Source organism: Pantoea sp. IMH (assembly GCF_000599885.1).
In the GTDB taxonomy this organism is placed as follows: Bacteria; Pseudomonadota; Gammaproteobacteria; order Enterobacterales; family Enterobacteriaceae; genus Erwinia.
This window is the reverse complement of sequence record NZ_JFGT01000002.1, coordinates 978,895-1,036,301: the sequence shown is the minus strand read 5'-3', so window position 1 is coordinate 1,036,301 and position 57,407 is coordinate 978,895. Positions and strand designations below refer to the sequence as shown.

The following is a 57,407-nucleotide window of genomic DNA, read 5'->3' as shown; positions in this document are numbered from 1 at the left end:
ATGCCACCTCCGTCAGAATGGGCAGCTCCACCTCGATTATCGTTGCGCCCGCCATCCGGAGCTTATCCAGCGCCTGATGCCAGACCTTCAGTTGAGCGGGATCTTCACCTGCCAGCGCGCTAATCACCCCCAGGCGGACTGACTTCAGGGAAATGATTTCAGGTTCTGTTGGCTGAGCACCATGGATAATGGCGTGCAGAATCGCCGCATCCCGCACGCTGTGCACCATCGGGCCGACGGTATCTTTGCTGATGGATAAGGGCGCCACGCCCTCAAGCATGCTGCGCCGGAACGCCGGTCGCAATCCCACCAGGCCGGTATAGCTACAGGGTATCCGGATCGAACCACCGGTATCCGTCCCCAGCGCCGCATCGGCCATGCCGGCCGCGACGGCCGCGGCGCAGCCACCGCTTGATCCGCCTGCGGTCACCTTCGGTTGCAGGGGATTAAGCACATCGCCGCCAAGCGAGCTGCGCGAGCGAACGTCAAAAGCAAACTCAGACATATTGGCTCTGGCGAGAATAATCGCCCCTGCTGCTCGCAGGCGCTGAATGACCCGCGCATCAGACGTTGCCTTTAGCGAGGCCAGTCCCTTACAGCCGAGCGTTAGCGGCAGGGAAGCACAGGCGATATTATCTTTTATGATTAACGGGATGCCATGCAGCGGACCCAGAATATTACCGCGCCGCCTGTGCTGCTGATATTGTTCAGCCAGCCTCATCGCGGCGGCATTTACGCCAAGGATTGCATTGAGGTGATGCTGATCGGCAATCGCCTGCAGGCGCCGGGCAATTTCGTCGCGACAATCCAGAGGTGGGATAAGACGCATTGCGCGCATAGAGTGAGTTCCTGGCAAAAATGAGGCAGACAAGGCCTGCCCCGGTTATCAGCTAATCCCGCGTGCCTGCGGTAATGGCGTCGATATCCTGCGGACGAAGGCGGATCTCTGCCGCACGACGGTGTGCCTGCATCCCTTCGGTGCGGCTCTGGCGGATGGCCGGTTCCGCGATAGCCGGGATCCCCTGTTCATCAATCCATTGATGGGTACAGACTTTGACATACGCGCCGACCCAGAGTCCGCCAGTGTAGCGTGCCGCTGCCATGGTCGGCAGCGTATGATTCGTCCCGCAGCATTTATCCGAGAACACCACGCTGGCATTTTGGCCGATAAACAGTGAACCATAGTTGCGGATCTTCGACGCGGTGGCGTGCGGATCGCGGGTATGCACCTGCAAATGTTCAGTGGCGATATAGTCGGCAAAGGCCACCAGCTGCTCTTCCGTTTCGCAGAGTACGATTTCGCCCTGACGACGCCAGGCTTCTCCCGCCGTGGCAGAGGTCGGCAGGTTGCCCAGCTGACGTTCGATTTCAGCGAGCGTACGCTCTGCGATCTCGCTGCTGGTAGTCGCCAGCCCGACCCGGGTATGGATGTCATGCTCCGCCTGCGCCAGCAGATCGGCGGCCAGAATGCGCGGATCGGCGCTCTCATCCGCCACGGTGAAGATCTCGCTTGGCCCGGCAAGCGCATCAATCCCCACTCTACCAAAGACCTGACGCTTCGCCTCGTTTACAAAGGCGTTGCCGGGCCCGACGATTTTATCCACCGCCGGAATGCTCTCCGTGCCCCAGGCCATGGCGGTGATGGCCTGCGCGCCGCCCACTTTAAATATACGATGCGCGCCTGCCAGGTGGCAGATGGCGATCATCGCCGGATGCGCGCCCGGTGGCAGACAGGCGATAATCTGCTCACAGCCCGCCACGGTAGCAGGCACAATCGACATCACCGGCGCGGAAAGAATCGGGTAGCGCCCACCCGGCACGTAGCAGCCTACCGTCTGCACGGGAATGATGCGGTGCCCGAGGTGCACGCCCGGAAGCGTCTCGACTTCCAGAGGCAGCATCGTGGCGAACTGCGCCTGGGCAAAGCGGCGGACCTGGGAAATCGCGAATTCGCTGTCGCGGCGGGTCTGCGGATCCAGACCGGCCAGCGCCTGCTCAATTTCAGCGGTGCTGACTTCAAACTGCTGGGGGACCACCTTATCAAACTGCTGTGAAAAATCCCTCAGCGCCGCGTCGCCTTCCTGTCTGACCCGCGCAATAATGCCGCTGACGGTATCGGTCAGGGAACGGTCGGCTTGTGCATCCTGCCCCTGAGGGCGTTTAATCCAGGTGACCTGGTTAACAATCGTTGCCGCAGACATTATGCTTTCTCCATCTGACCGAGGTTGATTTGCGCCAGCAGCGCCAGGTGATCGTACAGCGTCCACTCATCAATAATTCTGCCGTTCACGATGTGATAATGAGACATCCCCATCACGAACAGTCGCTCGCCGGTCGGTTTGCCCAGCTCGCCATAGCCCAGATGATGGCCTTCCATGATCCAGCGGATCGCCACCTTCACGCCGCCTTCATCGCACGGCGTCGAGCAGATATGCTGCGGCAGCCATGCGCCGTCCGGGATCATGCCGATCAGCGCCAGCGTCTGGTGCGTCACCGACGCCACGCCATACAGCTCTTTCATCAGCGGGCCGTGATACTGCACGTTAGGCGCATAGACCTCTTTAATTTTGCCCAGCATCCGGCGGTTATAAATCTCATGCATCCAGCGCAGGCACTGCTCCTCGGTATCCGTATGGGCGATGGAGATATCGCACGCCATCTCGGGCGGATACTGTCCCAGCATGCGTCCATTCTCACCGATATCGGTGACGCGGAAGCCTTTATCAAATTGCTCTTTCGCCATACCGAAGGCGATCTCACCGGTATTCAGGCCCAGCTGTTTCATCAGGGACATGTTGTCGCTGACCACCCACTCGCGATAAATCTTGTTCTCGTGGATCATGCAGTCGGCCACGGTGCGCGTGACAAAAGTGCGGTTGGTGGGCTGACCAAGATGGCTGAACTGCGTGTGACGTCCGCTGCCGGTCACCAGATGCGAAGTATAAAAACCATCAACGTCATTTCCGTTCCAGATTACCTGTGTCGCCATGCCACGGCGTTCCGGGAAGGCCACCAGCCTTTTCAGCGTGTCCTGCACTACTTCTTCACGGGTATAAAGCGTTCCCAGCGCGTTATAAAGCACGCAGTTATGGGTATAGTGGGTGTAAATTAATCCCACGTCGCGTTCATCCCATATTTTGTGGGTACAGCGGACAATGTAATCAACAATATCCGTATAGCACTCATCAAAACCTCGTAAAGATTGTGCGCGCGGGCGTTTCTCCGGCACTAAATCAATAAAATCGCGGCGTTCAATCTGTAATACCGGATCGTCACGTTGGATTTTATTTTTTTCGGGTGCTGCTGGGGCTTTATTTGTTACTTCAGTTGAAGACATGCGACCTCCCGCATTGATGTACAGAGTATTTTCAGACAATAAGGTCTCCGCCCCTGAGAATAAGGAGAGAGCATTGCCGCAATATAAATTGCGGCGAATAATTAACGTAATATTTACTGATTAACGATTTGCGACCAGATAGCTAATTCATCGATGCCAAGATATTCGCGAATAATTAACCCATCGCGTAATTCAAGCTGACTGATACCAGTAATAGAAATGGGCTTACGCGTTGGGGCGCCAAATTTACCGTAACCGTCATGCCAGGTTAATAGTGACCAGCGCAATGAAATACGCACAGGCTCACTGGCATCCTTTCGCACAATTAAGTGATGAAGCTGGGTTTCGCTGTCGGCAAAGGAGGCGCGGTAGCCAGAGAGCAGGGCGCTGATTTCCGCCTCGCCGGTTCCCACACAGTGGCCGGGTGCATATAAAGTGGCGGCCGGATGGTATAAGCCGGGCACGATACCGCTGTTGCCGCCCGCCCACATCGTCAGGTAGCGTTCAATGATGCCTGAAACCGGGCCATCGACATCATCCCCGTCAGGCCCGCCTGCCCAGCGTGCGTCAAGCACTTCAGCCGGGGCGTTTTCCAGCCCCAGCTGCTCCCGGGCGTTATTCAGGCTGAGGGCAAACTCGCGCACATTGAGGCCTAATTGCGCCAGGATTGCCGCGCGATCCTGCAACAGCCACTCCTGACGTATTGCCCCGTCGGCGCAGATGCGATCGGCCCAGGTACGCACCCAGACGCTCTTGCCGGTCGGCGCACCAAAAAAGCCTTCGCCCTGATGGCGAATAGAGGCCACGGTGCGCTGCGAGACGTAATAGTCGCTGTCCGGGCTTTCTGTGTAGAGAATATCTTCCGTCAGTACGCTGCGCTGCGGAAAGCTGTACATCGCTTCCAGGGTATGACGCATAAACTGCGACAGGTCGGTCAGCTGTTTTTCCGGCGTAATAAACACCACCGGCGTGGCGTAAAAGTCAGCCAGCTGGCCGATATCTTTCTCTTCCCAGACGACGTGGGTCAGCGTGGCAATAAACTGCTGAATAGAATCAAACTGGGGGCTGAAGCCGGGCAATCTACTCATTTGACCTCCTGAGGCTGAAACAGGGATACACCCTCTTGTTCAATGACGCCGCTCTGTGGACGTCGGGCCGAGTGGCGTACCACCAGCATACCCGGCACGGTAATCTGCTCCGGCTCAATAGTGCCGCTTTCAATTTGCTTCATCAGCAGCCCGACCGCCGCTTCCACCATCTCCTGCACCGGCTGTGATACCGAAGTCAGGGCGTAAGAAGGCCAGCCGGAAGGGCCGGTGTCGTCGTAACCAATCACCGAGACATCCTGTGGAATGTGCAGGCCAAACTCGTAGCGGGCAACGTCCATCACCGTTATCGCCATATGATCGTTGGCGACAAAAATGGCATCGGGCACTGGAGGCGTGGAAAAAAGCTGGTAGGCGGCGCGGATAGTCTGCTTCGTATCGTAGTTTCCGTTAACCACCTGCACATCATTGATGCCTTGCTCCTGCAGCGCCGCCAGATAACCGCGCTGGCGAATGATATTCACCGAGGAGTCGGCCACGCCGCCCACGTAGGCGTAGCGCTGGTGTTCACCGGCCATCAGAAACTCGGCGATCTGGCGTGCTGCCGCTTCGTTATTGCTGTTCACGCTCGATGCCATGCCGTTCTCCTGGCTGCGGTTAAACAGCACTACCGGGATCCCCGCCGCCAGGCACTCTTCGGAGAGATCCAGCGACAACGTGACCGATGCCAGAACGATGCCATCGACCCGGTACTGCATGATCTGATCGAAAATCCGATCGACATTCCCCTCGCGGTCACCAACAAACAGCAGCAGGTGATAATTGAGGGTATCCAGCTTCTGCGCCAGCGCTTCCAGCACCTGGGGATAGAACTGATTATCGAAATAGGAGATCACCACGCCGATGATGCGCGAGCGGGCGGTATTCAGCGAGCGGGCAATGGCGTTCGGGCGGTAACCCAGCTCCCGGGCAGCCTTGAGCACTTTCTCACGGGTCGCCGGAGAGATACTGGCGCCGGGCGTAAAGCTCCGTGATACCGCCGACTGCGACACGCCTGCCAGCTGCGCCACCTGTTGTGAGGTGACTGCTGCAAAACTCTTACGTTTCATGATCCCGCTTCCTCCTGCTGGACGCTTCCTGCCGTGATGATGCCGCCGTCAGAAAGAGGGCGTTTTTTATACTTACACCATCTTTGCATGCGTATGCAACCATCAAAATTAATTTTCTCACAATGTTAATCAGGTCACTTTACAAAATTGAAACCTTCTCGTAACTTCAAACTTGAATACGTATTCATGCCGTTTCACGCCGTCAACGATACCGGGCAAAGGGAGTCACAACCAGAGGGAAGCGCCGGTAATGCCGTTCTTGATTGGTTAAAAACCATTAATTTTCAGAGGTTCAGACCATGTTTCGAGCACTACTCCGCCGACCTGAAGCCCGGCTCTTTTTTATCATCAGCATCCTGTTTTTTATCTGTATTCACAGTATTGACGCCTTTCTTGCCCCGATGATGCTTGCGCAGGGCATAGAACCGCAGATGATGGGGATCATCATGGGGGCCAGCGGGCTGGCGACGCTGCTTATCCGTTTTCCGCTGGGGATCATCTCTGATGTGGCGAAAAGCCGCAAAATCTTTATTCAAATCAGCCTGCTGCTGCCGATTTTTACCTGGCCGGTGGCCTGGCTGGAGCCGAACGCGGTCACGCTCTATCTGGCGAAGGCGGCGGACGGCGTAACCGCCGCGACCTGGGTTTTATATAACATCCTGTTTATTCGCTACTTTGATCGCAAAGAGGCGCCAGCGGCCGTGGCGCTTCTGGCGCTGGCAGGACCGGTTGGGGTGTTTATCGGCAACTGCATCGGTGGGTTATTAATTCACTATTTTGAGAACAACATCGCATTTTTCCTCTCCTGCGTCTCCGGTCTGCTGGCACTGATCCTGACCACGCGAATTAACGATGTGCACGATTCGGTGCAGGCTCCCACGCTTAAGGCCTGTATCAGCGGTGCGCGTAAACAACTTAGCGACCGCTCAGTGTGGATGATCGGTATTCTGGCTACCATTGTGATTCTGGTACCGTTCGCCACCCGCGATACTCTTACGCCCATCTATGCCGAACAGCTGGGCGCAAGGGCAGGGATCCTGTCGCTGTTAAGCAATATCCATCTGATCTTCTATGCGCTTGCCATCGCATTATGCAGCTCGGTTTTCTACCGCCACCTGGGCGTGATGAAAACGGCCGTCGTCGGGATTATTTTGCAGATACTTTCCACGCTCGGCATTCCCTTTACCGATAATATGTATCTTATCTATGCCCTGCAGGCGCTGGCTGGTTTCTCCTTCGGAATGGCCTTTGCCGCCTTTATGTCACTGAGCGTGATAAATACCACCCCGGATGAGCAGTCCACCCGTATGGGGCTTTTTCAGACGATTTACTCGCTCGGCATGTTTATTGGTCCGGTAATGATGGGCGTTATGCTGCAACACGTTAATCTCTCGTCCGGTTATTTCCTTATTGCCGCGCTTTCTATTGTGGCCGTCGTTATTACCCCACTCTCGGTGCGCTGGGTAAATAACCGGCAGGTAAAGACGTCATCTGAATTATCCGTTAACGGAAAACTCGCCTCAGTACGCGACCAGTAATTAATACAGCTAAGCACGTAATCCCGGTTTGCCGGGAGGAACCCTCATTGCAATTTAAAAGGAGTACAGCATGGCCTTTTTTTTAAAAACCAGTAAACCCATTCAGGAGCGCCAGCAATCTCAGCGCCAGATCAGAGAAACAGTTGAACTTATTCTTGCGGATATTGAACAGCGCGGAAATAAAGCGATTCGTGAATTGTCGATTAAATTTGATGGGTACGATCGTCAGGATTATCGCCTGAGCGAGGCTGAAATTTCGCACTGTATTAAACAGCTGAGCCGTCAGGATATTGCGGATATCGAATTTGCGCAGGAACAGGTGTTTAATTTCGCCCGCCAGCAAAAAGCCTGCCTGCTGGATCTGGAAGTGGAAACGCGCCCTGGCGTAATTCTCGGGCATAAAAATATTCCTGTTAACGCCGTCGGCTGTTATGTGCCGGGAGGGAAATATCCGCTACTCGCTTCGGCGCATATGTCGATCATCACCGCCAACGTTGCTGGCTGCTCGCGCATTATCAGCTGCGCGCCGCCCTTTAACGGGCAACCGGCGCCGGCGATTGTCGCCGCCCAGAAGATGGCGGGAGCAACAGAAATTTATGCGCTTGGCGGGATACAGGCCATCGGCGCGATGGCGCTGGGCACCGATACGCTCGCCCCGGTGGATATGCTGGTGGGGCCAGGTAACGCTTTCGTGGCGGAAGCTAAACGCCAGCTGTTTGGCCGGGTCGGTATCGACCTGTTTGCCGGCCCTACCGAAACCCTGGTGATTGCCGATGAGAGCGTCGATGCTGAAATGTGCGCGACTGACCTGCTCGGGCAGGCTGAACACGGCGTCACCACGCCAGCCATTCTGTTGACCAACTCTGAGCTGCTCGCCAAAGAGACCATGCGGGAGGTTGAGCGGCTGCTGGCGAAACTGCCCACTGCGGATATTGCCCGCCGCGCCTGGGAAGATTATGGGGAAGTGATCGTCTGTGACAGTTATGAAGAGATGCTGCAGGAGGCCGATCGCATCGCTTCCGAACATGTTCAGGTGATGACCGAACGTGACGACTGGTTCCTGGCCAATATGACCAACTATGGTGCGCTGTTCCTGGGGCCGCGTACTAACGTGGCTTACGGCGATAAGGTCATCGGTACCAACCATACTCTGCCCACCCAGAAAGCCGCACGCTATACCGGCGGTCTGTGGGTCGGCAAATTTATGAAAACCTGCACCTGGCAAAAAGTACTGAGTGATGAGGCCACGACGGAAATTGGCAGCTACTGCTCGCGCCTCTCCCTGCTGGAAGGTTTCGCCGGACACGCCGAGCAGGCCAATATCCGCGTGCGCCGCTATGGCCAGACGGATGTGCCTTACGCGACGCCAGCCCCGGTCAGGGAGAAAGTGAAATTATGACGCTGCCGCATACACCCTCATTTTTCCTTCACGGCAGGCGGGCGCTGGTGACCGGCGGCTCAAAAGGGCTGGGTTTCGCCTGCGCGGTGGCGCTTGCCCAGGCCGGGGCGGAGGTGTGGATCGTCGCCCGCAACCCTGACGATCTGGCGGGTGCTGTTGCGCTCGCCGCCAGTGAACAACTGACGCTGAATCCGCTGGTGCTGGATATCACCGCCTCCCAACAGGTGGAAGAAACCCTCAGCCAGCTGCCGGTGATGGATATTCTGGTCAACAGCGCCGGGCTGGCCCGCCATCAGCCCTTTCTGGAGGTGAGCGGTGAAAACTTTGATGCGGTGATGGCGCTTAACCTGCGGGCCACTTTTTTTGTCAGCCAGCAGGTTGCGCGGCGCATGCGCGATGCGAAGAAGGGCGGGGCCATTATTCATATTTCATCGCAAATGGGACACGTCGGCGGGCCGCAGCGCAGCGTCTACTGCGCCTCGAAATTCGCGCTCGAAGGGCTGACGCGCACCATGGCGCTGGAGCTTGGCGAGGCTGGCATCCGGGTGAATACCTTATGCCCGACCTTTATTGAAACCGAACTGACGCGCCAGTCGCTGAGCGATCCGGACTTCCGTCGCTACGTGATGAGCAATATAAAGCTGCCTCGTCTGGGACGCGTGGAAGATGTGATGGGACCGGTCGTCTTCCTCGCCTCGGATGCGGCGGGGATGATCACCGGCAGCGCGCTGATGGTGGACGGAGGGTGGACGGCAACATGACTTCGCCCTTTATCGATAACAGTGACGTGCCGCTGGTGCTGATTGGCGGCACGCTCTGCAACGCCCGGCTGTGGCAACCGCTGATCGCACAACTGAACGTTCCGGCGGTCATCTGCCTGACCTTATCCCGCGACGCGTCGGCGGAAGCGGCTTCCCGGCGGCTTCTGCATCTACTGCCGCCGCGCTTTCTGCTGGCGGGATTCTCGTTGGGGGCCATCGTCGCGCTACAAATCGCCGCCGATGTGCCTGAGCGGCTGGCGGGGCTGGCATTGCTCTCGGTCAATCCGCTGGCGGATCGTCCGGAAAATGCCGTTACCCGTCGCGCAGCGGTCAGAACGGCCCGCGAACAGGGACACGGAGAATGGCTCTCTGCCACGCTCTGGCACCAGTACGTTGCCCCATCCAGCCTCAGCAACCGACAGCTACACGATCTCCTCTGTCTGATGGCTCAGGAGAGCGATCCCGATACTTTTGCCCGGCAGACCGAAATGGCCATCAGCCGTCGCGATAACCGCGAGGCGCTGGGCCATCTTGCCTGTCCGGTGCTCATCCTGAACGGTGAGTTCGATCCGATATGTACGCCAGCGCATCATCGTCTGCTGGCTGACAGCATCCCCCATGCTACCTGGACCACCCTCGGTTCATCTGGGCATTTTTTTATTCTCGAAGCGGCGGATAAAGCGGCCGTTCCGGTGAGGAAATGGATTAAGGAGTCTCTGAATGCGAATGAATAAGCTTAAAGCGGCGTTTGCGGAACAGCGCCCTGTCATTAATGGCTGGCTGGCCATCCCTTCCAGCTACAGCGCTGAGATCGCCGGGCATCAGGGGTACGATGCCGTGACGGTCGATTTGCAGCACGGCATGATCGATTTCGCCAGCGCGCTGACGATGCTACAGGCGCTCTCGGCCACGCCCGCCGTGCCGCTGGTACGTGTTGCCGATGAGACCCCAGCGCAGATCATGCGGCTGCTGGACGCGGGCGCCTACGGAATAATCTGCCCGATGATCTCAACGCCGGAACAGGCACAGCGCTTCGTTTCGGCCTGCCGCTATCCGCCGCTGGGGACCCGATCCTTCGGCCCCGCGCGCGGCCTGCTCTACGGGGGCGCCGATTATCCTCAGCACGCCAATCAGGAAATCCTTACCCTGGCGATGATTGAAACCCGTGAAGGGCTGGCAAACATAGATGCGATCCTGGATACCGATGGGCTGGATGGGGTTTTTATCGGGCCAAACGATCTCTCCCTGACGCTGACCGGGGCCGCCAGCGCCGAATCTGCGCATCCCGATATGCTCTTTGCGATTGAGCGGGTTGTCAGCAAGTGTCGCGAAAAGCACAAAGTCGCCGGTATTTTCTGCACCTCTGGTGTTGCGGCAGCGCAGCGTATCGCAGAAGGGTTTCACTTTGTCACGCCCGCTAACGACGTTATGCAACTTGGCCGCGCCTCACGCGAAGCGATTGCGCTTGCCCGCGGCAACGACATCCCGACTACCGGCGCGTCCGGTTATTAACAGGAGCTGAATATGAAAGCCATTACCTTAACCTCTGAACAAGCCCGCAGCCGCCTCGTCGCGCCGGAAGATATGGTTTCCTGCAATCTGGCCTTTATCGACTGCAAGCTGCCGGGTTCACACCTCAAGCAGAACTATTCCTTCATCGGGCCAGGCGTTACGCAGTCCTCTTCCCAGGTGGTGAATATTCCCGAGCCGCACGGCTTTAACATCGGCGCAGCGGCAATGCCGAAAGGCGTCACCAATAACTTACATCTGCACTTTACCGCCGAGGTATTTTTACTGCATGAAGGCAGCTGGCGCTTTCGCTGGGGGGCAAACGGCGAGCACGAAGCGGAGTTCAGCGCGCCCGCCATCCTGACCATTCCCACCTGGATATTCCGCGGCTTTACCAACGTCAGTAAAGAAGATACCTCCGGCATGGTCTATACCGTGCTGGGCGGCAATAACACCGGTGGGATCATCTGGCATCCGTCTATACTGGCGGCGGCCAGCGAGCATGGGCTTTATCTCAGCAAAGATAATATGCTTATTGATGTGAATGCGGGCGATACCTTCCCCGGCACGTCGGGCCTGTTGCCACCGTTGCCCGCAGAGGAGATTGCCGCTCTGCGCGATTACTCCGTAGAGGAGATGCGTCAGCGGGCCGTGACGGGCGAGGAGCGTCAGTGGACCTCCGAAGGATTGCTGGATGCGGTTCTGTCGGGCCACGGCGGCGAAATTGCCCCGGTTATTGGCTATGGCATCTCACAGGATCGCCACAGCGCGCCGCCCATCGTCCAGCCGCACGGCTTTTCCTTAGAGTGGCTGCGCTTGCGGCACGACCATCAGATGGGGCGCCACCTTTGTCCGGACATTCAGGTCATTATGGTATTTAAAGGCACGCTGGAGGTGACCTGGAATCAGGAAGGTGAAGAGGTCAGTATCATCGCTCCTGAGCGCTCGGTGGTCTCCATTCCGGCCAACAGCTGGCGGCGCTATCGTGCAATCGATGGTGATGCAGAGTTTATCCTCACCACGCAAGGCGATCAGCGCAAACGTCTCTACTGGGATGAGGCGATTTTGCAGCAGGCCAGAGAACGCAACCGCGGTCTTGATCCCGACGGCTATGTCAGCAAGCTGGATATTCTGCCGGTCACCGCCCGTCGGGCGGCGGCCAGAATAGAGAGCCTGTCTGCGGAAGGCTAATCCACAGGCCGGCGCAACGGCTCCGGCTAGCTGTTAAGCGCTGATGTTGGCAGGGCCCGCTTCTGGGATGAAGCGGGCCCGCTGACGATTATCAGGGGCTGTTTGGGACGAGGAGTGGAGATTGATTGTTAAAATAGCCCAGGCTTTTATAGCCTCCTGTATATTACACTAACTAACCATTAAACTTACTTATAGGTAAATAAGCCTCACCTGTTTGTGAAGCATGCCGTCTTATTCTTGAAATCACTTCACCGAAGCTTATAGCTCCAGACAAAAATAAATACAAATGACTTGCATCAATTATCATTAAAGTAGTTTTGCTTCCTGAAGCCTCAGATATTGCTACGCTACTATATCCGCTTATGGACACCATAATTCCCATGGTATTATCAGCCATATTGTTGACTTTTGATTTCAGTGAATCAATTTCTTGAGCTCCAGACTGGACTTTAGTAAATTTTAGCTCAACAAGATAAGTGGTTCCTTCATACGTTAAAGATCCATCTATTTGTCGGCCATTAGTTTTATATGGTCTTCTATTTTGAATCTCACAAAACTCCAGTAATTGATAAAACCATTCTTCAAACTTATAACCTCCTTCTTGTGTGCCCACTAATGAATGCATCTCATCTAATAGTTGTTGAAGCTTTTTCTTATCAGTTAAGGAACGTTGGATTCGCTCTCTATCGAGTCGAACTCGTTCATGAGTTTCTGTGCGTTCTTTTTCACTCCTGGCTTTCTCATCTTGCTGACTCAAATACAATTTGAGTTCTCTAACCGCTTTTTGGGCTTCTTGTAATTTGATTGTTGAGTCTTCCCAGTTGCAAAGGTCAGGAAAAGTTGATTGCTCTGACAAATTCCGTGCCATTTGAAAGATAACAGCTTTTCCTTTATCCGTAGTTTGCAGCTTTTGGAAAAGATGATCCAGGAGATCTCTCTTCGACTCATCATCTGACCAGGCTGCAACAAAATTATTGGAAATATTTGATGCCAAGAGGAATTTTCGAAGCGCATTTCTCCGCCAGTAAGACTTAAGCGCAGCCTCATAAGTCAGCTCAATAAGGCGAGGGGTGATTTTTATGGCCACAGCAGAATCTTCCTTTACAAGTATTAAATTCTGTATACCAAAAAATTGAAAGCGGGTCACTTTAATATATGTCTTAGTAGAGGTGACCTTCTTCACGCTCATTATTACAGTGTAACATAAGGTTAACAGATATTAGGGTTGTTGTTTTCTAACTGCCGCCTGAAAGCCGCATGAAGTTTTTAATGGTCGCCCGGGAAAGGCTTGCTGCCGTAGCCACGATGACAAAGCTAAAGGGATTTTCAGTAATCAGAGGGGGCAGATCTCTACATGCAATAAGAACAGTTTCCACCTTATTGCCTTTCCACTACCGACATTAAATCTTTCCAGAACGCCTGTACATAAGGGTCGCAAAGCCTTTTGTCTTAACCCGCCCGATAAGCGATGTCGTCATTTCACGCAGCTAATACTCTCTGCAAGAGGGCAGTGATTATGGCTTGCTCACCAGCTATGCAGGTAAAAGGCGGGAACGATCTCCCGCCATCTCAGATCGCCTGATAGTGGCAATCCCGTTACGCGAAATTAAATCTCTTTCCGGCCAAGATAGCGCTCTTTAAACAGCGAACAGGCAATGCCGATATCCAGAGCAGGCGACGGTGGCATAAAATTGGCCTTGCCCAGCGATGTCATCTCCGCGATCAGCGGGTTGTCCTGATTCATCATCAGATCCGCAAGCAAACTGCCTGCCACGGTCTGTTTCGATATGCCCGCGCCGTTACAACCGCCAGCGGTACAGACAAATTTATTCAACCTGCCCCATACCGGTGCGCCGTTGCGGGTTACGCTAATATTACCGGACCAGGTGTGGGTGAGTTTAACCCCGGTAAGTGTCGGATAGACTTTATTGAATAAACGCTGATGCAAATGGGTGGCGTGATAGGTTTGCGCAGCGTCAACCTTACCTTTTAAGGCGGGTATAACATGCTGGCGAATCAGGAAACGGCGATCTGAGGTGCAACGGAAGGTCGCTCCGGCAATGGCATTCACCGGGGTGAGTCCCCAGCTTTTCATTGGCGGAAGTGTCGCCAATTGTTCCTCTGTCAGAGGTTCAGTGATGCTGGCAAAGGTCGCCATAGAGGCCTGACGGGTGATGCCGGGAAGCAGTTCAGGCGACAGGGCGTTAGTTGCCAGCATCACTTTCGGGGTTTTAATCACGCCAAAAGGCGTGAGGACTTCCGCCTTATCACCATAACGAATGCCCAGAACGGGCGTATTATCAAAACATTGAACATTCCCAGGTAAACAATGGCTGAGTGCAGAAATTAATTGCGTCGGGTTTACCAGTACACAGCCAGGGGTAAAAATGCCTTTGCTATAAAATTTTGTGCCAAGTTTCTGATAGAGCGCGTCGCTGTCTAAAGTCCGGTAGGGTTCATCCATTAAGTCGAGATGGCTGGTGTATTCGTTCAATATACGATCGTTACCGCGCTCAACCTGGCAGTGATATTTACCGGCATTCTCCCAGTCGCACTGAATACCATGTTGTGAAATAACCTGTTCCAGCTGTGAAATCCCTTCCTGAAGCAGGTTCCGGTAGGCATTAGCTTTTTTTAATTCCGCGGTGGAGCTGCCGATATTATGAGGCAGGCCGATAACGAAGCCGGAATTACGTGCAGATGAACTTTCCAGTGAGCTGTGTGCATCCACAACAATGATTTTCAGTCCGGGATCTATTTCGGCTAAACGGCGAGCGAAGGCCACGCCCGTGAAGCCAGCGCCGACGATAACCCAATCTGCGGTCGTCTCACCGCGCAACACCGGATATGAGGCATAACAGTTATCGCCCGCAGGCCAGCCTGGCTGATTATGGTTGAAGGGAATAGATGCGTAGCGCAACGTCATGAACCTTATTTGAGAAAAGAAGGTAACGTTATAAAAGAAAGAAGGTTATCCGTACCAGCGATAATCTGAGTCTTCTTGATTTCAGATAAGTTACCAGCGGTAAAGATGCTCTTAATCCGGGTATCAGCAGATCTAAACGTCGGAAATTTACCAGATTTGGACTGTTTTACGTCACGTTTGACCGTTGTCCTGTATGGACCCTCATGATTATCGATAAATAGTCAGGTATGTACCTGGATATCCGGCGGCTTGATATTCAGCGCCCGCTTCAGGTCAGCAATCCTGACAGCGCTATAGCCATGTTCATGAAAGAGTGCCTGTGCAATTGCGACTAATGCTTCGCGATCAAATGCAGACCGTCGCAACCTGTTTTCTTGTTTCAACTTGCTTACTGAACCCATCTCTGTAGTAAGTACTAAAATAATAAGTATAAAGTTATATTTGCATGTAGTTGATATAAATGAATTTTTAAATTTATGTTAAGTTTTAACTTGTGATGTTTTTCTTTTACATGTAGTGATCACTATAAATATAACCCGCAGCAATCAGGAGAATACACAGTGACTCACTTTTTTCAGAACAAAATCGCGGTTGTGACCGGCGCATCATCTGGCATTGGTTTTGGGATCGCACAGGAATTAGCAGCACTCGGTGCAACTGTGATCATTACCGGGCGGGAGAAGAATAAACTTGAATCTGCACTCAGTACTCTTGGACCGGATGCGAGTCAGTTTCAGGTGGATGTATCCAGCCTCTCCGAACTGGATAATTTTTATAAGCAAATATTGTCCCGGTTTGGTCGCATTGACATTCTGATAGCAAATGCCGGCATGGGCGAATTTGAACCCCTCGGACAGATTACCCCGGAGAAGTTCGATCGTCAGTTCACAACGAACGTAAGGGGTATCACGTTTACCGTTCAGAAAGCATTACCACTTATGAAACCAGGCAGCAGCATTGTTATCACGGGATCAACGGCCTCTATTAATCCCGGTCAGGGCCTCAGTGTTTATGGAGGCACCAAGGCTGCTTTACGTGCAATGGTACGCAGCTGGATTCTGGACATAAAAGGTGCTGGCGTTCGCATTAATATCCTCAGCCCCGGACCGGTGGATACTCAATCCTTACACGATTTCCTTCCCGAGCCCGTTGACGCCATCCTGCAGTCTTTGCGTGACCACAGTCCGATTGGCCGCATCGGCCAGACAGAAGAAATAGCAAAAGCTGTTGTCTTCCTCGCCAGTGATGATGCCAGTTATATCAACGGCGCGGAAATTTTTGCCGATGGCGGCGCATCTCAGACCTGACTGTTGTCACTGGAGAAGGAATATTTTTGGGCAACATGACAGACCTCCCTTCTGCGGGAACCGTTCCTGCTGCCACGACTTGGTCCGGCACAGATGGGAAAGGCCTGAGCTTTTTTCGAAAAACCAGCATCAGCAACAATGTGGTGGTTACTGCACGCCATCCGGCTATCTGCTATCCGTTCAGCGGATACAAAAAAACACTGTAATAACAGAGTACCGAAAACAGTACTGACGACAGTAATGACAGCGTGATGCCCTTGCGTGCAGACATATTTTCCCCGGCCGTGTATCAAAATCAAAGCAGTGACGTAATGCGGGGCACCGGCCAGCTCATGGTTGACCGGTGCAGCTTATTAACAGAGTCAGGAGAGCTGGAGCCACGTACCCGGAATACTCAGCGCAAACTCACTACCAAAAACGATCGCCGGCGTCTGAAAACCGGGGGAACTGTCACCGTTCAGGACACGCCTCGCAGCCTCTGTGGCCGCAAGCGGCGTATAGGAATATCCGTTAACCGTCCCGATCATAGCCTGGTGGACCCTCCCGTCAGCCCCGGTAACTTCAGCAACAGCGCGTGCGCGATTTGCATCACGTTCATCCTGCCCGGGCCCTTCAGGAAGCAGGGACAAATCACCCTGCGGAAAGGCATCCCCTGTTACATGCACAAACATCTCAATATCCGGAATACCGGTTGAATGCCATGCCGTCACCAGGTCGCCAAAGGAAAGTGGCGCACAGGCAACAGGACCATCACCAAAATCAAACCAGCCGGGCTGCGCATCCTCTTTCGTCATCAGAATACCGTTAGCACGTTCCAGCAGGCCGGCTGCGATTATTTCGCCTGCGCTGACGGCAGAACCCCGGGACATCGTTCCGGCCACCTGTAATGCTATACGCAACCGTCGTGGTCCCGGTACATGCCCTGCAAGGCGAACGGCCAGGCAGTCGGTTGGCACCACGTCCCAGCCCACGCCCGGCAGCAGCATACTCCCGGCCCGCGCAGCTCTTTCACCCAGTGACTCAGCCAGCCGGTAAACGTTAATTTCCGCTGTGATATCAAGGTAATGAATACCTTGGTCTATACAGGCTTTTATCAGCGGTTCTGCCGTAGCGGCAAACGGGCCGGCGCAGTTCAGCACAACGCTGACGCCTGCCAGCTGCAGCGCGGTTTCAGCAGCGTCCTCCAGGCCGAATACCCGCATACTGACGTCAAGTTCACCGGCAAGTGCGTCCAGCCGCTGCCTGTTTCTGCCAGCAATAATAATATTCAGGCCGGCACTTTTAGCCTGCGCGGCGGTCATGCGTCCCGTGTAACCGGTGGCGCCATAAATCAGTAATGTTTTCATGGTTGCGGGTGCTGCCATTCTTTATAAACAAATTCCAGGCTGTAGCCATCGGGGTCGAAAACGCTGGCGGCGTAGTAGCGGGGATCGTAGTGAAGCCGGACACCGGGTGCCCCATTATCAGACGCGCCGGCACGCATGGCTGAAGCATAGGCTTCATTCACCATTGTCTGATTTCGCGCGACAAACCCGACATGTATAGCAGCTGGCGCAACAGTTCCTTCGCGTAGCCAGAAAAAGATCCGGCCCTGAGCACCGAACCCTTTTAAATCCGGGTGGCCGGGCGGCCCCTCTTTTCCGTCATAATCATGACGAACCGTGATGCCGAGAGAGGCAAGCGCTTCCGTATAGAAACGGACAGAACGGCCTGTATCGCTGACCGTTAAAAACAGATGATCGAGCATAAAACCTCCGGAAGGATTCAGATTTGGTAGCCGCCAGCAACCTCGATGGATTGTGCGTTGATCCAGACGCTGTCATCAGAGACCAGGCCTGCGATAACCCGGCCGACATCATCCGGCTCCCCCACGCGTTCCAGCGCGGTCTGTGAGGCGAGCAGCGCCTCAAATTCATCATTCAGTCCTCCGCCAAGCGACGTACGAATTGCACCCGGAGAGACTGCGTTTGCCCGGATGCGCCGTGGTCCGAACTCTTTGGCCATATAGCGGGTCAGTACTTCAAGGCCGCCTTTAAAGGCAGCGTAGGGCGCAACACCTGCCGTAGCCACGCGCGTGGTGGCGCTGGTAACGTTGATGATCTGTCCTCCATCACAAATCAGAGGCAGCAGCTTTTGGGTCAGGAAAAAAGGGCCCTTCAGGTGTACGGCAAAAAGAGTGTCGAACTCACTCTCTGTCACCGTTTCAATCGGGTTGAAGAGCCCAAACCCGGCGTTGTTGACCAGCACGTCAATCTGCTCACGTTCCCAGGTGACACTGACTATGTCCAGTAAGGCGTCGCGGAAAGTGCCGAAGGTTTCGGTGCGAGCCACATCCAGATGCAGCGCAACGGCACGGCCGCCTGACGCTTCAATCTCCTTCACAACCCTCAGGGCAGATTCAGGATGGCTGTTATAAGTCACAATCACCCCTATCCCTTTAGCCGCGCACTGCTGCGCCACGCTGGCGCCGATCCCGCCACTGCCGCCGGTAATCAGTACAATTTTCATGATTTCATCCTTTCTGTCTGCGGTAGAAAAAGGATAAAACTTCCCGGACAGCTCAGCCTCTGCGTTCCTGCTCGATTCTTGCCTTTTTCTGCTTTATGCTCGCTTTAATCATCATACTGAGGAGGCTGACTTTGACACTGGAACCGCTGCTTGAAGAGTTGCGTCTTCTGGCCGCTCATGCCCGAAACTGGCGAACCGAAACCGGTATCCCCCGTGTGGCAATGGTGCAGGGTGACGTTCCCGCGCATGCACTGGCTGCGGTCTATGAGCCGATGGTTAATCTCATACTGCGGGGAAGTAAATCCATGACGGTAGGTGACCGGGTATTCAACTACAATCCTGCTTCATACTTTGTCATGTCAGTAGATCTGCCAGCCGTAGGCGAAGTCCACCCTGAGGCCACCGGTGCTCCTTATCTCGCGGTCAGTCTGACCCTGACGCCCGAACGGATTGCGACGCTGCTGGCTGATTTACCTCCCGTGAAGGCTGATCCACAGTCGGGTGCTTTTTCCGTTGCTGCCGTCACGCCCGAACTGCTGGATGCCTGGGTGAGAATGCTTCGCCTGATGAACAGCCCTGAAGATATCCCCGCCCTCGCACCGGTGTATGAACATGAAATCCTTTATCATGTTCTGAAAGGCCCACACGGCTGGATGCTGAGGGATATTGCTTCACCGGGAACCATGCTGGCGCGGATTGGTAATGCCATTCGCTGGATAAGACATAATTTTGCTGATGAATTTGTGGTTGAATCACTGGCCGGACAGGAAGCCATGAGCGTATCGGCCTTTCATCGTCATTTTAAGTCCGTGACAAACATGAGTCCGGTCCAGTATCAGAAGCGCGTTCGTCTTCTTCATGCCAGAACCAAATTACTGGCGCGTCAGCAGAGCGTCACGTCTGTTGCCATGGAGGTGGGTTATCGCAGCGTGCCCCAGTTTAATCGTGAGTACGCCCGTTTCTTTGGCCGCTCTCCTTTAAAAGACGCTGCAAGTCTCCGGAACGACGCTGATGATGCAGAAAGCTCACTGAATCACCACGTTTAATGCGGCAGTAAATTTGCTGCCGCAACGAAGCAATAACTCACCTCACGATATTTCACTCCGAGGGTAGCAGCCAGGAAAACCCAACACGCAGTAACTCAGACGTGGTTCAATTTCGCAAAGTGACGGCCGGTACTCTTACTCATCCTTTCTGACAGACGACTTCGATGTTATTACCGTCAGGATCAAGGATGAAAGCCGCATAGTAGTGTGAATGATAATGATCGCGAATTCCCGGCGCGCCATTGTCTCTACCGCCTGCCTGTAGAGCGGCACGCCAGAATTCGTCGACTATGGCCCGCTCACTGGCAGCAAAAGCCAGATGTGTTGAAGCGCCTGTTAGGTCTTTATCATGAAGCCAGAGCCTCGGGTATCCCTCCGGGCCCAACCCGTACCGTGCACCACCTGTTAAAGTCCGCTCCGGAGTCACAGAAATAATCAGGCTGAACCCCAGCGGAGCGAGGGCTGCTTCATAGAATTTGAGCGATACCAGAGCATTTTTTACAGCAATTTCAATATGGTCGATAACAGACATAACTTTTACCTCCTGCTTAAACATTTTTTGGCGTCAGGAGAGCACTGAATGTCTGTCCGGCCAGCTGAGCCACGGCAGTTAACCTGGCTTTTGACAGTCCCGTTACTGCGGCTGCAGAAAAGCCCCGCAGTGTTGTCACGACATAGTCAGAAAGCTCGCGGTCCCGTGCAGGTTCATACTGCCGGATATAACTTCTGATGAACTGAATTCCTGCCTCACCATAGCGGCTTGCCAGCTCCCGGGCCTGCGGATCATCGGCACGCATACCTTCAGCCACAAGACAACCTCGCTGGACTGGGGATCGGGCGTATAAACGTGCAGCCGTCATAAAAAGATCTGCAACCGCCTCATTCAGCGGCCTGCCCGGAGTCAGAATTTTGTCAGCCGGCAGGTTTCCTTCTGCAACATAGAGATCCAGGCAGCGTTCAAACAGCCCTGCTTTACTACCGTAAGCGGCGTAAAGGCTGGGAGGATTTATATTCAGCGTTTTTGTCAGTTCCGTGATACCTACAGCATCATAACCACGCTGATGAAACAGCGCTTTAGCCGTCTGCACGCCGGACTCTCTGTCAAATACCCGCCTGGGTGCTTTTATTGTTTTTCCGGTATCGCTCATAGGTTTTTTTCCGTTGTATCAGAAGTGTTTCTGGCTGCCATTTTAAAACTTTTTTGTAGCGATCGCTACAAGTAATTAGTGACAGCCTGTTTGGGGTTATATATAGTGATCACTACAAAAAACTCACGTGGTGCAATTATGAATCAGTCATTTAATAGAAAGGTTGCCGTTATCACTGGTGGCGGAAGTGGCATTGGTCTGGCTATAGCGAAAAATCTGAACGACGAAGGCGCAGATGTCATTATCACTGGCCGGAATGCAGAAACCCTTCAGGAGGCAGTAAAGCCCCTGGGGAAAAATGTAAAAGGTATTGTTGCTGATGTCAGCAGCAAGGTTAGTCTTGATGCGCTTTATGAACAGGTTAAAGTGGAATTCGGCCACATCGATATTCTTGTCGCTAATGCTGGCGGTGGAGTCCATGCCCCACTTGGTGAAATCACTGAAAAACAGATCCACGATCAGTTTGCCACAAATGTTAAAGGTGTTGTGCTGACTGTTCAGCAGGCTTTGCCCCTGCTTGGAAAGGGTTCAAGCGTGGTTATCATTGGTTCGACGGCGTCAGCAGACCCGGGACCCACTATGAGTATTTATGGTGCGACCAAAGCCGCAGTCAGAAACATGGTGAGAAGCTGGATTACAGAGCTGCAAGGATCGGGTATACGCATAAACATTGTCAGCCCGGGTCCTGTGAATACAGCGTCGCTCAGAGCCGCATTTGGCGATAATGCCGAAGAGGGGATCGCCTTCCTCACCGCGAAAAGTCCGTTGGGACGTATCGGAGAGCCGGAAGAAATAGCCTCTGTTGTTTCTTTCCTGGCCAGTGAAGCCTCAAGTTATGTGAATGGTATAGAGCTGTTCGCTGACGGGGGCGCCTCACAGACCTGACAGAGGATAGGTACCGTTCATTTAACACAAATTACTCTCGCTCACCCGTTGTATTGGCTCAGAACGCAGATGTCCGCTTCTGGCACAAAGCGGTCTTTGCAATATTTGCCCCTGGCAGCCTGTCGAAAGGCTGTCAGGGGGCGTCAACACGTAGAGTGTAGTCGGCTAGCGACCTCCCATGAGCGAGCATCGGTCGGCACACTTACAGTCTGGGGGGTTTCGTACTTCAGCACTGTCAACAATGACACCCCCGCCATGACGTTCTGCAACACATAGTACAAAAGTGAATCCATGCCGCAGGGTCGTGTACCCACCGAATGGCCTGTTTACTCACCTGCTGGCATCGACATCTGCTGGGCGGCTTTCAGGTGCTGCTCAACGACCGGCGTGTGCTCATCGGCCAGGGCCTTCACATCCGGATCCTTAATATTCATGGCGTCACTTTGCAGCTTCGACAGCACCATCTGGTGGTCCTTGATGCCAGCATTTTCCATATACATCTTGTCAAATGCGCTGCCGCTCTGCGCTTCCAGTTTGGCGGCCATGGCCTGGTGTGCGGTGTCCGGCTCAGTCGGCAGTGCCACGCCTTTTTGCTGGGCAGCCGCCTGGACTTTGGTCAGGGCCGCGCTGTGGTCCTTGACCATCTGCTGGGCGAATGCTTTGACTTCGCTGCTTTGGGCCTTGCTCAGCGCGACTTTGGCGGCGGCGACTTCATTGATATTGGCCTGGGCCATGTCCTTCAGTGCTTTTTCGTCACCGGCGCTGAGCCTGGCGCCCGATCCTGTCTGGCCGGTGGCGTCATTCTGCACGGCGGCTGGCGGCGTCTGGGCTTGCACGCTGCCAATAGTGAACATTGCTGCCACTGCTGATACGACTAACATTCCTTTCAGGGTTTTATTCTTTTGCATTTTATTCTCCAGATGGTCATGGGTAGGATTGGAGTCAGGTCATTTATCGTGCGCAGCCTCGTATGTAAATGACGACTGCAATGATCAGTATAGTTAAGCAACGATGTGAGGCTGCGGTTCAAGCTATGATCTTCAATGGTGAATGGCAGAATATGATGGAAGTAAATCCGCGGAAATTACACAGCGCGGCGTTTAAGGCAAAGGCCGGACTGGAGGCATTCCGCTCACGGACGCGCGCCACCGGGCGGTGGATACGGGGAGCGGGTCAAGTCCGGGTAGGTAAAAATTGTGTTTGCACACATAAAAAATGGGGCCCGCAGGCCCCATGCTGATGTAATCGTTTAATAAAAATTATTCAGGCAGCGCGTAAACCACTACCTGGTCGCCCACCTGATCCTTCAGGATAGTATTGCCTCCGGCGACGAAGGCCACATACTGACGGCCTTTGTACTCGTAGACCGAAGGATTCGCCACCGCAGGCGCTTCCGCCTGATCGGACCAAAGCTCTTCACCGGTTTCAACCGAGTAGGCGCGCACTTTGGCATCCATTGAGGCACCGATGAATATGACGCCGCCCGCCGTCACGGCCGGGCCGCCGATGGTAGGTGAACCCCATTTTTCCGGCATAAAAAAGCCATACTGCTGCGATGCGCCAACCGGACGACGCCATTTCACATCGCCGGTATGCATATCCAGCGCCACGATTTCCCCAAACGGCGGTTTCCAGCACGGCATACCCAGCCAGTTGTCCGCCACCAGCAGACGCATGCCGTACGGAGCGCCTTCCTGCGGCGCAAAGCCGTTCTCGTTACCCGCGCTTTTGTCCGCGTTATCGTAATCTTCGCGGCTGTAGAGCTTAACGTACTGCACGATATGTGAGGTGTTCACTATGGCTATCTGTTTCTGCGGATCAAACGCCACTCCGCCCCACTGGACGCCGCCAGCGCTGTCCGGATAGGTTAATGCTCCTTCTCCTTTGGTGGTCGGCGGCGTGTACATTCCCTCATAGGTAAGTTTATCCCACAGACGTGAACACTGGCCGGCACCCACGATGTCCGCCAGCTTCCAAATCTCCGGCTTTTTCGATTGATCGAGCAGCGGCGCGGGTTTGGTCGGGAATGGCTGCGTTGGCGAAAGGACTTCCCCCTTCACCGATCCATCGCCCTGTGGGACCGGACGCTCTTCAATAGGCCACACATCCTCCCCCGTCAGGCGGTTTACCACAAACAGGAACCCCTGCTTGGTGGCCTGAACCAGGGCCGGGATCTCTTTACCATTTACGGTGATATCCATCAGCGTCGGCGCTGAGTTAATATCGTAATCCCACACGTCGTGATGCACCCACTGACGGGACCAGACCACTTTACCGGTGTTGACATCCAGCGCTGTAGTCGAGGTGCCGAGCGGAATAGGGTCTGTGCGGTTGCCGCCCCAGTAGTTGGGGGACGGGGATGAGACCGGGAGATAGACCAGACCGTTCGCCTCATCGGCAGACATATGCGTCCAGACGTTGGCCGTCCCGGTGCGTTTACGGATTTCAGCCGGGATCGCTTCAAAGGTCCATTCCCGCTCACCGGTCTGGGCGTTGATTGAAAATACGGTGCCCGGAGGCGCTTCGGCATAGGCCCAGTCTTTGCCAGCCCAGCCAACGAGCAGGTGGTTGCCGACCACGGTTGGTGGCTGCAGGATAGAGAGCGGGAATTTGGCGTTTACCGTATTCCACTGATTCACATTCAGCACACCGTTGTCCGCAAAGCCGCTGCACGGCTTGCCGGAATCGGCATCCAGCGCGTAGAGCTTGCCATCAACGGTGCCCAGATAAACGATCTTCTGGCACGCCTCTCCGGCCACCGGGTTCTTTGCCTGCCAGTAGGAGACGCCGCGATTTTTTAGCACCGGCTGAGTCAGTGCCTGGCGTGATGATTTAGTATCATAGTGCCACTTCTCTTTCCCGGTGCCCGGGTCCAGCGCAATCAAGCGATCGAAAGGCGTACCTATGTAAAGCGTCTCGTTAGCAAAAACAGGCGTTGCTGACCAGACGGTAGCGGGCGTTTCCCCTTTACCGTCCGACACGTCGCCGGTATGAAATTCCCAGACTTTTTTTAATTTGCCGACATTTTCCGCCGTAATCTGGGTCAGCGGGCTGTATTTCTGTGCATTAAGCTGACCGTGAAAGCTGTCCCAGGTGGCGGCGGAGGGCACCAGCGACGACGACGGCTGGCTTGCCGAGGCCACTTTCTCTCCCTCGCTCTTGCTGGTAGAGGCCTCATCGGTAGTTTCCGTGGTGCCCGGCGCTTGCTGATCGGCGGCATCCACGTTGAGCTCTTCCTGGGTCCCCTGAGAGGCCTCAGCGGCTTTATCCTGAGCCTGCAGCGTGAACGGGGTAATCAGCAGCGCCAGCGCCGTCATGCTGACTTTCATTAATGAATAGTGTTGAAGATTATACACGGGCGACTCCTCAGGCTTTGGCGCGTTGATTGTGACGGGCGGAATTGCTGCGCTGCGCAATCAGGCCAACCAGGCCTAACACCATGGCTGCCGTAATGATGTACTGGTGCAGCAGCGCGGCCGCAAAACCAATACCAAACAACACCAAAAAGGTGACAATAATCAGGAAAATGCGCGATCCGCGACCGGAGGCGACACGCAAAAGAAAGGTCAGTACCGCCAGTACCGCGCTGGCGATGGCCACGCCCAGCGCACCAATGGTACCGGTGACACCGGTAAGCGGCGTCAGCCAGGCATATAACGCCAGCGCGCAGCCAATTGCCGCAGCCAGCAGCAGCAAGATGCTGCCGGTGCGTGAGGGTTGAGATTGCAACATACCAGGAAATCCCCTAAGAAAATGAACAAGTCATAAATATGGCGTAGTAGCGGATGTATGCGGCTGTTAATCGAACCAGCAATAACAGAGGTGAAGAACAGCGGCATAATTCACTAAACGTTACAGAGTATAGAAGAGGATTTTCTGAGTGTTTTAACGTTCAGCCTAAGCCATGCCTTGCAGGCTAACGCGCTGAATGCGTCATGGCTATTTTCGGTCCTGCGATGCTCAGTACGGAGAGTAGCGGAGCGACAAAACGGCATGCGCAAGCCTGGCCTGTCCACGGGTATGGCTTGTCGCGGCGAGGATAAGCACGCCCGCGATTGATGAATGAATACGTAATGACGACTGTTTTGAGCGAAGAGCGGGCACTGGCTTTATTCAAACATAACTGCTCTGTCTTAAAATTTTTAAATATAAACGGCTTAAATAATATAATTTTTTAGTCTTTAAGCGCGGCAACGATCGCAGCTTCCATTTTTTCCGGGGTGGAGATCGGGGCAAAACGCTGGAGTGGTTTGCCGTCGCGTCCAATCAGGAATTTCGTAAAGTTCCATTTGATCCATCCGCCCAGTACGCCAGGCAATTCGCCTTTCAGATAACGAAACACCGGGTGGGTTAAGGCGCCGTTAACCGCCACCTTCCCGAACATCGGGAAGGTCACGCCATAATTGATGTGGCAGGTCTGCGCGATGTCATCAGCACCACCGGGCTCCTGCTTACCGAACTGGTTGCAGGGAAAACCCAGCACCACCAGACCCTGAGCGGCATATTTCTGGTAGAGCGACTCAAGGCCCGCATATTGTGGCGTAAATCCACAGTGGCTGGCGGTATTGACTACGAGGACCAGCTTGCCAGCGTAATCGGCCATAGGGACCTGCTGAGCACTCAGGCTGGCGGCAGTAAGTTGATAAAAAGTGGTCATGTCGACATCCTCAGCGTTACGTACATTGTAGGGTAAGCTCCGCTTTGAACGAAGTACAGGCGCTTTCAGCGCAGGCTGGTACAAAGGCTTAACGGCAGATTGAGTCTTTGACTGGCAGTACGTAATGAAACTCCGCTGGCTTTACTTACTCCTTGCCGAAATAAGCATAGCCCATGCGGAAAGCATTTTGCCGGTACGGCCTGAAAGGGTCTGAGCGACCGTCTGAACCTGCCTTACTGACCCGGCCCGTTAATGACGTCAGTCAGGTGATTAGTCATGACCGCGTCTGGCAACAAATCGCAGTGAGCGCTTTTAGCCTGAAATGAATTGTTATAGTATAACATTTCATTTGATAGCCTCTGAGGTAATTACGTTGTCTACTAAAATCAATACGCTGGTGCTCACTCTTGGTCTGGTCACCAGCAGCGCTTATGCCCATGGTCACGGCCATTCACATGGTGCTCCACTGACAGAAGCTGAACAAAAAGCTTCAAAGGGCGTTTTCAATGACAGCGATGTGAAGGACAGGGCGCTGACCGACTGGGAAGGGATGTGGCAATCCGTTTATCCGATTATGTTGTCGGGTGAAATGGACCCCGTGTTCCGCAAAAAGGCTGAACAGGATAAGAGCAAAACCTTTGAAGAAATTAAGCAATATTATAAAAAAGGCTATGCCACTGACGTCGCCGAACTGGGAATTGAAGACGGTGTAATGGAATTTACCGTGGATGGCAAAGTGAGCGCATGCCGCTATGACTATGCAGGCTATAAAATTCTGACGTATCCCTCAGGAAAAAAAGGGGTTCGTTATCTGTTTGAGTGTAAAGACGCAGAGAGCAAAGCGCCAAAATTCGTCCAGTTCAGCGATCACACCATCGCCCCGCGCAAATCGGCCCATTTTCATATCTTTATGGGGAACAGCTCTCAGGAGCAACTTTTCAACGAGCTGGATAACTGGCCGACCTACTTCCCTTATCAGCTCACCAGCAAACAGGTTGTCGATGATTTGCTGCATCATTAATTCCTGAACTATGGCATGGCTGTAACAGGCTATGCCTTTTTTTCAGCGAATCTGCTCTTCTGTCTTCTGGTTAATTTCAGGAAAATCAGCACCGGACGTGGACCTTTAATCGCGTGCGCTTCCCTTCAAACTCCCTCAGCGACTAAGTCAAAAGGCGTAAAGCAGACGCCATGCCCAAGCCCGATTCTGCTCTGTCCAGACGGACATGCTGCCCGTCAGCAGTTGTCATTGACGGCCTGGAACAGAAAAGCATTAAACTTAACAGGATCAAACGCATCCCCGAATGTGAACAGGATTTTGTGCTGGGTAAGCGAAGCCCTGAAGTTATCACCAGAGATAAATAACGGCGCCGTTACAGGCCATATCGCCGTTGTAGGATGCATTTTTCACTAAAGATTGCGGGTTAATCAGCCGATAAACGTACACTAACATCCCTGATCTTAAATCTCGCCATCGATCATTTTCCGCGCACTACTGCGGGTAAAATGGCACGGTTGAAACTACTGCTGAACAGGCGGCAGCGTCATTCACCGCTCATGAATGATAGTGGCGTAAGTGAAATTCCCTCACCGAAGCTTCCGGTTTTGCGAGGCCTTATGGCGAACAGGAAGTCTGTCACGACGAATATCGAGCTTGTTCAGTATTACCAGCAAACAACGGATCCGACCATCATGAACATTGTGATCAAACCTGCTCTTTCCGCCGTTTGGTCCACGGATGCCCAGGGCATTTGCATTACCAGTCAGGAAAGCCCTGCTGGTCTGATACCCGTACTGAAAGGCGTAACGCTGAGTGAATGGCTGAGGGGTGTGCAGGCTGATGATGATGCGAAGATGGCGCAGCAGCTTACCGCAGCGTTGGAATGCGTGACACCTTTTCACCTCGAAGTGCCCATTCATTGCCTGGACGGGACGACGCGGCGTGTGGTGATTTCCGGGCTGCCGGATTGCCAGCCCGGCACGCCTTGTCTCCAGTACAGCGGCTTCATCCTTGATATCACCGGGCAACGCAAAGCCCTGGAAGATGCGCTGCGTACGGCGGCGGAATATCGTTTGTTGATCGAAAACAGCACTGACCTGATCGCCCATTGCGACAAAGACGGCAGGTACGTATCGATCTCGCCTTCTTATAGCAAAATGATCGGCTGGTCAGCTGACGAGATGATAGGCCAGCGGGTGGTGGATTTCCTGCATCCCGATGACCGCGCCCCCGCCACGGAGGCACTGCTACATCTTTTCAACGGCGGCGAGCAGCCGGACGTGGTCGAGGTGCGTAAGCTGCATCGCGACGGCCACTACATTACGCTTGGCACCAAGGGCTGTAGCGTCAGCGATCCTTCCACCGGCAACAACATCGGTGCAGTGCTGGTGTCGCGCGACATTACAAGCGACAAGGAAAAGCTTCGCCAACTGGAGAAACTGGCAACCCACGATGCCCTGACCGGTTTGCCGAACCGGGCCTGGATCAACGATCTGGTGAGCGGCATGCTCGCGCAGGGCGACGATCAGGCCTATACGACTGTCCTGTTTATCGATCTGAATGGGTTCAAGGAAGTTAATGATTCGATGGGACATGCGACAGGCGATGCCTTGCTAAAACTGGTAAGCAAACGGCTACAGCGCTGCATGCGTCCGGGTGACTCGGTGGCACGCCTTGGCGGAGACGAGTTTGTGGTCGCTGCGAGATGCAGCCATCGCGAGGCGGCATCCGCAATCGCCCAGCGCCTGCTTGACAGCCTGAATGCGCCCTTTGCGATCAATAGCATGGACGTGCGAATCGGGGCGGCAATTGGTATCAGCCTCGCCCGGTTCGGGACGGCATCGGCCAAAGTGTTATTTGAAAAAGCCGATATTGCGATGTACCAGGCGAAAGCCAGGCGTGATAGTTCATATCAGTTTTTCGAACCCACAGCGCTGCCGTAAAGGCCCTATCGTCATTTCATGATGGTGTTTTATTGAAACGCCCGTTAGCCGCACTCTTGTAGAGAACCTTACAAAACAGCCGTGCAGCAAAATTTTACACGTAACCAGGCTGGGTAAATAAAATGGATATCAATGACACTGATATCAAATTAGAGAAGCAGCGTGGTGCTTAATCCTCTACATATTTTTTCGGTTTGCGCCTTTAGCACAAAGCTGATGACCTGATCCCCACAGATCAGTACATCCCGATGTTAGCAACGTCCGCTCCTGGCACAAAGCGGACTTTAGTTGGGGCTTGTTGGAAAAGTCAGGATATGCAACTAAGAAAGGTGCCAGAATAGAGAAAAATGCCCGCTTTAAGGATGAGCCGATGTCTCACTCTTCATCAAGAAAAAGAGCTTTAGACCCCGCAAGACCCCTGGCACACAGAGCTTCGCATGCAAGAAGTTGTGTTAATCATGTAGCGAACAGACTGGGTATCACCCGTTATGAATTGTTGACGAAAGTTGAAGAGGGTACAGGAGCAAGTCTGATATCACCGGGAACTGAAGAGGAACTGCTGAAAGCGTTTCACTATATGGAAAGCCTTTAATTTCGGAATGTCCGCAGTACAGCACGGCTCATAACTTATGACACATGTCCGCTGTGAGCGATTAGCAGAAGTTCCATTATAACTAACAGTACTTCAACTATGCCGAACATAACATTTTTCAGACACATTAAACATGCAGCGGTGCATGTGCACACATCCAATGTTTAAACGCTGGCAGGCCATTGCTGATTCTGTTCTCCGGCCTGGTATTCCGGTATAAACTACCCGGCTGTTTTGTATCCCCCTTACTATGGAGACTGTGTGATCCAGGCATGGCTTTATCTTTCTCTGGCAATTGTGTCAGAGGTAAGCAGTGTGATTGTTATGAAATACCTCTCGCAGGAGGCTAGTCAGGCAGGCATGCTGTTCATGTATGTCACCATTGGGCTGTCATTTACTTTTATGGCGCTTGCCCTGAAGAAAATTACGCTTGCGGTAGCGTATGCCACCTGGGAGTCGCTGGGTCTGCTGTGCATAGCTGCCGCTGGCAGCTTCCTTTTCAAAGAACACCTCAGCATCATTCAAAGCCTGGGCATCTTACTGCTGCTGGGCGGTGTTGTGCTGGTCAATCTCGCTGAACACGGGCAGGGTAAATAAATGGGTAAGAACTTTCCCTATTTCTGTCTTGCTGCAGCCATTGTGCTTGAAGTGACGGCTAATGCCTTTCTACAGCGTTCGGACGGGCTGACAAAAAAAATGCCAGGCGCGGTGGGTTTGTTGTTTATTTTTGCCTCTTTTACTGCCCTGACCCAGGCTCTGAAAGGGATGGAAATGGCGACTGCCTACGCTATATGGGGAGGCTGCGGCATTCTTCTGACGGCTTTGTCTGGCTGGATCATTTTCGGACAGCCTCTCGGACGCAAAGGATGCTATGGTTTGCTCATGATCGCTGCTGGTCTGATATTACTTGAACTGGGATAAAAACACGGACAGATGCAGTTAGTATTTTCACCCGTAACAACAACCAGTCGCAGGATTTCGCAGCCACGCTGAAGGAATATCACAAAACCTCTGCTCTGGCAGATTTCACCCATCCCACCCCCTTCATTGTTTGTCGGATTGAACTACACGATCCGACTGACCCTGTCCCCGGATATGATCCATTTATAATCAGGAATAACCGGCTTCATTCTGGCTGCATATTCTGGCATAAAACGGACAAGGTCCGCTTTGAGCGAAAAGCAGACATAAATCCTCTTAAGTTGATAACGGTGCATTAAATTGCAGGCGTAACGATAAGCTGATCAACTCAGGATGGAATGCTCCGGTGCAGGAGTACAACGTAAACCATTTAAACAGATAACGAACAAATTATTTATGAGCAGACGACTTAACAGCGATCATCGAACCAAGGTCAGGAATATTCCCCGACGCATAAAAGCACTTAACCGTTGGGCTGATACTTTTCATAGTCCTGAACGTAGCGTGTTTGCAGAAGATGAGCATTACTGGAATTTCAAAATCCCTGTAGAGATCAATCTTGTTCAGGGGAAGTACAGCACGCGTAAAACCAAAGCAGCCTGCGCGCAAGCTTTAATTAACGCATGTTCAAATCTCATAACGGCCACTGCTGGTAGGAATTACAGCCCCCGGATTACTGCCGTTGTATGTCTTCCGGATATGTTTACGAGTGAGGTCTGCCTTTATCGCTCGGAAGACTATTATCAAAGCTTCATAACTGAAGATCGTTCTGAAACTGGTGCTTCTGCTTTAATCAAAGAGCGCAGCCTTGCTGTTGAATGGGGACTTATTCTGCCAGCTAATGTTCAGGAAATAGGTATCACCCTCGAATATTATGGCAGCGAGGACCGGGATGAATGGTTCACGAGAGAACGCTGGTATTATGGTCAGGTGACTTAAGGGAGTTGCCTATCATTTTATTAAGAATGAAGCATTTACAAAAGAAGATGCTACTTTTGCCGAACGTCCAAGTTTGAGATGAAGCGGCCATGCGAATGAGGCAAAGTCTACAATAAGCGAGAAGCGGACATTCGATATGTATACAGGTGAATTAGGGCTAACCAATTTGCTATTACTAGATGTCAGCGAAAAAATGAGGGTGTTTTGAACGGCCTGTTGAAGATGTCTGGCAGGTTCTATCTCACCCGCACTGCTAAAGTCTACGCTCTCTTCACATCAGTAAAGGAGGAATAACATGGCCACCGAATGCTGGCCATGCCATAAACTTTATTAAAGGGACAACAATGTAGTTTTCCGGAAAACATCATCTCCCCCCATGAGGCGCTAAGAGCCGTATTATCCAACGGTCACGATGATTTTACCTACCTGACCATTTGCTTCCATATAACGGTGCGCATCAGCAATATCTTCGAGCCTGAAGGTTTTATCAATGACGGGTTTCAACTTACCGGAACGCAGACCTTCGGTGACAAAGGATTTCGCACGCGCCATTTTTTCCGCATCGGTGGTGATTTCAAACAGCTCATAGCCTCGTATCGTGAGATGTTTACCGAGAATATCGAATACAGGTATAAGCATGTCACGGCTATCTAGCGCGCCATACTGGAAGAACATACCCTGTGGTGCCATTACCTGAGTCAGCTTTGCCACATCCGGCCCGCCAACAGGGTCAAAAACAATATGAGCGCCCACGCCATCTGTTGCACGGTTGATTTCAGCAACCATATCCTGCTCCGCAGTAGCAATGACGGCGGCGGCACCAGCTTTCAGAAGCATTTCGCTTTTTTCTGAGGTGCGCGTAAGCGCGATGGGTTTTGCATCCAGCATATTAGCTATTTGTATGGCAGCCAGGCCCACGCTACTTGATGCTGCGCGGATCACGACATTCTGACCAGCCTGAAGGTTGCCATATTCAACCAGCGCACCGTAAGCGGTTACGTACATCATCCAGCTTGCAGCAGCTTCCTCGAATGAAAGATTTTCAGGATGCTTCACGACAGCGTGCACCGGTGCATTGACCCGTTCGCCGTACATACCGTAGTCGCTAAACATGAATGAAGGGATCACGCTGACGACATCGCCGCAGGAAAAATCCTCGACATTGTCACCGACAGCTTCAATCACGCCAGCCGCTTCATAGCCCAGCCGTGCCGGAAATTCCGGCTCAATAACATACTGGCCGTTGCGATACATGATTTCTGCACGGTTAACACCAACCGCATGTACGCGAATCTGTACTTCACCAGCCGCAGGTGCAGGCACCTGAACATCGACAATTTCCAGAACTTCCGGACCACCGGTGCGGTTAAACGTAACAACTTTAGACATCTTCAGACCTCGTCAGTTAGCGGCACACCTTGCGGATAGCGCGAAAGGTGTACCCGATTCATCTGCAAACAATCTACGTGGTTATAATCGTTGTAAAAATAGCCGCTGAAGAACTTCAGTATTATTTATTCAGTAACAATCAGCAGGCTCAGGTGCTTTGTCGGGCAAAAATTTCACTGAGCCAGTCGATGAATACGCGTACCTGAGGAGAAAGATAGCGCCTGTCGGGATACATCACCGATACAGGTTTTGAAACGGAAGGGTACTGCGTCAGGATCTCTTCAAGTTCCCCGGAAGCAATATGCGGCGCAAGAGCGTTTCTGGTGGCCTGGATAATACCCAGACCTGCCAGGCCGCAAGACAACAAAATATCGGAGTTATCGACCAGAATGCTGCTGGCAGGGCGTCGCGAAACAGTGACACCATCCTCGATAAACTTCCATTCCATCACCTCACGGCTGTGATCGCTGAAGAAGTTAACTGCCCGGTGCCGCTCAAGTTCTGCCAGCGTTTTCGGCCGACCGTGCCGTTGCAGATAAGAAGGGGCTGCACAGGTCGCCATCTTTATTTCGCCAAGGCGCCTGGCAATAAAGCTGGAATCCTGCAGTTCGCCCAGCCGCACCACGCAGTCCACACCTTCAGTGATCAGGTCGGTTTTTTTATCCGATGAAACCAGCACCAGTTCAATATCAGGATAGCGTGACTGAAACGCCATCAGGTGAGGAATTAGTATGGCATGCGCCAGCGCCAGCGGAACATCAAGCTTGAGCCGTCCACGAGGCGGAAGAGTCGGTGAAAAAACGGCCAGCATATTATCAACTTCTGCCAGAACCTGTCTGGCACGCTGATAAAATTCGTCACCTTCAGGCGTAATACTCAACTTGCGTGTAGTACGGTGAATAAGTTTTACGCCGAGGTCATCCTCAAGATACTGTATCGCTTTACTGACGGCGGGGCGGTGCAGCTGCAACATATCGGCGGCTTTAGTGAAACTACCTTGCTCAACAACCTGGATAAAAATAGTAATGTATTCAATCATGTTAGAACGCATATCAGCACCCAAATAGCCTTATATATCTGCCGCGCCGTTGTATCATACCGCTCCACCTACGCCGGCACCTGAAAGCTTAAGCAGACAGAAAATTTATTATTGCCCATGCTAAGCGGGTTCTGGCCTGGCTGCCTCAGACTTATACAGAAGCCGATGTGAAACTGAGTATATGACTTTCATAAGCCAGCTTCCTTACTGTTTTGCCGGGAGCGGATTTAGTGTGCAATTTGCAGTATCCTGTTACGCAGGCTGAACAGCTCTTCCCATAACATCATCTGACACAGGTAATATCAGCAATGGCTCTGATCCCGAAAAACTACACGCGGCTGGAAAGTGGCTATCGTGAGAAGGCGTTAAAAATCTATCCGTGGGTGTGCGGGCGCTGCTCGCGGGAGTTTGTGTACTCTAACCTGCGTGAACTCACGGTTCACCATATCGATCATGACCACACCAATAACCCGGAAGATGGCAGTAACTGGGAATTGTTGTGCCTCTATTGTCATGACCACGAACACTCGAAATACACTGAGGCTGAGCAGTACGGCACAACTGTGGTGGCGGGGGAAGATGCGCAGAACGATATTGATGCCGCAACCTATAATCCCTTTGCTGACCTGAAGTCGATGCTGAATAAGAAGAAGTAGCGTCGGGAACGCCCGTTTAGATCGAGGAGCGGAAGTACAGATGTCCTGATAATAATCAAGCACACTTATCGTCACTGTACTTTCCACTCACTCTTAACCAATGACCTCAGGACTCGCTAACCTCAGAATCGATCAATGACGCCCTGACGTGAGGCAGGCTTTGCGGATAATTTTGCTGAATAAACTCAATCATCTTTTCCCGGACGTAACAGCGTAAATCAAAAGCGATAGGGGAGTTCTGAGCGGTCATCAACATCCTGATCGTCATGGTTTTTTCTGAGGTATCGGTGACCTGAAGTACCTGGGTTTGTTGATCCCAGAGTTTGGTTTCACTGAGCACTTTTTCAAAATGCTGGCGAAGAGGCTCTAACGGCATGGAGTAATCCACGTAAAGAAAAACAGAGCCTAAAATTTGTGCATTATTGCGTGTCCAGTTCTGGAACGCATTTTCTGTGAAGTAGGTGATAGGCAGGACCAGCCGGCGCAGATCCCAGAGACGCACCACCACATAAGTCAGGTTTATCTCCTCAATCCAGCCCCACTCTTTTTCAACGACCACCGCATCATCAATTTTTATCGGCTGGGTAAAGGCTATCTGAATGCCGGCAAACAGGTTAACAAGCGACTTCTGAAGAGCAAACCCGATGATTATTCCGGCTACGCCCGCACCGGCCAGGATTGTTGTACCGAATTTCCGGACACTGGGAAAACTGAGTAAAATGCTACAAAGACATAATGAAACAAGCAGTACAATGACCACCTTTTTTACATAGATTATCTGAGTACGGATTTTACGCGCGCGAAGATTATTCGAAAGATTAATATCATAGCGTATAAAAAGCATATCCTGCGCGACATTGGTCAGTCGAATTAAAACGGAGCAAATGGATAATATTATAAAAACATTCGTGGTGGCTGTAATAACAGCAAGCAAGTCTGAGTGAATATCAAGGTAGTTAACCCCGATATTTATCATCAGCAAAGGAATGAATAAAAAAATCGACCCACGAAGATTTTTTTCAAGTGATTTAAACAGCTTCCTGTCACGACCCTGCCAATAAAGGATGAATCTGAAAAAGATAAACCGGGCCAGGAAGCCCAGTGCGAATGAGATCGTGACGAGGAATACAACAGGTACCCATACTGGCGCACCAGATAACTCATCGAATATCAGCGGCATTATTTTCCCTTATATTCAATCAACAACCTTTGGTTGTCAGATAATGTAGAAAAACGCAGTAACCGTTGTCTTCCCGGTTATCAGTGGTTAACAAAGCTAACGCCTGTTAGCTTAGCAAAGATTCAATTACTCAACCGTCGCAACCTGGAAGTCTTTCGGAAAAGTGGTTATCTTTCAGCGAGTAAGAGGAAAAATGAAATCTGTGTATGGCGGTGATATCCCGGCCAGATTACAGAATACCGGCGCTTTAACCGCCCTGATGTCATCTGTCCATAGCGGGCGTGATTCCCGGATGAAAAACGGGAAACCGCCATGCAAGACAAGCCAAAGGGCCAAAAGAGGGTGACCGTAACGGCGTGCGATGCTGCCTGCGTCCCCACTTTGCGCCAGCCTTCAACACAGGAATGCGCCACTTTTATTATCGCCGCTTTCGGCGTGATTAGCTGAATTGGGTGTCGGCACGCGCTGTGATGCGAAAGCGGCCTGGCGTGGTCAGAAGGTGGCAAAGGGATAACGCTGATGGAAGAGGCTGGCTTACCTCTGCATCGAGCGATATGGAGATAATATGTCAGGTCAGGGTTGAAAAGATTAAATGCATCAGACTGTTTATCTATACAGCGAGCCTGAAACACCAAAGCGTCTAAAACCTTGAAGTCCCGCTACGGGACTGCTATGTTGGTCCCACTGTGGGATAACAAGGAAAGTCAGTGCGAATTATATCGACCGCATCCCTCAAAAGATTCTGGGAGACACATAATCAGGCGGAGCAACCTCTTAGAGCGTGGGTAGATGAAGTCAGTAAGGCCCAATGGAAAACGCCTCAGGACATTAAGGACAAATACAGGACAGCAGATTTTCTAAGCAACAATCGGGTGGTGTTTGATATCAAGGGCAACCACTACCGTCTGATTGCCGCAGTGGCTTACAGGTATCAGGCGGTCTACATCAAGTTTGTTGGAACGCATGCTGAATATGACAAGACAGACGCAAACACGGTGGATATGTGATGACTTATAAAATCAAACCGATTCACAACGAAGCAGATTATGAGGCAGCTCTGACAGCCGTATCCCCGCTGTTCGACAATGAGCCGGAGCCGGGGACTGAAGCCGGGGATTTTCTGGAAGTAATGATCCTGCTTATCGAAAAATACGAGCAGGAACACTACCCGATTGAAGCACCCGATCCGGTAGAAGCGATTAAATTCCGGATGGATCAGATGGGGCTGTCGGCGAAAGACCTGGTGCCGGCGATTGGACGCCCAAACCGCGTCTATGAGGTGCTGAATAATAAGCGTGCGCTGACGCTACCGATGATCCGCAACCTGCATAAAATGTTCAACATCCCGCTGGCGTCGCTGGTAGGCGCAGCAAAACCCGAACGAGTGAAAGTGCAGTAACTGAAGCCCACTACGCGCGGGCTTTTTTATTCCTGCGGCCTGTGGTTGGCCCAGGACCAGTCATATTCCCAGACAGCATAAGTCACAACTCCTCAGACCGACAATCACCATGCAGCCTGGCGTGGACGTACTGTCCGCTTTGAGCGAGGAGCGGTAGTTTACAATTATTCCACCGCCTGTGAATGCATTACTAATACGGGAAGCTTAATGAATGAATACCGGTCAACTCTACTTGCCAACCGGTAAGCAGTTAGCACTCTGTTCGGCAAATAGTGAAAAATAGATAACTGCCCGCCAGGAGCGAAGGTCCGTCTTAATAACTATATTGTGGATTTTCGGGACGATTTTAACTCTTTCACAGCAGAGTGTGGTTGGCACCGGCCATAAATTATTGAGGCGTAACGGCGACCAGCATCATCAGTTATCTCACAACAGCATCGATAAGGCTCGCCTGAAGCTGAGCAATGAAACAACTGAGCCTGTTTATAATGAACGTTAAAGTCGATCAAAATACCAGCCTTAATGACCCAACATTCAGGAATCTGTTGCTTTGTTAGCAGATACCCGAGTATGCCTGAATAGTGAGCTACAATGAAATTCTGTAGGTTACAGTTGAATTTGCTGTTAGGTTTGATTAAAGAAAACGTCATTGAGCTAAGGCTGTTAGCTAAAGCAAAGGATTTTAGCTGACCAATAGCCCAGTATCCTGCAAAATCGTTGTTACGACTAACAAAACACGCATTAAGCGCATTGGCTACGCCTTTAAGCTCAATTCTGCGTGCCATTTTAACCTCCTGTTGCTTTTCAAATTCCATAATCAACAACTATTATATCGACACAAATTTACTTAATAAGCTTTTTCCTGGCGTTCACGGACCGTCGTGACTTTATCACAATAAACCACGCTGTTTTTGGGAACAGATTTATTAATAAATGACATTGCGCCGATGATAACATTATCGCCGATGTGAACATCACCGATAATGCAGCTGTGCGCGCCTATATCAACGTTATTCCCGATGATAGTTTTCCCGCTGTTGTTCACCGAATCTCTGCGCCCAATCGTGGTGTTCTGACGCAGATTGATATTGCGTCCAATCACGCACTCCGCGCGTATTACGATGCCGACATAGTGGTTAATCTTCATTCCTGGTCCGATATAGGCCGCGACGCTGATGTCGGCACCATATTTTTTGAGCAGATTATGATTAATTCTTCTCGCCCATTTGCGGTAGCGGGGTGAAGGTAACGTATGCCAGTAATTCGCCAGCCGCCACCAGAAGTAATACCGCTTCTTATAGCTGAACAGGGCGCGATGCAGAACTTTGAACCATGAAAACGCCTTCTTGCCGTCCCTGTTGAGCACCTCCAGACGGAGACATTCTTTGAAATGCGCATAGGCACAGTTGGTGCTTTCTGCTAATAAATGAGCAATTTCCATCCACTTCTCATAGACAATTAAGATTTTTTACATTGTATCTTTTTTTTATCAGCGAGTTTATTGATTTGAACAGTTGAACAACCGGGCGGGGAAAAGGGTACAGGAGAGCGGCAAGGCAGGAACCTCTGAAACCTCCGGTTTAGCTCCAGGAGAGAGGGCAGTAATGTCTCGTGCGGAAAGGGACGGAATCAAAGCCACCCGCATAAATGTTTACTGCTGAGTATGAGTGTTGAAAACCGCTTCAAACCATGCTGTTCAGGCAAGCTACCTGATGCAGAAAACCGGGGAAGGGGGCTAACCCTTCCCCGGTGCCGGGAGTTAACGCAGGTCGAAACGATCCAGATTCATGACTTTCGTCCAGGCGGCGACAAAATCGTGGACGAATTTCTCTCTGGCATCCTCACTGGCGTACACTTCGGCGACGGAGCGCAGAATCGCATTCGAGCCGAATACCAGGTCCGCACGGGTCGCGGTAAACTTCACTTCGCCACTCAGGCGATCGCGCCCCTCAAACAGCTCCGCAGAAGCATCGGTCGCTTTCCATTCGTTGCGCATATCCAGCAGATTGACGAAAAAGTCATTGCTGAGCACGCCCGGACGGCTGGTGAACACGCCATGCGCGCTACCATCGAAGTTGCCACCCACCGCACGCATGCCGCCGACCAGCACCGTCAGTTCTGGCGGCGTTAACGTCAGCTGCTGCGCTTTATCAATCAGCAGCGCTTCTGTTGAGGTTCCGTTCCGTACGCCACGGTAGTTACGCAGCCCATCGGCGGCGGGGTTGAGCAGCTCAAAGAGCGCGATATCCGTCTGCGCCTGAAGCGCATCCACCCGTCCCGGCGTGAACGGCACCTTAACGTCGATGCCCGCAGCCTTCGCCGCCAGCTCAACGCCGACCCCACCTGCCAGCACAATAATATCGGCCAGCGAGGCGTTGCCCGATCTCAGTTGAATGGCTTCGAGCGTGGGCAGCACGCGCGACGCTGTCGCATTAACGTCCCATTCCCTCTGCGGCATCAGCGCCAGCCGCGCCCCATTAGCGCCGCCCCGTTTATCTCCGCCACGGAAGGTTGAGGCTGACGCCCAGGCGACAGAAATCAGCTCGCTGACGGACAGGCCCGACTCGGCGATCTCTGATTTCAGCTGCGCAATGTCGGTGGCTGTTGGCGCATGACGCGGCTGCGGCAGGGGATCCTGCCAGATCAGATCCTCTTTTGGCACTTCCGGACCGATGTAGCGCGCTTTTGGTCCCATATCCCGGTGAGTCAGCTTATACCAGGCGCGCGCAAAGGCTTCATTAAACGCCTGAGGATCGTTGAGGAAACGCCGCGAGATTTTCTCAAACGCCGGATCGAAACGCAGCGTCAGATCGGTCACCAGCATGGTTGGTTTGCGTTTTCTGGTCGGGTCGAACGGATCCGGAATAGTGTCAGGCGCATTGACGGCTTCAAACTGGATCGCACCCGCCGGGCTGCGTGTCTGTACCCACTCATAGCGGAACAGGTTCTCGAAGAAATAGTTGCTCCACTGCGTCGGCGTTTGCGTCCAGGTGACCTCAAGGCCAGAGGTAATGGCGTCGGCACCCGAGCCGCTGCCATACTGGCTGGCCCAGCCAAGGCCCTGTGCTTCAATCGGCGCGGCTTCGGGATCGACGCCAACATGGCTTGCCGCGGCGGCGCCATGCGTTTTGCCCAGGGTATGCCCGCCCGCAATCAGCGCAACGGTTTCTTCGTCATTCATGCCCATATTGCCGAAGGTGGCGCGAATGGCCGGCGCGGCGGAGGCTGGATTGCCACTGTTTTCCGGCCCTTCGGGGTTCACGTAGATCAGGCCCATCTCGGTTGCGCCCAGCGGCGCCTGCGCCAGTGATTCCGGATGGCGGTGCGCCAGCCAGGTTTTTTCGCCGCCCCAGTTCACATCCTGATCCGGCTCCCAGACATCTTCGCGCCCGGCGCCGAAACCAAAGGTACGGAAACCGGCATTTTCCAGCGCGACGTTACCGGCCAGGATATAGAGATCGGCCCAGGAGATTTTCTGACCATATTTCTGTTTGACCGGCCAGAGGAGACGGCGGGCCTTATCGAGACTGACGTTATCAGGCCAGGAATTTAAGGGAGCGAAGCGCTGCTGGCCACGGCCCGCACCGCCCCGGCCATCCGCAGAACGGTAAGTGCCCGCGCTGTGCCACGCCATACGGATAAAAAGGCCGATATAACTTCCCCAGTCGGCGGGCCACCACGGCTGCGAGTCTGTCAGCAGGGCTTTCAGATCGGCTTTCAGCGCGTAGTAGTCAAGTTTGCTGAACGCTTCGCGGTAATTAAACGCGGCTCCCAGCGGGTTTGCGCGGTTGGAGTGGTGATTCAGCAGATCCACGCGGAGCTGATCGGGCCACCAGTCATGATGCCCGGTTCCACCCCCGGCAGCCTGATTATTGTTGCCCTGGTGAAAGGGGCATTTCCCGGCGGATAACGCATTGTGTGTGTCAGTTGGCGTGCTCATTTTCAGGCTCCATTTTTTATCTGGCTCTACCTTAGCTGCCGCCTTTGATAACTCATACCTGTATTAACCGACAGATTTGATAGTCGTTACCTTTGTTTGCACTCTGACTGCGGTGCCGGGCAGATCCCGTTGTGTTAATACTTCTCGCTGTGGTCGTTACCTGAAGATGATGAAAGTGTGATCGAGATTGAGATAATCATTTTTGTAATCGATTACTTTAAATGAAATGTAATCGATTACTATCTTGCCGGAGAGTGCATCATGTCTGTTTCACAACGTTCTGATACCAACCGGATGCCGCAGCGGTGGCTTATTCCGCGGCTTTCGCTGATGATGTTTATGCAGTTTTTTATCTGGGGCAGCTGGTCAGTCACCCTGGGGCTGGTCATGACGCAGCACAATATGTCGCTGCTGATTGGTGATGCTTTTTCTGCGGGGCCTATCGCTTCCATTCTTTCTCCCTTCGTGCTGGGCATGCTGGTAGACCGCTTCTTCCCGTCACAAAAAGTGATGGCGGTAATGAACCTGGCGGGGGCGGCGATCCTGTGGTTTGTTCCGCATGCGCTGGAAACCGAAAACGGCGCGCTGCTGATTGGGTTGCTGTTCGGCTACACGCTCTGCTATATGCCGACGCTGGCGCTCTCCAATAATATCGCTTTCCACAGCCTGGCCAGCAGCGATAAAAGTTTCCCGGTGGTGCGCGTCTTTGGCACCATCGGCTGGATTGTCGCCGGTATCTTTATTGGCGTTACCGGTATTTCGGCCAGTACCACAATCTTCTCGCTGGCCGCGGTCTGTTCTGTTGCGCTGGCGATCTACAGCCTGACGCTGCCGCATACGCCCGCAGCGGCAAAAGGGCTGCCCCTGAAAGTCCGGGATCTCTTTTGCGCCGATGCCTTCGCTCTCCTCAAGACCCGCCATTTCTTTATCTTTTCGCTCTGCGCCACGCTGATCTCTGTTCCGCTGGGGACATATTATGCCTATACCGCGTCATGGCTGGCGGACGCTGGCGTGGAGAACGTCAGCACCGTGATGTCCTTCGGACAGATGTCGGAAATCTTTTTCATGCTGGTGATCCCGCTGCTGTTCCGGCGGCTCGGCGTGAAATACATGCTGCTGGTCGGGATGTGCGCCTGGTTTGTTCGCTATGCGCTGTTCGCCTCCGGTATGGGTGATGAAGGGCGGGCGCTTATTTACCTCGGCATTCTGCTGCACGGCGTCTGCTACGATTTCTTCTTTGTGGTGGGATTTATCTACACCGACCGCATCGCTGGCGAGAAGGTGAAAGGCCAGGCGCAAAGCATGGTGGTGATGTTTACCTACGGCATCGGCATGCTGCTGGGTTCGCAGATCTCCGGCGCGCTCTACAACAAATTGATTGCCGGACAGCCTACGGCAGAAAACTGGGCGACTTTCTGGTGGATCCCCGCCGTCGCAGCGGCGGCGATCGCCATTCTTTTCCTCTTCACCTTTAAATACCGGGATGAAGAGGCTGCATAAGGGGAGAACACGATGAAGACGTTAAAAGGACCGGGGATATTTTTATCGCAATTTATTGATCGGCAGGCGCCGTTTAATTCGCTGGAAGGAATGGCGCAATGGGCTTCTGCGCTCGGTTATAAAGCGTTGCAAATTCCCTGTCATCATCCGGCGATTTTCGATCTTGAACAGGCGGCGGTCAGCCAGGCCTATTGCGATGACGTCACGGCAATGCTGACAAAATATGATCTGGTCATCAGCGAGCTTTCCACCCATCTTGAAGGGCAGCTCATCGCGGTACATCCGGCGCACGATGAGGCTTTTGACAGCTTCGCCCCGGCTGAAGTGCGCGGCAACAGCGCAGCGCGTACGGCCTGGGCCATCGGGATGCTGAAAAAAGCGGCGGCGGCGTCGGCGAAGCTGGGGCTGACTGCTCATGCTACTTTTTCCGGCTCGCTGGCCTGGCCCTATCTTTATCCGTGGCCGCCGCATAACGCGCAGTTATTCAGCGAAGCCTTCGCTGAGCTGGCGCGCCGCTGGCTGCCGGTGCTGGATGAGTTCGATCGCCACGGCGTCGATCTCTGCTACGAAATTCATCCCGGCGAGGATCTCCATGACGGCGCGACCTTTGAGCGCTTTCTGGCTGAGGTTAATCATCATCCGCGCTGCGCGATTCTGTTCGATCCCAGCCATCTGTTTTTGCAGCATATCGACTACCTGAGCTTTATCGATCTCTATCATTCCCGCATTAAAGCCTTCCACGTGAAGGATGCGGAGTATCAGACCAATGGCCGCAGCGGCGTTTACGGTGGTTATCAACGCTGGATAGACCGGGCTGGCCGCTTCCGTTCGCCGGGCGATGGCCAGATCGATTTCAAACGCATTTTCAGCAAGCTGGCGCAGTATGACTATGACGGCTGGGCCGTGCTGGAATGGGAATGTTGCCTGAAGAGCAGCGAGGCGGGCGCCCGAGAAGGTGCTGAATTTATCCAGCGCCATATCATTCCGGTCGCGGAACGTGCGTTTGATGATTTTGCCGCCCAGCATGATGCGAAGGCGAGCGTCAGAGCCCAGTTGGGCCTGGACAGGGGAGAGTGTGATGATTAATGTCGGCATTATCGGCAGCGGATTTATCGGCCCCGCGCATATTGAGGCGCTTCGCCGTCTCGGTAATATTAACGTGGTGGCGATTTGCGATAGGCAGCAGGCAAGCGCTGAGGCGCGTGCGGCGGAGTTGCATGTGCCGCATGCCTACAGCGATGTCGCGACTTTTCTCCAGCATGAAGGGCTGGACGTCGTGCATAACTGCACGCCGAATCATGTGCATGCTGAAATTAACCGCCAGGTTCTGCAGGCCGGCAAGCATATCTTCTCAGAAAAACCGTTATGCATGACCATGGAGGAGGCCCGCGAGCTGGTCGATCTGGCTGAGCAGGCGGGCGTGGTGCACGGCGTCAGCTTCGTCTATCGCCAGTTTGCCATGGTTCAGCAGGCCGCCAGTATGATCGGGCAGGCGGAACTGGGACGGCTGTTTTCGGCGCAGGGCAGCTATGTGCAGGACTGGATGCTGGAAGAGACGGACTATAACTGGCGGGTAAATGCTGAAAAAGGCGGTGCCTCCCGCGCCGTGGCGGATATCGGCTCGCACTGGTGCGATACCATTCAGTTTACCACCGGCAAAAAAATCGTTGAGGTGATGGCCGATCTCGCTATCGTCTGGCCGAGCCGTAAAGCCAGCGTGCAGCCCTCCACCACCTTTGGGGCGAAACAGGCAGAGCAGCAGTATGAATCCCATAAGGTGACAACGGAAGATATGGGCTTTGTGCTGTTCCGCTTTGACGACGGCAGTAAGGGCAGCTTTAACGTCTCACAGGTTGCTGCCGGGCGCAAAAACCGGCTGGCTTTTGAGGTGAACGGCAGCCTCGCGTCGCTGGCCTGGGATCAGGAGACGCCGCAGCAGCTCTGGATTGGGCACCGTCATCAGCCCAATCAGCTGCTCTCGGACGATCCCTCGCTGCTCAATGCCGACGTCGCCGGGCGGGCGCGTTTTCCCGGCGGGCATATTGAAGGCTGGCCGGATGCGTTCCGTAATATGATGCAGCAGTTTTACCTGGCGGTAGCGCAGGGTAAACCGCCAGCGGAAAACGCAGCGTCGTTTGCGACCTTTCATGATGGCGCCCAGGTGATGGCGATTGTCGATGCCATCGTGCGTAGCCATCAGCAGCAGTGCTGGACAAGGGTCGCGTGGTAACGACGCAGTTAACTTATTGTCGGAACGGATTTATGATAGCCTGCGTCCCATCGGTTTGAGCAAGAGTTAACCCCATGTCCATTCAAAAGATCGCCCGCCTTGCGGGCGTTTCTGTCGCGACGGTGTCACGAGTCCTGAATAATAGCGATACCGTAAAAGCCAAAAATCGCGAGAAAGTTCTACAGGCTATCCAGGCGAGCAATTATCAGCCCAATCTGCTGGCACGCCAGCTGCGCACCGCGCGCAGCTCAATGATTCTGGTGATGGTTTCTGATATCTCCAATCCCTTTTGCGCCGAAGTGGTTAAGGGGATCGAAGAACAGGCCGAAAAGAGCGGCTACCGCATCCTGCTCTGCAACTCCGGCTCGGATATCGAGCGGTCGCGTTCAAGTCTGCAACTCCTTTCCGGTAAGATCGTCGACGGTATTATCACCATGGACGCCTTCAGCAAGCTGCCTGAGCTTTCACGACTGATTGGCGGGACGCCCTGGGTTCAGTGCGCGGAATATGCGAATACCGGCGATATCTCCTGCGTTGGCATCAATGACAGCGACGCTTCCCAGCAGATGGTGCGCCACCTGATTAACAAAGGATGCCGCAGGATCGCGCTGATCAATCACGATCTCAACTACAAGTATGCCCAGCTGCGTCAGCAGGGATATCTGCGTGAGCTTGAGCGCAGCCAGCTCACATGGCAGGCGATCGCTTATGCCAGCGAACTGAGCTTCAGCGCTGGCAGGCAGAATATGCTTCAGCTACTGGCGGACGGCGAGAGGCCGGACGCGGTATTCGCCGTATCGGATACGTTAGCCGCCGGTGCGATGGCAGCCATCCGCGAGGCGGGTTTGCGTGTGCCTGAAGACATTGCTGTCGCCGGGTTTGACGGCTCGGAACTGGCGGAGATGGTATCGCCGCCGCTGACCACCATTGCGCAACCGTCGCGGGATATTGGCCGCAAAGCCTGCGAGCTGGTGGTGGCGAGGATAGAGGACCCGGAATCGACAACTGAGCGCATTATTATGGACTGGCACCTGATTGAGCGTGCCAGTACCTGAAGTCCGCTACGGCTGCGTTTTGTCCAGCGCCAGCCGCAGATCTTCAATAAGATCATCTTTATGCTCAATGCCGATCGACAGGCGGATCGTCGCTTCACCGATGCCGATGCGATCGCGCACATCCACCGGCACGCCCGAATGGGTGGTACTGGCCGGATGGCTGGCAAGCGACTCCGTTCCGCCAAGGCTGACCGCCAGCTTAAACAGGCTCAGCGCGTTAAGCAGCCGGAAGGCGGCTGCCTCACCGCCCGCCACGTCAAAGGAAAAGGTTGAGCCAGCCCCGCTGCACTGTCGGGCGAAGAGCTGGCCCGCTGGCGAGCCGGCTTCCAGAAAAGCCAGATATTGCAGCTTGCTGATTTTCTCATGGTTACGCAGAAATTCAGCCACGGCAGCCGCGTTTTCGTCAGCCCGCGTCATACGCAGCGACAGCGTCTCCAGCGAACGACCAATCATCCAGCTGGTATGAGGATCGAGCTGGGTGCCGGTCGCGCTGCGTAACGCTTTAACCTGGCGGATAAGCGCTTTGCTGCCCATCACCGCACCCGCAATCAGATCGGAATGCCCGCCGACATATTTGGTTAGCGAGTAGAGTGACAAATCGGCGCCATGTTCAACAGGCCGCTGGAAAACCGGGCCCAGCAGCGTGTTATCACAGGCGATAACGGGGCGGTGCTGCTGTTTCTGTCCGATAGCATCAGCCACGCGTTTCATCAGCGCAATATCGACGAGGCTGTTGGTCGGGTTAGCTGGCGATTCAATCAGAATGACCGACACGCGGCCAAGGCGCATGGCTTCATCGGCGGCAGCCTGCACCGATGCCTCGCTGATGCCGTCCGCAAAACCGACCGCTGCCACCTTCAGCCGCGCAAAGGTTCTGGTCAGCAGCGTTTCAGTGCCGCCATAGAGCGGCTGCGAGTGCAGGATCACATCGCCAGGCTCAACGAAGGTCAGCAGCGTGGTGGAGATCGCTGACATGCCCGAGGAGAAGAGCGCGGCGCTGTCGGTTCGCTCAAAAATGGCCAGTCGATCTTCAACAATTTCGCTATTGGGATGGTTAAAGCGCGAATAGACCAGGCCGTTGCCGCTCCCTTCGGGCGGTTCGCGGCGGCCCGAAACGTAGTCAAAAAAATCTTTCCCCTCTTCCGCGGAGTTAAACACAAAGGTGGAGGTCAGGAACACCGGCGGTTTTACCGCCCCTTCTGAAAGCGCCGGATCGTACCCGTAGTTAAGCATCTGCGTTTCGGGGTGCAGCTCACGGCTGCCGATATGGGTCTTTTTTGCCTGAAAAGTCATGCGATCTCCTGCCTCTGTGCCTGCTGGCTGCTGATAGTTTCAGCATACGTTAACTTCCTGTGAAGGTGCTAATTAATGGCGTCGCGCTGGCGTGCCATGCGCGGAGGTCAGAGGCCGCGTCGTTGCGCAACGTCGAGCGCCGGGAAGGGGAGTGTGATAAACTTCGCGGCTTACTTTAAGCCACTGACAATATCGACATAACGCTATGAAACACACCGTAGAAGTCATGATCTCTGAAGACGAGATCGCCAAACGTATCGCCGAACTGGGCCAGCAAATCACGGAAGCCTACCGTGAGAGCGGCAGTGAAATGGTCCTGGTGGGCCTGCTGCGTGGTTCTTTCATGTTTATGGCGGATCTTTGCCGCAAAATCGACGTCCCGCACGAAGTCGATTTTATGACGGCCTCCAGCTACGGCAGCGGCATGTCCAGCACCCGTGATGTGAAAATCCTCAAGGATCTGGATGAGGACATTCGCGGCAAAGACGTGCTGATCGTGGAAGATATCATCGACTCGGGCAATACGCTGAGCAAGGTGCGCGATATTCTCAGCCTGCGTCAGCCAAAATCACTGGCGATCTGCACGCTGCTGGATAAGCCAGAGCGTCGTGAAGTGGAGGTGCCGGTGGAATATGTGGGCTTTACCATTCCGGACAAATTTGTGGTGGGTTACGGTATCGACTACGCCCAGCGCTATCGTCATCTGGCCTACGTCGGCCATGTGGTGATGCTGGAGGAGTAAGCCCGTCTGGCAGCGAAACCGGGCCGCGACTGACCGCACAATCGACTAAGGCCGGATTTTCCGGCCTGTTATATGATGCGCGGCGACTGTCAGCTCGGGTTTTCGAGATCGTTAAGCAGATGAGCAATGCCGTGACGGTAACGCTGTTCCAGGATTTCGCGATTGGTGGCGGTGACGCCCAAATCACGCAGGTAGCCGTCCTGAATGCCGTAAACCCAGCCGTGGATGGAAACCTTCTGACCCCGCTTCCACGCAGACTGCATGATAGTGGAGTGACCCAGGTTATAAACCTGCTCAATCACGTTGATTTCGCAGAGTTTGTCAAAGCGTTTTTCCGGCGGCAGTTCACCCAGTAACGAACTATGCTTGTACCACAGGTCGCGAATGTGCAGCAGCCAGTTATTGATAAGACCCAGCTCCGGATTCTCCACCGCCGCCTGCACGCCACCGCAGCCGTAGTGTCCGCAGATGATGATGTGCTCAACTTCCAGCACCTCAACCGCATACTGCACCACGGAAAGGCAGTTCAGATCCGTGTGAATAACCAGGTTGGCAACGTTACGGTGAACGAAAAGTTCACCCGGCTCCAGGCCCGTCAGGCGTTCCGCCGGCACGCGGCTGTCAGAGCAGCCAATCCAGAGAAAACGGGGTTTCTGCGCCAGCGACAGGCGTTCGAAAAAGCCCGGGTCTTCCTCTTTTAACAACGTAGACCATTCGCGGTTATTGCTGATAAGGGTATCAATATCTTTCATGTTAATGTCGACCAATGCTCGAAATTCGTTGCAGTAATATAGGCCAACAGGGCGCGATTTAAAACGGTTAACAAAAAAACCACATAAAACAGGGCACGCTTTTACCTATGACTTATGCACTGGAACTTGAAAAACTGACCAAAACCTACGCAGGCGGCGTTCAGGCCCTGAAGGGGATCGACCTGAACGTGGAAGCGGGTGACTTCTACGCGCTGCTCGGCCCCAACGGGGCAGGGAAATCCACCACCATCGGCATCATCAGCTCGCTGGTCAATAAGACCGCCGGCAAGGTGCGGGTGTTTGGTTACGACCTTCAGCATGATGTGGTCAACGCCAAACGCCAGCTCGGGCTGGTGCCGCAGGAATTTAACTTTAACCAGTTCGAAACCGTTCAGCAGATCGTGGTCAGCCAGGCGGGCCTCTACGGCGTGGAGAAGCCTGACGCGCTCAAGCGGGCGGAAAAATACCTTAAACAGCTCGATCTCTGGGAGAAGCGCAACGAACGCGCCCGGATGCTCTCCGGCGGCATGAAGCGTCGTCTGATGATCGCTCGTGCACTGATGCATGAGCCTAAGCTGCTGATCCTTGATGAGCCAACAGCCGGGGTTGATATTGAGCTGCGTCGTTCAATGTGGACCTTCCTGCAGGATTTGAACGCCAGAGGGACTACGATCATTCTGACCACGCACTATCTGGAAGAAGCGGAAATGCTGTGCCGTAACATCGGCATTATTCAGCGCGGTGAACTGGTCGAAAACACCACCATGAAAGGGCTGCTTTCCAAGCTCAAATCGGAAACTTTTATTCTCGATCTGGCGCCGAAAAGCCCGCTGCCCGAGCTGCAAGGCTTTCAGTACCGGCTGGTGGATACCGCCACGCTGGAGGTGGAAGTGCTGCGCGAGCAGGGGCTGAACAGCGTTTTCAGCCAGCTGAGCCATCAGGGCGTTCAGGTTTTAAGTATGCGTAATAAGGCTAACCGTCTCGAGGAGCTGTTTGTCGACCTGGTAAACGGTCGCAAAGGAGAGAAAGCATGACACATTTGTACTGGGTCGCCCTGAAAAGCATCTGGGGAAAAGAGATCAACCGTTTTGCGCGTATCTGGATCCAGACGCTGGTGCCGCCGGTGATCACCATGACGCTCTACTTCATCATCTTCGGCAACCTGATCGGCTCACGCATCGGTGAAATGCACGGCTTCTCCTATATGCAGTTTATCGTGCCAGGGCTGATTATGATGGCGGTGATCACCAACGCCTATGCCAACGTCGCCTCCTCGTTCTTTAGCGCCAAGTTTCAGCGGAATATCGAAGAGCTGCTGGTCGCGCCCGTTCCGACGCATATCATCATTGCGGGTTACGTGGGCGGCGGCGTGGCGCGTGGCCTCTGTGTCGGCGTGCTGGTGACGGCCATTTCGCTCTTTTTCGTGCCGTTTCACGTGCATTCGTGGCTGATGGTGGCGGTGACGCTGCTACTGACGGCGATCCTGTTTTCGCTGGCGGGGCTGCTGAATGCGGTCTTTGCACGTACGTTTGACGATATCAGCCTGATCCCGACTTTCGTCCTGACGCCGCTGACCTATCTGGGCGGGGTGTTCTATTCGCTGACGCTGCTGCCGCCTTTTTGGCAAATGGTGTCAAAGCTGAACCCGATCGTCTATATGATCAGTGGTTTCCGCTACGGCTTCCTTGGCATCAACGATGTGCCGCTGGTCTTCACCCTGGGGGTGCTGGTCGCCTTTATTGTCGCCTTCTATCTGCTGGTCTGGGCGCTGATCCAGCGTGGACGCGGTCTGCGTACCTGAGTTTAGAGCCTGTCACAATCAAAACGATGGGCATTCGCTGGCGGAGGTTATAAACGTGCTGGCTCTGGAAACAGGGCCTGTTCGGCAAGCCCTCAAAAGCATCATCCTGATACTCCGCCCCGCGCCATTTCTGGCGCGGGGCGTTTTACTTCCCGCCCCTGTTCCACTCGCTTAGCCTTTGTCAGCAGGCTTAAGCCGCTTTCTTTGCCGAAAACGCGGGCTGAGTGCCGGTAGCGGATGCGTAATATGAGAAGCGGCGGTGTTAAGCCACCTGGACCGGAACGGCTTTCGCCAGGCGCTTCATCACGTTGTTTCCTTCGAAATAGGCCACTTTTGGCTGCCATTGCCGTGCCTCGGCGTCTTCCATGGTGACGTAAGAACAGATGATCAGAATATCCCCTTCACAGGCGCAGCGGGCGGCCGCGCCGTTGACCGAAATAATGCGGGAGCCGCGCTCGGCGGCAATCGCATAGGTGGAAAAGCGCTGGCCGTTGGTGACGTTATAGATATCGATCGCTTCGTACTGAAGAATACCCGATGCGTCGAGAAAATCCTGGTCAATGGCGCAGGAACCTTCATAGTTCAGATCCGCCTGAGTGACGGTCACCCGGTGGAGCTTGCCCTGTAGCATGGTACGGATCATAGCCTTGTTACCTTTGTTGCGGAAAGCATCATCAAAAGAGTCACGGCAGTATTGCCTGAGTCTGGCTTGCTGTCTACTGGGTCAGATCGACCTGCTGATTGTCTATCAGACGGGCCTTGCCCAGCCAGGCGGCCATCAGGATTACGGCGCGCTTGCTGTCGACGTTCAGCGGTAGCAGCGTGTCAGCATCGCAGATCGCCAGGCCATCGGCCCGCAGGCCTTTCACCGCCAGCCCGGCTTCGCCTGTCGCCAGAATTTCATCCACGTGCCGTTCGCCGTCGGCCAGTCTTGAGGCCATATGGTTCATTACTTTACTCAGCTCCGGCGCAAGCTTGCGCTCTTCGGCGGTGAGATAGCCGTTACGTGAACTGAGCGCCAGCCCATCTTTGGCGCGGACGGTGGGAACGCCGACGATATCGATGTTGTAACCCATATCTGCCACCATTTTGCGGATCAGCGCCAGCTGCTGATAATCTTTTTCGCCGAAGCAGGCAAGATCAGGCTGGACCAGATTAAAAAGCTTGCTGACGATGGTGGCGACGCCGCGAAAATGGCCCGGACGGCTGGCGCCTTCCAGCAGCGAAGAGAGCCCCGGCACTTCCACAAAGGTCTGTTCACCAAGCCCTTTGGGATAGATATCGGCGGGCGCAGGCGCAAAGACCAGATCGACGTTGCGGCGGTTCAGCTTTTCGCAGTCTTCCTGCAACGTCCGTGGATAGCTGGCCAGATCGTCGGCACGCTCGAACTGCATCGGATTGACAAAAACGGAAACGACCACAATATCCGCCTGCTCGCGCGCTTCATCCACCAGCGTCATATGGCCATCGTGCAGATTGCCCATCGTCGGCACCAGCGCAATACGTTTGCCTTCCTGGCGCCAGCGGCGGATTTCACGACGCAGCATTGGCAGGGTTTCAATAATCAGCACCGCTTTTCTCCTCGGTTAATGGAAACTGTGTTCGTCGGCTGGATAAACACCGGCCTCAACGTCCGTAACGTACTGGCGTACCGCTGCGCGGATATCACCGGTATCCATCAGAAAGTTTCTGGCGAATTTAGGAATATGGCCGCCGGTAATGCCGAAGGCGTCATGCATCACCAGGATCTGACCATCAGTAACATTGCCAGCACCGATGCCGATCACCGGGATGGTCAGCGCCGCCGTGATACGCGCTGCCAGCGCCACAGGAACACACTCCAGCACCATCATCTGCGCGCCAGCCGCTTCCAGCGCCAGCGCATCCGCCAGCAGGCCGTCAGCGGCTTCGCTCTCACGCCCCTGTACTTTATAGCCGCCGAAGATATTGACTGACTGCGGCGTCAGCCCCAGGTGACCGCAGACCGGCACCGCACGCTCGGTAAGCTGTTGCACCGTTTCAGCCAGCCACTTTCCGCCTTCAAGCTTGACCATATTCGCGCCGGCCCGCATCAGCGCGGCGGCGCTGGCAAATGTCTGTTCCGGCGTGGCGTAAGTCATAAAAGGCAGATCGGCCATCAGCAGGGCGGCAGGTGCGCCGCGGCGCACGGCCTGAGTATGATAAACAATGTCGTCGATCGTCACGGGCAGGGTGGAATCGTGCCCCTGGACGACCATACCCAGCGAGTCGCCAACCAGCATCACCTGGATGCCTTCATCGGCAAAAAGACGGGCAAAGCTGTAGTCATAGGCGGTAATAGAGGCAAACTTGCGTCCGCTCTTTTTCCACTGGCGAAGGGTGGAGACGGTGGTCGGTTTCATCGCAACCTCAAATGAACGAATCAGATTGGCGTATCTTAATGGAAGGGCTGGACGTTTGCACCAGGACAGCTTGCGGGCTGTGGCGCGTTCCCTGATTACCAGCGGCGGATAGCGGCGTGGTCAAGCGTTGCGAGAATGTCGGCGGCGCGGATGCCGTCGGGAAAGGTTATGTCCGGTGCGATTTCAAGCAGCGGCACCAGCATAAACGCGCGATTTCTCATATCGTAATGCGGTACGGTCAGGCGAGGCGAAGAGAGCAGCAGATCGCCATAGAGCATGATGTCCAGGTCGAGCGTACGCGGTCCCCAGCGTTCGTCTTTGCGCACGCGTCCCTGTTCCAGTTCTATGCGCTGGGTAGCGTCGAGCAGGGCTTCAGGCACCAGCAGCGTATCAAGCGCGACGGCGGCATTCAGATAGTCAGGCTGGTCGGGTGGCCCATAAGGCGGCGTGCGGTAGAGGGAAGAGGTGGCGACCCGGACGGTATCGGGCAGCGCATCCAGCGCATCAAGTGCAGATTGCACCTGATGCAGCGGATCGGCAAGGTTACTACCCAGCGCGAGATAGACGCGGTTCATGCGTTGTTGCTGTTACCGTCGCGGCGCGGGCCGGGTGTGCGCTTGCGTGGACGGCGGGTACGGCGACGGGGCACCGGATCGTCACCCAGCGTATTGAGCATGGTTTTCTGCTGCGGCGGTGCTGCCACCTGGAACTCATTCCACCAGGCGGAGAGCTTGAGCAGTTCCGGGTTGTTTTCCACTTCCGCACGCAGCGCCAGCAGATCGTAGGCGGCGCGGAATTTTGGATGCTCCATCAGCTTCCAGGCGCGCTTGCCGTGACGGCGGGAGAGGCGCAGCTGAAGCTGCCAGATATCGCGCACTAGCGAGGTAATGCGTTTCGGAATCGCCAGCGAACGGCAGGCTTCATCCAGCACGTCATTCATCGCCAGCGCAAAGGCATCATAATAGGCCAGCCCGCTCTCCTGAGCGATTTTCTGCGCCGCTTCAAGCTGCGGATACCAGAACATGGCTGAGAACAGGAACGCCGGATTAACGCGCATCTGATTATGGATACGGTTATCGGTGTTTTTCAGCACCTGAACGATCATCCGCTCCATGTTCGTGTCGCCCTTGTCGGTAAAGTAGCGGGTCAGAACCGGGAACAGCGGCTGGAAGAGCTGATATTCACGCAGCTGGAGATAGGTGCTGTAGCCATAGCCGGCCTGCAGCAGCTTGAGCGTCTCTTCAAAGAGACGCGCCGGGGGAATATCGTGCAGCAGCGTGGCGAGGCGCGGGATTGGCTCAGCCGTTTCCGCCGCGATGGACATATCCAGCTTGGCGGCAAAGCGGATAACGCGCAGCATGCGCACCGGATCTTCACGGTAGCGCGTCTCCGGATCGCCAATCAGCCGTATGATGCCCTGTTTCAGATCGTTGAGGCCGCCGACGTAGTCGCGCACGCTGAAATCCGCGACGCTGTAATAGAGGCTGTTGATCGTCAGGTCACGACGCTGGGCATCATCTTCGATCGTGCCGAAAATATTGTCACGCAGCAGCATGCCGTTCTGACCGCGCTGTGACGTATTGCGATCTTCCGCCACCTGTTCAGCTTCATGATGACCACGAAAGGTCGCCACTTCGATAATTTCCGGACCAAACATGACGTGCGCCAGACGGAAACGGCGCCCCACTAACCGGCAGTTGCGGAAAAGTTTACGCATCTGTTCCGGCGTGGCGTTGGTCGTCACGTCAAAATCTTTCGGGCGTTTCCCCAGCAGCAGATCGCGTACGCCGCCCCCGACCAGATAGGCCTCATAACCCGCTTTATTCAGCCGGTAGAGCACCTTGAGGGCATTTTCGCTGATGTCTTTACGCGAAATAGTATGGCCGTCGCGAGGGATCACGGTCATCTGGTGCGCCTGGCCGACCTCGGCTGGTGCCTCGTCTTCGCGGCTCAGAACTCTTCGGCAAAAATTAGCAACTCGGGTAAAAATGGGACACCTCGATAGTGACAATGAAGCGGGACGATAAAAAACAGCGGCTAATCATAGCTCAGTGCGGCCCGTTTGAGAATGCTCATCTGCCTGCATCCTCGCCCAAAGCGTCCTGATGTGGGATTCCCGCCAGGTTCCAGTGGCCAATGGCCTGCGCTAACAGCGTCGCCAGCGGCAGATCCTGCCAGCCTTCGCTAACCGGCTGACCCAGAAAACGCAGCGCCTGAACCAGCACGGCTCGCGGATCGCCTGCGGGCAGCGGCGGCGCATGGTTCTGTTTCGACAGCTTATTTCCTTCAGGCGTGATCACCAGCGGCAGATGCAAATAATCGGGCGGCTGCCAGCCAAACCGATCGAAAAGCGCAATCTGCCTGACCGTGGGAGCAATCAGGTCCGCGCCGCGCACCACCTCGGTGATGCCCTGAAAATGATCGTCCACGACCACCGCCAGGTTATAGGCAAAAAGCCCGTCGCGACGGTGAATGATAAAATCTTCGCGGGCCAGAAGCGGATCCGCCACGATGTCGCCACGCAGCACGTCATGAAAATGCGTCACTGGCCGCTCCATACGCAGGCGCAACGCGGCATTACCCGGCCCCTGATTCAGCGTGCGGCAGTGACCGTCATAATAGCCACCGATTTGCTGGATGCGGCTGCGTGAACAGGTGCAGTAATAGCTCTGCTTCTGCGCTTTCAGCCAGCTCAGCGCCTCGCGGTAGGCGTCGTGGCGCTGCGACTGCCAGAGGATGTCACCATCCCAGTGCAGACCATACTGTTCAAGCTGTTGCAGAATGCGGCTGGCGGCGCCGGGCACTTCGCGGGGCGGATCGATATCTTCAATACGAACCCGCCACTGACCCTGTGAAGCACGCGCGCGCAGGAAACTGCCCAGCGCAGCGATCAGGGAGCCAAAGTGGAGTTCACCGGAGGGGGAGGGCGCAAAGCGACCGATATAAGCAGGTTTCATCATTGCAGAAGATCGGCAGTGAAGCAGGTGTAGCACCAGCCTCACTGCACAATCTGATGGCCGTTAGCCAGCCATCTGTTTTTCGCGGATTTCCGCCAGCGTTTTGCAGTCAATACAGAGATCGGCGGTAGGACGCGCCTCAAGGCGACGAATACCGATTTCAACACCGCAGGATTCGCAGAAGCCGAAATCATCGTCTTCCACTTTCTTCAGCGTCTTTTCAATCTTTTTGATCAGCTTACGCTCGCGATCGCGGTTACGCAGTTCAAGGCTAAATTCCTCTTCCTGTGCAGCGCGGTCAACCGGATCGGGGAAGTTTGCGGCTTCGTCTTGCATGTGCGTTACCGTACGATCAACTTCATCCCGAAGCTGGTTGCGCCAGGCTTCAAGGATCTTCTTGAAATGCTCCAGCTGGGCTTCATTCATGTACTCTTCACCCGGCTTCTCTTGGTATGGCTCCACCCCAGCGATGGCGAGAATACTCAGGGACGAGGTTTTACGGGTTTGCCCTTCTTGCATGCTGTTTCTCCTGGATAACACGCACTATCGATCCCCAACGGGGAAAAAAACAGGCCGCTATAAATAACAGAAGCGCTTAAGGTTGGCAATTATTCCTGAACATGCCTTGACAAGCCTGTGAGGAAAAGCGTATTTAGCGCCGCGCCGGTAACCGCAAAAGGCGTCTGATTTTATAACTCAACATCCAGCGGTTGTTGCAGCGTGATGCCGGTTGGCGAGATTGCCGCCTTGTAGCACACCACTTCAACGCCACTCTGTCGTGCCTGTGTCAGTAAATCTGCGTAGCGCGCATCGATATGACGCGCGGGGGAAACGTCCTCAATCCCCGAATGTAAAACCGCAAAGAACAGCACCGCCCGATCGCCATTTTCAGAAATCTTCGCCAGCTCACGCAGGTGTTTCTGGCCTCGTTCGGTCACCGCATCCGGAAAATACCCTTTTCCCTGCTGTAACAGCGTCACGGATTTGACTTCAATATAGCAGTTCACCTGGTGATCCGCCTGTAACAGAAAGTCTATCCGGCTCTTTTCTGAGCCATATTTCACTTCGCTACGTAAACCGGTGTAACCGGCAAACGCCGGGATACGCTGAGCCTCCAGCGCTTCCTTCACTAAGCCATTGGCGCGTAATGTATTTACGCAAATCCAGTCGCCCAGCTGCGTTTCCGTTAGCTCCCAGCCGTGCGGATATTTTCGCGTCGGGCTGTCGGAGGTGGAATACCAGACGGTATCGCCCGGCGTGGCGCATCCTGTCATGGCGCCGGTATTCGCACAGTGGATGGTCAGTGCCTCACCTTCCGGGGTGATCACGTC

56 protein-coding genes (2 of these 56 only partly in view) are annotated in these 57,407 nt (G+C 54.0%); 24 read left to right on the top strand and 32 right to left on the bottom strand.

From position 1 onward, the window contains the following. The 5 genes from EA20_RS0104795 to EA20_RS0104775 form a co-directional block, all read right to left on the bottom strand. On the bottom strand, positions 1–838 hold the 5' portion of the coding sequence (locus EA20_RS0104795) for an amidase (protein ID WP_038381485.1). The gene continues 476 nt to the left of window position 1, outside the view; 838 of the gene's 1,314 nt are visible here — the first part of the coding sequence; the start codon lies at positions 836–838; its stop codon lies off the left edge, out of view. Positions 839–890: 52 nt separating this feature from the next. Further along, on the bottom strand, positions 891–2,201 hold the full coding sequence (hisD, locus tag EA20_RS0104790; protein ID WP_051516330.1) for a histidinol dehydrogenase: 1,311 nt from the start codon (positions 2,199–2,201) through the stop codon (positions 891–893). Then, positions 2,201–3,337 (bottom strand): ester cyclase, encoded by a 1,137-nt coding sequence (locus EA20_RS0104785; protein ID WP_024965749.1) that lies wholly within the window; start codon positions 3,335–3,337, stop codon positions 2,201–2,203. The genes hisD (EA20_RS0104790) and EA20_RS0104785 overlap by 1 nt, the downstream gene beginning before the upstream one ends. 113 nt (positions 3,338–3,450) lie before the next feature. After that, positions 3,451–4,425, bottom strand: coding sequence for a nuclear transport factor 2 family protein (locus tag EA20_RS0104780; RefSeq protein ID WP_024965748.1), 975 nt, complete (start codon positions 4,423–4,425; stop codon positions 3,451–3,453). Further along, positions 4,422–5,492 carry a LacI family DNA-binding transcriptional regulator gene (locus EA20_RS0104775; RefSeq protein ID WP_024965747.1) on the bottom strand — a complete coding sequence of 357 codons (1,071 nt, stop codon included), beginning with the start codon at positions 5,490–5,492 and terminating at the stop codon, positions 4,422–4,424. The genes EA20_RS0104780 and EA20_RS0104775 overlap by 4 nt, the downstream gene beginning before the upstream one ends. Before the next feature lie 299 nt (positions 5,493–5,791). Between EA20_RS0104775 and EA20_RS0104770 the strand changes: the two genes are divergently transcribed. The 6 genes from EA20_RS0104770 to EA20_RS0104745 all read left to right on the top strand — a co-directional run bounded on the left by EA20_RS0104770 (position 5,792) and on the right by EA20_RS0104745 (position 11,890). Beyond that, a complete protein-coding gene (locus tag EA20_RS0104770; protein ID WP_024965746.1) occupies positions 5,792–7,030 on the top strand; it encodes an MFS transporter in 1,239 nt (412 codons plus the stop codon). Positions 7,031–7,100: 70 nt separating this feature from the next. Then, a complete protein-coding gene (gene hisD / locus EA20_RS0104765) occupies positions 7,101–8,429 on the top strand; it encodes a histidinol dehydrogenase (RefSeq protein ID WP_024965745.1) in 1,329 nt (442 codons plus the stop codon). Continuing rightward, on the top strand, positions 8,426–9,190 hold the full coding sequence (locus EA20_RS0104760; RefSeq protein WP_024965744.1) for an SDR family NAD(P)-dependent oxidoreductase: 765 nt from the start codon (positions 8,426–8,428) through the stop codon (positions 9,188–9,190). Before hisD (EA20_RS0104765) ends, EA20_RS0104760 begins: the two co-directional genes overlap by 4 nt. After that, positions 9,187–9,924: an alpha/beta fold hydrolase gene (locus tag EA20_RS0104755; RefSeq protein WP_024965743.1), complete on the top strand. Its 738-nt coding sequence runs from the start codon at positions 9,187–9,189 to the stop codon at positions 9,922–9,924. The genes EA20_RS0104760 and EA20_RS0104755 overlap by 4 nt, the downstream gene beginning before the upstream one ends. Further along, positions 9,917–10,702, top strand: a complete 786-nt coding sequence (locus EA20_RS0104750) for an HpcH/HpaI aldolase/citrate lyase family protein (protein ID WP_235192627.1) — start codon at positions 9,917–9,919, stop codon at positions 10,700–10,702. Before EA20_RS0104755 ends, EA20_RS0104750 begins: the two co-directional genes overlap by 8 nt. A gap of 12 nt (positions 10,703–10,714) precedes the next feature. Next, on the top strand, positions 10,715–11,890 hold the full coding sequence (locus EA20_RS0104745; protein WP_024965741.1) for a hypothetical protein: 1,176 nt from the start codon (positions 10,715–10,717) through the stop codon (positions 11,888–11,890). 172 nt (positions 11,891–12,062) lie between these two features. Here EA20_RS0104745 and EA20_RS0104740 read toward each other — a convergent pair whose 3' ends face one another. After that, on the bottom strand, positions 12,063–12,977 hold the full coding sequence (locus EA20_RS0104740; protein ID WP_200868305.1) for a restriction endonuclease: 915 nt from the start codon (positions 12,975–12,977) through the stop codon (positions 12,063–12,065). 519 nt (positions 12,978–13,496) lie between these two features. Further along, the gene (locus EA20_RS0104735) at positions 13,497–14,810 is read right to left on the bottom strand and encodes an FAD-binding oxidoreductase (protein ID WP_024965739.1); all 1,314 of its coding nucleotides are present in this window, start codon (positions 14,808–14,810) and stop codon (positions 13,497–13,499) included. Between the two features lie 566 nt (positions 14,811–15,376). Between EA20_RS0104735 and EA20_RS0104730 the strand changes: the two genes are divergently transcribed. After that, a complete protein-coding gene (locus EA20_RS0104730) occupies positions 15,377–16,123 on the top strand; it encodes an SDR family NAD(P)-dependent oxidoreductase (protein ID WP_024965738.1) in 747 nt (248 codons plus the stop codon). Between the two features lie 362 nt (positions 16,124–16,485). Here EA20_RS0104730 and EA20_RS0104720 read toward each other — a convergent pair whose 3' ends face one another. The 3 genes from EA20_RS0104720 to EA20_RS0104710 are packed head-to-tail and all read right to left on the bottom strand — an operon-like array spanning position 16,486 to position 18,631. Continuing rightward, positions 16,486–17,469 carry a trans-acting enoyl reductase family protein gene (locus tag EA20_RS0104720; protein WP_024965737.1) on the bottom strand — a complete coding sequence of 328 codons (984 nt, stop codon included), beginning with the start codon at positions 17,467–17,469 and terminating at the stop codon, positions 16,486–16,488. Next, positions 17,466–17,870, bottom strand: coding sequence for a VOC family protein (locus EA20_RS0104715; protein WP_024965736.1), 405 nt, complete (start codon positions 17,868–17,870; stop codon positions 17,466–17,468). Before EA20_RS0104715 ends, EA20_RS0104720 begins: the two co-directional genes overlap by 4 nt. A gap of 17 nt (positions 17,871–17,887) precedes the next feature. Next, the gene (locus tag EA20_RS0104710; RefSeq protein ID WP_024965735.1) at positions 17,888–18,631 is read right to left on the bottom strand and encodes an SDR family NAD(P)-dependent oxidoreductase; all 744 of its coding nucleotides are present in this window, start codon (positions 18,629–18,631) and stop codon (positions 17,888–17,890) included. A gap of 95 nt (positions 18,632–18,726) precedes the next feature. Between EA20_RS0104710 and EA20_RS0104705 the strand changes: the two genes are divergently transcribed. Further along, positions 18,727–19,677 (top strand): AraC family transcriptional regulator, encoded by a 951-nt coding sequence (locus EA20_RS0104705; RefSeq protein WP_051516329.1) that lies wholly within the window; start codon positions 18,727–18,729, stop codon positions 19,675–19,677. A 139-nt stretch (positions 19,678–19,816) separates the two neighbouring features. Here the strand turns inward: EA20_RS0104705 and EA20_RS0104700 are convergent, their stop codons facing one another. Continuing rightward, positions 19,817–20,209, bottom strand: a complete 393-nt coding sequence (locus EA20_RS0104700; protein ID WP_024965733.1) for a VOC family protein — start codon at positions 20,207–20,209, stop codon at positions 19,817–19,819. A gap of 16 nt (positions 20,210–20,225) precedes the next feature. Next, the gene (locus tag EA20_RS0104695) at positions 20,226–20,825 is read right to left on the bottom strand and encodes a TetR/AcrR family transcriptional regulator (protein WP_024965732.1); all 600 of its coding nucleotides are present in this window, start codon (positions 20,823–20,825) and stop codon (positions 20,226–20,228) included. Positions 20,826–20,963: 138 nt separating this feature from the next. On the opposite strand from EA20_RS0104695, the gene EA20_RS0104690 reads away from it, so the two are divergent. Further along, on the top strand, positions 20,964–21,710 hold the full coding sequence (locus tag EA20_RS0104690) for an SDR family NAD(P)-dependent oxidoreductase (protein ID WP_024965731.1): 747 nt from the start codon (positions 20,964–20,966) through the stop codon (positions 21,708–21,710). A gap of 326 nt (positions 21,711–22,036) precedes the next feature. On the opposite strand, the gene EA20_RS0104685 is transcribed toward EA20_RS0104690, so the two are convergent. From EA20_RS0104685 to EA20_RS0104670, 4 genes are all read right to left on the bottom strand, one after another. Then, positions 22,037–22,618: a DUF4142 domain-containing protein gene (locus EA20_RS0104685; protein WP_024965730.1), complete on the bottom strand. Its 582-nt coding sequence runs from the start codon at positions 22,616–22,618 to the stop codon at positions 22,037–22,039. 351 nt (positions 22,619–22,969) lie between these two features. Then, positions 22,970–25,027: a pyrroloquinoline quinone-dependent dehydrogenase gene (locus EA20_RS0104680; protein ID WP_369699779.1), complete on the bottom strand. Its 2,058-nt coding sequence runs from the start codon at positions 25,025–25,027 to the stop codon at positions 22,970–22,972. Positions 25,028–25,076: 49 nt separating this feature from the next. Next, positions 25,077–25,442, bottom strand: coding sequence for a hypothetical protein (locus EA20_RS0104675; protein WP_024965728.1), 366 nt, complete (start codon positions 25,440–25,442; stop codon positions 25,077–25,079). Positions 25,443–25,884: 442 nt separating this feature from the next. Further along, positions 25,885–26,367, bottom strand: coding sequence for a glutathione peroxidase (locus EA20_RS0104670; RefSeq protein WP_024965727.1), 483 nt, complete (start codon positions 26,365–26,367; stop codon positions 25,885–25,887). Positions 26,368–26,740: 373 nt separating this feature from the next. On the opposite strand from EA20_RS0104670, the gene zinT reads away from it, so the two are divergent. The 5 genes from zinT to EA20_RS0104640 all read left to right on the top strand — a co-directional run bounded on the left by zinT (position 26,741) and on the right by EA20_RS0104640 (position 31,762). Further along, the gene (gene zinT, locus EA20_RS0104665; RefSeq protein WP_024965726.1) at positions 26,741–27,388 is read left to right on the top strand and encodes a metal-binding protein ZinT; all 648 of its coding nucleotides are present in this window, start codon (positions 26,741–26,743) and stop codon (positions 27,386–27,388) included. 671 nt (positions 27,389–28,059) lie between these two features. Further along, positions 28,060–29,310 (top strand): sensor domain-containing diguanylate cyclase, encoded by a 1,251-nt coding sequence (locus EA20_RS0104655; protein ID WP_024965725.1) that lies wholly within the window; start codon positions 28,060–28,062, stop codon positions 29,308–29,310. A gap of 853 nt (positions 29,311–30,163) precedes the next feature. Next, a complete protein-coding gene (locus tag EA20_RS0104650) occupies positions 30,164–30,499 on the top strand; it encodes a multidrug efflux SMR transporter (protein ID WP_152540201.1) in 336 nt (111 codons plus the stop codon). Continuing rightward, positions 30,500–30,823, top strand: a complete 324-nt coding sequence (locus EA20_RS0104645; protein WP_024965723.1) for a multidrug/spermidine efflux SMR transporter subunit MdtI — start codon at positions 30,500–30,502, stop codon at positions 30,821–30,823. 396 nt (positions 30,824–31,219) lie between these two features. Further along, positions 31,220–31,762, top strand: coding sequence for a DUF3916 domain-containing protein (locus EA20_RS0104640; protein ID WP_024965722.1), 543 nt, complete (start codon positions 31,220–31,222; stop codon positions 31,760–31,762). 396 nt (positions 31,763–32,158) lie between these two features. On the opposite strand, the gene EA20_RS0104635 is transcribed toward EA20_RS0104640, so the two are convergent. After that, positions 32,159–33,151 carry a zinc-dependent alcohol dehydrogenase family protein gene (locus EA20_RS0104635; protein ID WP_024965721.1) on the bottom strand — a complete coding sequence of 331 codons (993 nt, stop codon included), beginning with the start codon at positions 33,149–33,151 and terminating at the stop codon, positions 32,159–32,161. A gap of 148 nt (positions 33,152–33,299) precedes the next feature. Beyond that, positions 33,300–34,202: a LysR family transcriptional regulator gene (locus tag EA20_RS0104630; protein ID WP_024965720.1), complete on the bottom strand. Its 903-nt coding sequence runs from the start codon at positions 34,200–34,202 to the stop codon at positions 33,300–33,302. A gap of 296 nt (positions 34,203–34,498) precedes the next feature. On the opposite strand from EA20_RS0104630, the gene yajD reads away from it, so the two are divergent. After that, complete coding sequence (yajD, locus tag EA20_RS0104625; protein WP_024965719.1) at positions 34,499–34,846, top strand: HNH nuclease YajD; 348 nt, start codon at positions 34,499–34,501, stop codon at positions 34,844–34,846. 106 nt (positions 34,847–34,952) lie between these two features. Here the strand turns inward: yajD and EA20_RS0104620 are convergent, their stop codons facing one another. After that, the gene (locus tag EA20_RS0104620; RefSeq protein WP_024965718.1) at positions 34,953–36,026 is read right to left on the bottom strand and encodes a mechanosensitive ion channel family protein; all 1,074 of its coding nucleotides are present in this window, start codon (positions 36,024–36,026) and stop codon (positions 34,953–34,955) included. A gap of 707 nt (positions 36,027–36,733) precedes the next feature. Here EA20_RS0104620 and EA20_RS0104615 point away from each other — a divergent pair. Further along, positions 36,734–37,033, top strand: coding sequence for a type II toxin-antitoxin system HigB family toxin (locus EA20_RS0104615; protein ID WP_024965717.1), 300 nt, complete (start codon positions 36,734–36,736; stop codon positions 37,031–37,033). Next, a complete protein-coding gene (locus EA20_RS0104610; RefSeq protein WP_038381483.1) occupies positions 37,033–37,425 on the top strand; it encodes a type II toxin-antitoxin system HigA family antitoxin in 393 nt (130 codons plus the stop codon). The genes EA20_RS0104615 and EA20_RS0104610 overlap by 1 nt, the downstream gene beginning before the upstream one ends. 320 nt (positions 37,426–37,745) lie before the next feature. Here the strand turns inward: EA20_RS0104610 and EA20_RS20730 are convergent, their stop codons facing one another. The 3 genes from EA20_RS20730 to katG form a co-directional block, all read right to left on the bottom strand. Further along, positions 37,746–38,210, bottom strand: coding sequence for a hypothetical protein (locus tag EA20_RS20730; protein ID WP_152540200.1), 465 nt, complete (start codon positions 38,208–38,210; stop codon positions 37,746–37,748). Between the two features lie 62 nt (positions 38,211–38,272). Then, entirely contained in the window at positions 38,273–38,866 is a 594-nt protein-coding gene (locus EA20_RS0104600) for a serine acetyltransferase (protein WP_024965715.1), read from the bottom strand. Positions 38,867–39,184: 318 nt separating this feature from the next. Next, positions 39,185–41,365: a catalase/peroxidase HPI gene (gene katG / locus EA20_RS0104595; protein WP_024965714.1), complete on the bottom strand. Its 2,181-nt coding sequence runs from the start codon at positions 41,363–41,365 to the stop codon at positions 39,185–39,187. A 261-nt stretch (positions 41,366–41,626) separates the two neighbouring features. On the opposite strand from katG, the gene EA20_RS0104590 reads away from it, so the two are divergent. The 4 genes from EA20_RS0104590 (at position 41,627) to EA20_RS0104575 (ending at position 46,150) form a co-directional block, all read left to right on the top strand. Continuing rightward, positions 41,627–42,865, top strand: a complete 1,239-nt coding sequence (locus EA20_RS0104590; protein WP_152540199.1) for an MFS transporter — start codon at positions 41,627–41,629, stop codon at positions 42,863–42,865. A 12-nt stretch (positions 42,866–42,877) separates the two neighbouring features. Beyond that, positions 42,878–43,951, top strand: coding sequence for a sugar phosphate isomerase/epimerase (locus EA20_RS0104585; protein WP_024965712.1), 1,074 nt, complete (start codon positions 42,878–42,880; stop codon positions 43,949–43,951). Then, complete coding sequence (locus EA20_RS0104580) at positions 43,944–45,095, top strand: Gfo/Idh/MocA family protein (RefSeq protein WP_024965711.1); 1,152 nt, start codon at positions 43,944–43,946, stop codon at positions 45,093–45,095. Before EA20_RS0104585 ends, EA20_RS0104580 begins: the two co-directional genes overlap by 8 nt. Positions 45,096–45,169: 74 nt before the next feature. Next, positions 45,170–46,150, top strand: a complete 981-nt coding sequence (locus EA20_RS0104575; RefSeq protein ID WP_024965710.1) for a LacI family DNA-binding transcriptional regulator — start codon at positions 45,170–45,172, stop codon at positions 46,148–46,150. Between the two features lie 6 nt (positions 46,151–46,156). On the opposite strand, the gene EA20_RS0104570 is transcribed toward EA20_RS0104575, so the two are convergent. Then, on the bottom strand, positions 46,157–47,443 hold the full coding sequence (locus EA20_RS0104570; protein ID WP_024965709.1) for a cystathionine gamma-synthase family protein: 1,287 nt from the start codon (positions 47,441–47,443) through the stop codon (positions 46,157–46,159). 205 nt (positions 47,444–47,648) lie between these two features. Here EA20_RS0104570 and hpt point away from each other — a divergent pair, with 205 nt between their 5' ends. Then, the gene (hpt, locus tag EA20_RS0104565; RefSeq protein ID WP_024965708.1) at positions 47,649–48,185 is read left to right on the top strand and encodes a hypoxanthine phosphoribosyltransferase; all 537 of its coding nucleotides are present in this window, start codon (positions 47,649–47,651) and stop codon (positions 48,183–48,185) included. 89 nt (positions 48,186–48,274) lie between these two features. On the opposite strand, the gene can is transcribed toward hpt, so the two are convergent. Beyond that, positions 48,275–48,937 carry a carbonate dehydratase gene (gene can, locus EA20_RS0104560; protein ID WP_024965707.1) on the bottom strand — a complete coding sequence of 221 codons (663 nt, stop codon included), beginning with the start codon at positions 48,935–48,937 and terminating at the stop codon, positions 48,275–48,277. Positions 48,938–49,044: 107 nt separating this feature from the next. Between can and EA20_RS0104555 the strand changes: the two genes are divergently transcribed. Next, complete coding sequence (locus EA20_RS0104555) at positions 49,045–49,971, top strand: ABC transporter ATP-binding protein (RefSeq protein ID WP_024965706.1); 927 nt, start codon at positions 49,045–49,047, stop codon at positions 49,969–49,971. After that, positions 49,968–50,738: an ABC transporter permease gene (locus EA20_RS0104550; RefSeq protein WP_024965705.1), complete on the top strand. Its 771-nt coding sequence runs from the start codon at positions 49,968–49,970 to the stop codon at positions 50,736–50,738. Before EA20_RS0104555 ends, EA20_RS0104550 begins: the two co-directional genes overlap by 4 nt. A 262-nt stretch (positions 50,739–51,000) precedes the next feature. On the opposite strand, the gene panD is transcribed toward EA20_RS0104550, so the two are convergent. The 8 genes from panD to sfsA all read right to left on the bottom strand — a co-directional run. Beyond that, on the bottom strand, positions 51,001–51,381 hold the full coding sequence (gene panD, locus EA20_RS0104545; protein WP_024965704.1) for an aspartate 1-decarboxylase: 381 nt from the start codon (positions 51,379–51,381) through the stop codon (positions 51,001–51,003). 73 nt (positions 51,382–51,454) lie between these two features. Continuing rightward, the gene (panC, locus tag EA20_RS0104540) at positions 51,455–52,309 is read right to left on the bottom strand and encodes a pantoate--beta-alanine ligase (protein ID WP_024965703.1); all 855 of its coding nucleotides are present in this window, start codon (positions 52,307–52,309) and stop codon (positions 51,455–51,457) included. Between the two features lie 15 nt (positions 52,310–52,324). Then, positions 52,325–53,119: a 3-methyl-2-oxobutanoate hydroxymethyltransferase gene (panB, locus tag EA20_RS0104535; protein ID WP_024965702.1), complete on the bottom strand. Its 795-nt coding sequence runs from the start codon at positions 53,117–53,119 to the stop codon at positions 52,325–52,327. 95 nt (positions 53,120–53,214) lie between these two features. Continuing rightward, entirely contained in the window at positions 53,215–53,694 is a 480-nt protein-coding gene (gene folK, locus EA20_RS0104530) for a 2-amino-4-hydroxy-6-hydroxymethyldihydropteridine diphosphokinase (protein WP_024965701.1), read from the bottom strand. After that, positions 53,691–55,109, bottom strand: coding sequence for a polynucleotide adenylyltransferase PcnB (pcnB, locus tag EA20_RS0104525; RefSeq protein WP_235192633.1), 1,419 nt, complete (start codon positions 55,107–55,109; stop codon positions 53,691–53,693). The genes folK and pcnB overlap by 4 nt, the downstream gene beginning before the upstream one ends. A gap of 82 nt (positions 55,110–55,191) precedes the next feature. After that, positions 55,192–56,076, bottom strand: coding sequence for a tRNA glutamyl-Q(34) synthetase GluQRS (gene gluQRS, locus EA20_RS0104520; protein WP_152540210.1), 885 nt, complete (start codon positions 56,074–56,076; stop codon positions 55,192–55,194). Positions 56,077–56,139: 63 nt separating this feature from the next. Continuing rightward, on the bottom strand, positions 56,140–56,595 hold the full coding sequence (gene dksA / locus EA20_RS0104515) for an RNA polymerase-binding protein DksA (RefSeq protein WP_024965698.1): 456 nt from the start codon (positions 56,593–56,595) through the stop codon (positions 56,140–56,142). A 170-nt stretch (positions 56,596–56,765) separates the two neighbouring features. Next, positions 56,766–57,407: the 3' portion of a DNA/RNA nuclease SfsA gene (gene sfsA, locus EA20_RS0104510; RefSeq protein ID WP_024965697.1), read on the bottom strand. The gene runs 63 nt beyond the window's last position; the window shows 642 of its 705 coding nt (coding positions 64–705); its start codon lies off the right edge, out of view — the gene reads right to left on this strand; its stop codon occupies positions 56,766–56,768.

Coding starts and splice junctions, on each gene's coding strand:
- EA20_RS0104590 (WP_152540199.1), top strand. CDS start 41,627: ATGTCTGTTTCACAACGTTCTGATACCAACCGGATGCCGCAGCGGTGG.
- hpt (WP_024965708.1), top strand. CDS start 47,649: ATGAAACACACCGTAGAAGTCATGATCTCTGAAGACGAGATCGCCAAA.
- dksA (WP_024965698.1), bottom strand. CDS start 56,595: ATGCAAGAAGGGCAAACCCGTAAAACCTCGTCCCTGAGTATTCTCGCC.
- EA20_RS0104700 (WP_024965733.1), bottom strand. CDS start 20,209: ATGTCTGTTATCGACCATATTGAAATTGCTGTAAAAAATGCTCTGGTA.
- EA20_RS0104680 (WP_369699779.1), bottom strand. CDS start 25,027: ATGACGGCGCTGGCGCTGCTGATTACCCCGTTCACGCTGCAGGCTCAG.
- EA20_RS0104685 (WP_024965730.1), bottom strand. CDS start 22,618: ATGCAAAAGAATAAAACCCTGAAAGGAATGTTAGTCGTATCAGCAGTG.
- panD (WP_024965704.1), bottom strand. CDS start 51,381: ATGATCCGTACCATGCTACAGGGCAAGCTCCACCGGGTGACCGTCACT.
- EA20_RS0104695 (WP_024965732.1), bottom strand. CDS start 20,825: ATGAGCGATACCGGAAAAACAATAAAAGCACCCAGGCGGGTATTTGAC.
- EA20_RS0104775 (WP_024965747.1), bottom strand. CDS start 5,492: ATGAAACGTAAGAGTTTTGCAGCAGTCACCTCACAACAGGTGGCGCAG.
- EA20_RS0104760 (WP_024965744.1), top strand. CDS start 8,426: ATGACGCTGCCGCATACACCCTCATTTTTCCTTCACGGCAGGCGGGCG.
- EA20_RS0104645 (WP_024965723.1), top strand. CDS start 30,500: ATGGGTAAGAACTTTCCCTATTTCTGTCTTGCTGCAGCCATTGTGCTT.
- EA20_RS0104580 (WP_024965711.1), top strand. CDS start 43,944: ATGATTAATGTCGGCATTATCGGCAGCGGATTTATCGGCCCCGCGCAT.
- EA20_RS0104630 (WP_024965720.1), bottom strand. CDS start 34,202: ATGCGTTCTAACATGATTGAATACATTACTATTTTTATCCAGGTTGTT.
- EA20_RS0104710 (WP_024965735.1), bottom strand. CDS start 18,631: ATGAAAATTGTACTGATTACCGGCGGCAGTGGCGGGATCGGCGCCAGC.
- folK (WP_024965701.1), bottom strand. CDS start 53,694: ATGAACCGCGTCTATCTCGCGCTGGGTAGTAACCTTGCCGATCCGCTG.
- panB (WP_024965702.1), bottom strand. CDS start 53,119: ATGAAACCGACCACCGTCTCCACCCTTCGCCAGTGGAAAAAGAGCGGA.
- EA20_RS0104550 (WP_024965705.1), top strand. CDS start 49,968: ATGACACATTTGTACTGGGTCGCCCTGAAAAGCATCTGGGGAAAAGAG.
- katG (WP_024965714.1), bottom strand. CDS start 41,365: ATGAGCACGCCAACTGACACACACAATGCGTTATCCGCCGGGAAATGC.
- EA20_RS0104575 (WP_024965710.1), top strand. CDS start 45,170: ATGTCCATTCAAAAGATCGCCCGCCTTGCGGGCGTTTCTGTCGCGACG.
- EA20_RS0104780 (WP_024965748.1), bottom strand. CDS start 4,425: ATGAGTAGATTGCCCGGCTTCAGCCCCCAGTTTGATTCTATTCAGCAG.
- EA20_RS0104570 (WP_024965709.1), bottom strand. CDS start 47,443: ATGACTTTTCAGGCAAAAAAGACCCATATCGGCAGCCGTGAGCTGCAC.
- EA20_RS0104640 (WP_024965722.1), top strand. CDS start 31,220: ATGAGCAGACGACTTAACAGCGATCATCGAACCAAGGTCAGGAATATT.
- EA20_RS20730 (WP_152540200.1), bottom strand. CDS start 38,210: ATGGCACGCAGAATTGAGCTTAAAGGCGTAGCCAATGCGCTTAATGCG.
- EA20_RS0104745 (WP_024965741.1), top strand. CDS start 10,715: ATGAAAGCCATTACCTTAACCTCTGAACAAGCCCGCAGCCGCCTCGTC.
- hisD (WP_051516330.1), bottom strand. CDS start 2,201: ATGTCTGCGGCAACGATTGTTAACCAGGTCACCTGGATTAAACGCCCT.
- EA20_RS0104635 (WP_024965721.1), bottom strand. CDS start 33,151: ATGTCTAAAGTTGTTACGTTTAACCGCACCGGTGGTCCGGAAGTTCTG.
- EA20_RS0104655 (WP_024965725.1), top strand. CDS start 28,060: ATGAACATTGTGATCAAACCTGCTCTTTCCGCCGTTTGGTCCACGGAT.
- EA20_RS0104755 (WP_024965743.1), top strand. CDS start 9,187: ATGACTTCGCCCTTTATCGATAACAGTGACGTGCCGCTGGTGCTGATT.
- EA20_RS0104555 (WP_024965706.1), top strand. CDS start 49,045: ATGACTTATGCACTGGAACTTGAAAAACTGACCAAAACCTACGCAGGC.
- can (WP_024965707.1), bottom strand. CDS start 48,937: ATGAAAGATATTGATACCCTTATCAGCAATAACCGCGAATGGTCTACG.
- yajD (WP_024965719.1), top strand. CDS start 34,499: ATGGCTCTGATCCCGAAAAACTACACGCGGCTGGAAAGTGGCTATCGT.
- EA20_RS0104585 (WP_024965712.1), top strand. CDS start 42,878: ATGAAGACGTTAAAAGGACCGGGGATATTTTTATCGCAATTTATTGAT.
- EA20_RS0104770 (WP_024965746.1), top strand. CDS start 5,792: ATGTTTCGAGCACTACTCCGCCGACCTGAAGCCCGGCTCTTTTTTATC.
- EA20_RS0104610 (WP_038381483.1), top strand. CDS start 37,033: ATGACTTATAAAATCAAACCGATTCACAACGAAGCAGATTATGAGGCA.
- EA20_RS0104750 (WP_235192627.1), top strand. CDS start 9,917: ATGAATAAGCTTAAAGCGGCGTTTGCGGAACAGCGCCCTGTCATTAAT.
- EA20_RS0104785 (WP_024965749.1), bottom strand. CDS start 3,337: ATGTCTTCAACTGAAGTAACAAATAAAGCCCCAGCAGCACCCGAAAAA.
- EA20_RS0104670 (WP_024965727.1), bottom strand. CDS start 26,367: ATGACCACTTTTTATCAACTTACTGCCGCCAGCCTGAGTGCTCAGCAG.
- EA20_RS0104720 (WP_024965737.1), bottom strand. CDS start 17,469: ATGAAAACATTACTGATTTATGGCGCCACCGGTTACACGGGACGCATG.
- EA20_RS0104715 (WP_024965736.1), bottom strand. CDS start 17,870: ATGCTCGATCATCTGTTTTTAACGGTCAGCGATACAGGCCGTTCTGTC.
- EA20_RS0104675 (WP_024965728.1), bottom strand. CDS start 25,442: ATGTTGCAATCTCAACCCTCACGCACCGGCAGCATCTTGCTGCTGCTG.
- gluQRS (WP_152540210.1), bottom strand. CDS start 56,076: ATGAAACCTGCTTATATCGGTCGCTTTGCGCCCTCCCCCTCCGGTGAA.
- EA20_RS0104705 (WP_051516329.1), top strand. CDS start 18,727: ATGCTCGCTTTAATCATCATACTGAGGAGGCTGACTTTGACACTGGAA.
- EA20_RS0104620 (WP_024965718.1), bottom strand. CDS start 36,026: ATGCCGCTGATATTCGATGAGTTATCTGGTGCGCCAGTATGGGTACCT.
- hisD (WP_024965745.1), top strand. CDS start 7,101: ATGGCCTTTTTTTTAAAAACCAGTAAACCCATTCAGGAGCGCCAGCAA.
- EA20_RS0104600 (WP_024965715.1), bottom strand. CDS start 38,866: ATGGAAATTGCTCATTTATTAGCAGAAAGCACCAACTGTGCCTATGCG.
- EA20_RS0104690 (WP_024965731.1), top strand. CDS start 20,964: ATGAATCAGTCATTTAATAGAAAGGTTGCCGTTATCACTGGTGGCGGA.